The sequence below is a fragment of the Candidatus Magnetominusculus xianensis genome (assembly GCA_001541255.1).
Taxonomy (GTDB): domain Bacteria; phylum Nitrospirota; class Thermodesulfovibrionia; order Thermodesulfovibrionales; family Magnetobacteriaceae; genus Magnetominusculus; species Magnetominusculus xianensis.
This window is the reverse complement of record LNQR01000076.1, coordinates 1-41,645: the sequence shown is the minus strand read 5'-3', so window position 1 is coordinate 41,645 and position 41,645 is coordinate 1. Positions and strand designations below refer to the sequence as shown.

General features: G+C 44.2%; 38 protein-coding genes. 14 read left to right on the top strand and 24 right to left on the bottom strand.

Features of this window, described 5'->3' with window-relative positions; all coding sequences use genetic code 11:
- Positions 1–269 precede the first annotated feature (269 nt).
- From cas2 to ASN18_RS10945, 7 genes are read right to left on the bottom strand one after another with little or no spacing between them, the layout of a single operon-like run.
- Positions 270–557, bottom strand: coding sequence for a CRISPR-associated endonuclease Cas2 (gene cas2 / locus ASN18_RS10975; protein ID WP_085052787.1), 288 nt, complete (start codon positions 555–557; stop codon positions 270–272).
- Positions 558–564: 7 nt separating this feature from the next.
- Entirely contained in the window at positions 565–1,620 is a 1,056-nt protein-coding gene (gene cas1c, locus ASN18_RS10970; RefSeq protein WP_085052786.1) for a type I-C CRISPR-associated endonuclease Cas1c, read from the bottom strand.
- On the bottom strand, positions 1,617–2,306 hold the full coding sequence (gene cas4, locus ASN18_RS10965; RefSeq protein ID WP_085052785.1) for a CRISPR-associated protein Cas4: 690 nt from the start codon (positions 2,304–2,306) through the stop codon (positions 1,617–1,619). The genes cas1c and cas4 overlap by 4 nt, the downstream gene beginning before the upstream one ends.
- A complete protein-coding gene (gene cas7c / locus ASN18_RS10960) occupies positions 2,306–3,241 on the bottom strand; it encodes a type I-C CRISPR-associated protein Cas7/Csd2 (RefSeq protein ID WP_085052784.1) in 936 nt (311 codons plus the stop codon). Before cas7c ends, cas4 begins: the two co-directional genes overlap by 1 nt.
- A gap of 24 nt (positions 3,242–3,265) precedes the next feature.
- Entirely contained in the window at positions 3,266–5,155 is a 1,890-nt protein-coding gene (gene cas8c, locus ASN18_RS10955; protein ID WP_085052783.1) for a type I-C CRISPR-associated protein Cas8c/Csd1, read from the bottom strand.
- On the bottom strand, positions 5,130–5,852 hold the full coding sequence (gene cas5c / locus ASN18_RS10950; protein WP_085052782.1) for a type I-C CRISPR-associated protein Cas5c: 723 nt from the start codon (positions 5,850–5,852) through the stop codon (positions 5,130–5,132). The genes cas8c and cas5c overlap by 26 nt, the downstream gene beginning before the upstream one ends.
- 14 nt (positions 5,853–5,866) lie before the next feature.
- A complete protein-coding gene (locus ASN18_RS10945) occupies positions 5,867–8,332 on the bottom strand; it encodes a CRISPR-associated helicase/endonuclease Cas3 (RefSeq protein WP_085052781.1) in 2,466 nt (821 codons plus the stop codon).
- A 254-nt stretch (positions 8,333–8,586) separates the two neighbouring features.
- Here ASN18_RS10945 and ASN18_RS10940 point away from each other — a divergent pair, with 254 nt between their 5' ends.
- Genes ASN18_RS10940 through ASN18_RS10925 form a run of 4 tightly spaced genes read left to right on the top strand, consistent with a single transcriptional unit; the run spans position 8,587 to position 12,923 of the window.
- Positions 8,587–9,969, top strand: coding sequence for a cbb3-type cytochrome c oxidase subunit I (locus ASN18_RS10940; protein ID WP_085052780.1), 1,383 nt, complete (start codon positions 8,587–8,589; stop codon positions 9,967–9,969).
- A gap of 30 nt (positions 9,970–9,999) precedes the next feature.
- The gene (locus tag ASN18_RS10935) at positions 10,000–11,466 is read left to right on the top strand and encodes an APC family permease (RefSeq protein WP_157072943.1); all 1,467 of its coding nucleotides are present in this window, start codon (positions 10,000–10,002) and stop codon (positions 11,464–11,466) included.
- A complete protein-coding gene (locus tag ASN18_RS10930) occupies positions 11,463–12,107 on the top strand; it encodes a DedA family protein (RefSeq protein WP_236861690.1) in 645 nt (214 codons plus the stop codon). Before ASN18_RS10935 ends, ASN18_RS10930 begins: the two co-directional genes overlap by 4 nt.
- A 30-nt stretch (positions 12,108–12,137) precedes the next feature.
- On the top strand, positions 12,138–12,923 hold the full coding sequence (locus ASN18_RS10925; RefSeq protein WP_085052779.1) for a flavodoxin family protein: 786 nt from the start codon (positions 12,138–12,140) through the stop codon (positions 12,921–12,923).
- A gap of 42 nt (positions 12,924–12,965) precedes the next feature.
- Here ASN18_RS10925 and ASN18_RS10920 read toward each other — a convergent pair whose 3' ends face one another.
- Together ASN18_RS10920 and ASN18_RS10915 are read right to left on the bottom strand one after the other, a co-directional pair.
- The gene (locus tag ASN18_RS10920; RefSeq protein WP_085052778.1) at positions 12,966–13,178 is read right to left on the bottom strand and encodes a type II toxin-antitoxin system HicA family toxin; all 213 of its coding nucleotides are present in this window, start codon (positions 13,176–13,178) and stop codon (positions 12,966–12,968) included.
- A complete protein-coding gene (locus ASN18_RS10915; protein WP_085052777.1) occupies positions 13,171–13,371 on the bottom strand; it encodes a type II toxin-antitoxin system HicB family antitoxin in 201 nt (66 codons plus the stop codon). Before ASN18_RS10915 ends, ASN18_RS10920 begins: the two co-directional genes overlap by 8 nt.
- A gap of 217 nt (positions 13,372–13,588) precedes the next feature.
- Between ASN18_RS10915 and gspG the strand changes: the two genes are divergently transcribed.
- The 8 genes from gspG (at position 13,589) to ASN18_RS10875 (ending at position 20,814) form a co-directional block, all read left to right on the top strand.
- Positions 13,589–14,026 (top strand): type II secretion system major pseudopilin GspG, encoded by a 438-nt coding sequence (gspG, locus tag ASN18_RS10910; protein WP_085052776.1) that lies wholly within the window; start codon positions 13,589–13,591, stop codon positions 14,024–14,026.
- 101 nt (positions 14,027–14,127) lie between these two features.
- Positions 14,128–14,907, top strand: coding sequence for a carbon monoxide dehydrogenase accessory protein CooC (locus ASN18_RS10905; RefSeq protein WP_085052775.1), 780 nt, complete (start codon positions 14,128–14,130; stop codon positions 14,905–14,907).
- Entirely contained in the window at positions 14,904–15,500 is a 597-nt protein-coding gene (locus ASN18_RS10900) for a 5-formyltetrahydrofolate cyclo-ligase (protein WP_085052774.1), read from the top strand. Before ASN18_RS10905 ends, ASN18_RS10900 begins: the two co-directional genes overlap by 4 nt.
- Complete coding sequence (folE, locus tag ASN18_RS10895) at positions 15,497–16,054, top strand: GTP cyclohydrolase I FolE (protein WP_085052773.1); 558 nt, start codon at positions 15,497–15,499, stop codon at positions 16,052–16,054. The genes ASN18_RS10900 and folE overlap by 4 nt, the downstream gene beginning before the upstream one ends.
- A gap of 16 nt (positions 16,055–16,070) precedes the next feature.
- Positions 16,071–16,922 carry a bifunctional methylenetetrahydrofolate dehydrogenase/methenyltetrahydrofolate cyclohydrolase FolD gene (gene folD, locus ASN18_RS10890; RefSeq protein WP_085052772.1) on the top strand — a complete coding sequence of 284 codons (852 nt, stop codon included), beginning with the start codon at positions 16,071–16,073 and terminating at the stop codon, positions 16,920–16,922.
- 19 nt (positions 16,923–16,941) lie between these two features.
- Positions 16,942–17,616 carry a methylenetetrahydrofolate reductase C-terminal domain-containing protein gene (locus ASN18_RS10885; protein ID WP_085052771.1) on the top strand — a complete coding sequence of 225 codons (675 nt, stop codon included), beginning with the start codon at positions 16,942–16,944 and terminating at the stop codon, positions 17,614–17,616.
- A gap of 298 nt (positions 17,617–17,914) precedes the next feature.
- Positions 17,915–19,702, top strand: a complete 1,788-nt coding sequence (locus ASN18_RS10880) for a PAS domain-containing sensor histidine kinase (RefSeq protein WP_085052770.1) — start codon at positions 17,915–17,917, stop codon at positions 19,700–19,702.
- The gene (locus tag ASN18_RS10875; RefSeq protein WP_236861688.1) at positions 19,702–20,814 is read left to right on the top strand and encodes a SpoIIE family protein phosphatase; all 1,113 of its coding nucleotides are present in this window, start codon (positions 19,702–19,704) and stop codon (positions 20,812–20,814) included. Before ASN18_RS10880 ends, ASN18_RS10875 begins: the two co-directional genes overlap by 1 nt.
- 41 nt (positions 20,815–20,855) lie before the next feature.
- Here the strand turns inward: ASN18_RS10875 and mutL are convergent, their stop codons facing one another.
- The 9 genes from mutL to ASN18_RS10830 are packed head-to-tail and all read right to left on the bottom strand — an operon-like array spanning position 20,856 to position 32,027.
- Positions 20,856–22,577, bottom strand: a complete 1,722-nt coding sequence (gene mutL, locus ASN18_RS10870; protein ID WP_085052768.1) for a DNA mismatch repair endonuclease MutL — start codon at positions 22,575–22,577, stop codon at positions 20,856–20,858.
- A 2-nt stretch (positions 22,578–22,579) separates the two neighbouring features.
- A complete protein-coding gene (locus ASN18_RS10865; protein WP_085052767.1) occupies positions 22,580–24,463 on the bottom strand; it encodes an ASKHA domain-containing protein in 1,884 nt (627 codons plus the stop codon).
- Between the two features lie 51 nt (positions 24,464–24,514).
- Positions 24,515–25,270 carry an ATP-binding response regulator gene (locus ASN18_RS10860; protein ID WP_236861687.1) on the bottom strand — a complete coding sequence of 252 codons (756 nt, stop codon included), beginning with the start codon at positions 25,268–25,270 and terminating at the stop codon, positions 24,515–24,517.
- Positions 25,263–26,438, bottom strand: coding sequence for a histidine kinase dimerization/phosphoacceptor domain -containing protein (locus tag ASN18_RS10855; protein ID WP_236861686.1), 1,176 nt, complete (start codon positions 26,436–26,438; stop codon positions 25,263–25,265). Before ASN18_RS10855 ends, ASN18_RS10860 begins: the two co-directional genes overlap by 8 nt.
- Complete coding sequence (locus ASN18_RS10850; RefSeq protein ID WP_085052764.1) at positions 26,425–28,965, bottom strand: PAS domain S-box protein; 2,541 nt, start codon at positions 28,963–28,965, stop codon at positions 26,425–26,427. The genes ASN18_RS10855 and ASN18_RS10850 overlap by 14 nt, the downstream gene beginning before the upstream one ends.
- A gap of 57 nt (positions 28,966–29,022) precedes the next feature.
- On the bottom strand, positions 29,023–30,384 hold the full coding sequence (locus tag ASN18_RS10845; protein WP_236861685.1) for a tetratricopeptide repeat protein: 1,362 nt from the start codon (positions 30,382–30,384) through the stop codon (positions 29,023–29,025).
- Positions 30,377–30,766, bottom strand: a complete 390-nt coding sequence (gene rsfS, locus ASN18_RS10840; protein ID WP_085052762.1) for a ribosome silencing factor — start codon at positions 30,764–30,766, stop codon at positions 30,377–30,379. Before rsfS ends, ASN18_RS10845 begins: the two co-directional genes overlap by 8 nt.
- A gap of 19 nt (positions 30,767–30,785) precedes the next feature.
- A complete protein-coding gene (gene nadD, locus ASN18_RS10835) occupies positions 30,786–31,424 on the bottom strand; it encodes a nicotinate (nicotinamide) nucleotide adenylyltransferase (protein WP_085052761.1) in 639 nt (212 codons plus the stop codon).
- A gap of 45 nt (positions 31,425–31,469) precedes the next feature.
- Complete coding sequence (locus ASN18_RS10830) at positions 31,470–32,027, bottom strand: isoamylase early set domain-containing protein (RefSeq protein ID WP_236861684.1); 558 nt, start codon at positions 32,025–32,027, stop codon at positions 31,470–31,472.
- Positions 32,028–32,162: 135 nt separating this feature from the next.
- Between ASN18_RS10830 and ASN18_RS10825 the strand changes: the two genes are divergently transcribed.
- A complete protein-coding gene (locus ASN18_RS10825; RefSeq protein ID WP_085052760.1) occupies positions 32,163–33,734 on the top strand; it encodes a PAS domain-containing sensor histidine kinase in 1,572 nt (523 codons plus the stop codon).
- 165 nt (positions 33,735–33,899) lie between these two features.
- Here ASN18_RS10825 and ASN18_RS10820 read toward each other — a convergent pair whose 3' ends face one another.
- The 5 genes from ASN18_RS10820 to serS all read right to left on the bottom strand — a co-directional run bounded on the left by ASN18_RS10820 (position 33,900) and on the right by serS (position 39,838).
- Positions 33,900–34,472: a hypothetical protein gene (locus ASN18_RS10820; RefSeq protein WP_085052759.1), complete on the bottom strand. Its 573-nt coding sequence runs from the start codon at positions 34,470–34,472 to the stop codon at positions 33,900–33,902.
- A 172-nt stretch (positions 34,473–34,644) separates the two neighbouring features.
- Complete coding sequence (gene mnmE / locus ASN18_RS10815; RefSeq protein ID WP_085052758.1) at positions 34,645–36,075, bottom strand: tRNA uridine-5-carboxymethylaminomethyl(34) synthesis GTPase MnmE; 1,431 nt, start codon at positions 36,073–36,075, stop codon at positions 34,645–34,647.
- A complete protein-coding gene (gene cobA, locus ASN18_RS10810) occupies positions 36,050–37,606 on the bottom strand; it encodes a uroporphyrinogen-III C-methyltransferase (protein WP_085052757.1) in 1,557 nt (518 codons plus the stop codon). Before cobA ends, mnmE begins: the two co-directional genes overlap by 26 nt.
- Positions 37,587–38,537 (bottom strand): hydroxymethylbilane synthase, encoded by a 951-nt coding sequence (hemC, locus tag ASN18_RS10805; RefSeq protein ID WP_085052756.1) that lies wholly within the window; start codon positions 38,535–38,537, stop codon positions 37,587–37,589. Before hemC ends, cobA begins: the two co-directional genes overlap by 20 nt.
- 20 nt (positions 38,538–38,557) lie before the next feature.
- Positions 38,558–39,838, bottom strand: a complete 1,281-nt coding sequence (gene serS, locus ASN18_RS10800; protein WP_085052755.1) for a serine--tRNA ligase — start codon at positions 39,836–39,838, stop codon at positions 38,558–38,560.
- Between the two features lie 245 nt (positions 39,839–40,083).
- Here serS and ASN18_RS18080 point away from each other — a divergent pair, with 245 nt between their 5' ends.
- Entirely contained in the window at positions 40,084–40,527 is a 444-nt protein-coding gene (locus ASN18_RS18080; RefSeq protein WP_435050997.1) for a hypothetical protein, read from the top strand.
- Between the two features lie 2 nt (positions 40,528–40,529).
- On the opposite strand, the gene ASN18_RS10790 is transcribed toward ASN18_RS18080, so the two are convergent.
- Positions 40,530–41,645, bottom strand: a 1,116-nt coding sequence (locus tag ASN18_RS10790; RefSeq protein WP_236861683.1) for a sensor histidine kinase, incomplete at its 5' end; no start/stop codon positions are given.

The window sequence follows — 41,645 nt, the reverse complement described above, 5'->3', positions numbered from 1 at the left end:
TCCACGCCCCCGCATGAGGGGCGACGCCTATTACGTAGTCAGGGTTTGTGGTTGATTTGTTTCAATCCACGCCCCCGCATGAGGGGCGACGGTCGCCTTGTAAAATGTTGATAGTCAAGGTTCTTATGCGTACTTTCCGCTGACTTAGACATATTTATGTCTTATAGTCCAGAGTTGTCAAAGATCATTCTTATAACCCTTTGTTTTATAACATATTATTATCTGCGCGAACCATTCTTGCATAAGTATGTTCGCTTGGGGTTCGCATGTTAAAATATCAGCGGTCCTTCCTGGTCATATGTGCCCTTTGCCCCTATGTGCTCTATCCGGTGCTTCCAATTCGATCCCAAAAAATAGAACCTTAAACTGTCACAGTCTTTATCTATCTCTTCTATCAACCGTTGCCGCAGGTGCGTCCACTGCGCAGGGTCAACGATGCACTCAAACACTGAATACTGCACCCGCTGACCATAGTCCTGACATGTCTTCGCTACCCTCCTCAATCTCCTCTTTCCATCTCCCTCCACGGATACGTCATAACTTATTAATACCAGCATTTTCCTCCTACTTCCAGATGAACGGCGGATATCCATCTAAATCCTGACGAATATACCTCGCTAATAACATCGCCTGCACATGAAACAGCAACCCAACCGCTACTTTTTCATTTAAAAAAGGATGCGTCAACTCCTCCTGCTTCCTCTTTTGATATGCAATGAGAACTGCTTTCCTTGTCTCGTCATCCATTAACACCCCACCCGCTTCCTGTTTCCTAAACCCAGACGCCCGCACCTGTCCCAGATTTATCAGACTTACTACAAGCCTGTCAGCAAGGTATGGCCTAAACTCCTCAAGTAAATCCAGCGCAAGCCCAGGACGCCCCGGCTTGTCACGGTGTATATACCCTACCGCAGGGTCCAACCCCACCGCCTCACATGCCGAACGTATGTCATGCAACACAATCGTGTATAAAAACGATAACAGGCAGTTGACATTGTCCATCGGCGGACGCCTGCTCCTTTCCCTGAAATAGAACTCCTCCTTTTGCGCAATAATCAAATTGTCAAAGACACCGAAATAACTGTGTGCAGCGTCTCCCTCAACCCCCCTTATCTCTTCAAGCGATTCCACACGCTGAAGCTTCCCTATCGACATGCCTAATCTGTCAGCCACCTTCGATACTGCATCTATGTTAAATTTCCCGGCTGCCACGCCGCCGCGTACCTCCGAATGGTCCCTTAACATGCGACGAAGTACGGTTCTACAATTGGAGAACTTCGCCGTAAGCATCGCTCTTGCGATTTTTAATGTCTCATCGCAGTTGTCAGCGCGACGGTACTGCTCCCTCCGTAATAGCACATTGCCAGATACCGGGCCCTGCACCTTCGCAAGAAACCGCCCATATTCAGTCATAAAACTTATCGACACGCCGCTCTCAGCACAAAACCCCATCAAGGCAGGACTGCTCATCACCTGTCCGAAACACACGATGCTGCCCAAATTATGCACCGGCAGCTTTACCAGCGTATCATCGCCGGATTTGACCACAACCGTCTCGCCCTCTTTCGTGAGATACGCACCTTGTGTCGTAACGTACAGGGTATTTAATAGTCTCTTCATCGCCCTGCCTCCATATCATCAACATCCCCGTCACCTGGGATTTCCACATATTTTCTCAAATACTGCTCAACCGGGCTGCCCTTTTTCATCTTCTGCGGCATACATATTTCAATGAGGGAGCAGTTCTTACATTTAGGGCCGAACTGCGGCATGGGCGTTGCCCCTGAATCTATCAATTGATGGAGCCTGAGCGCAGTCTTTTCGGTAAGCTGTCGAAGTGCAGCGTCAAATAACACGTTGAGTCGCCGTTTTGTCTTACCATAGAACATCGCCCCATGTTCAATTTTGACGCAAAGCATCTCCTCCAGACACAATGCCTGAGCGCAGAGTTGAACTACATCGTAATTACCTTTTTTGGGAATACCGCGTTTATACTCAACAGGGAAGGGTTGCCATTTAACATCTTTTAGTTTCGAATCGCTGCGGATTCTATGGAACTCGACAACATCCGCCTTACCTGACAACCCCAGCGCCAACGACCTGAGCACAACGCCGGTAGATATTTTAATATCACGTCGGCTTTCAGACTTGCCGCTGTCAACCTGTTCATGCAATATCCTGCCCTCAGCCGTGAAGAGATTCTCATCCCACACCTGCTCAATATGAATCAGCGCACACTGCCTCTCACAAAACAACAGATGCTGCAACGCTGAAAGTGGTAACAGGTCATCTTCAGCGTACAACATCAAAATGGTTCGATGGAAATATTGTTAGGATTGAATATTTCAGGGTTAAGTCCATCGAGCGTTTTGAATCTCACTGAGTAATCCCCAACCTTCTTTGGCTCATCAATCTTAGACACAACATTCAGCGATCTATGAACCACAGCAGATGGATATTGTCCATGTTTAGAATTATGCTTCCACCACAGCACTGCAATAACTTCCATACTCCCTTCTGGACGGGCAGAAGAGGCATCGTTATCTAATAAGTGTTTTAGCGCTTCATGTATAGCAGCAGCATCAACATCAGAAAAAAATGTCTTTTCAGCAAGATTAGGATTTATTGCGCCATAGCTTACATATAGGCCATGATCGACACGATGTTTCATTCCCATCGTATCGGATGCCTTCTTTGTTCCATCTCCCTCACCGCTGACACTTTTTGTAATCTGTATGCTGGATACATTGGCATGTATTGGAGTAACGCTAAATGCCGAATGGATGGATACAGGCCCACGGATACCAATAGAAACACCACTAGCATCTTTCTTATCATCCTGCTTGTCGTCTGTTTCTTTTTTCCCTTTACTTTTTCCTTTGTAAGCAAAAACTTGACCGAACGATCTGACATCTATCCATTTTATACAAGTTTCACTTCTTAAGATATCTTCATCTTTTTCCATCTCTTTTTTCTTAGGATTTGATTCTAAAAAAGCATCAAACCTTGACTTTAAGCTCCTATGCTTATCTACTCTGTTATCATCAGACTGAACAAAAATCTCATGCTTTGCCTCCATAAGACGGTTTCTTATTTTCCTTTTGATGCATACATCGGATATCTCACCATATCCATCATAATTGATACGTGGTCTATTGCTATTTAATGGATCACCATTGGGGTTTGCTCCGTTTACACCTATAATGATTGCAAAATCAACTTTGTGCTTCAGTGTCTCCATGAAAATCCTCCTTTTTAATTGTTATTAACCCTCATCCTCTGTATTTATATCCTCACCGCCTTCAGCTTGTCCTTTCTTACGCTTTAAAACCTCACGTTGACAGTGGTATCCTAACAAGAATTCTCCACTTAACGGTTTATCGTTTATAAAATTCTCCGACGGTTCAAACATAGTCATCACCTTATCTATTACAGCCAAATATTTATTTGCCCTTACAAGCCGCATTCTGTAAGGAAGCAATGAAAACTCTATGGTTTTCCATGTGGTGTATGGATGGTCAGAAAAACGCTGCATTAAACGCACAGCATTAGTTTCTCTCTTTTCTCCTGTCAAAGATAATGCAACATTTTCCAAGCTGTCAGCGGCGGCCAAAAGCCGCCCATACAAATAATCCCTTGTTTTACGACTCTCATCTAAAGCCATATCATATTTCTCCTTCTCATAAAATTTTTTGTAAAGAGCACATGCAATACTCAGTGTTTTATTCCATTGCCATGTTTCCATAGATAACGGATTACATGCACGGCGAACTGCCGAGACAACAATATCAAGAGGAACTTGCCTTCCATCAATAATACAAGGCAAAAGACGCTCGACTGTTGCCTTTGTTAACTTATCATCAACATTAATACCGTAGGCAGCTATTGCAATATCTTTTGGTGCAGGTGCCCCTTCAAATATCAACTTTTTCTTTTCTTTTATACCATACTCATGAACCCATGTACAGGTTTCATGCCAACTATCCAAACGGTCTATAAATTCTGAACCTGTAAGTTCACGGTAAAAAGTAATAGCCATACGCCCTGGCGATGCAGAATCAAGTCCCATAATAACTATACTGCTTGTATCACCCAAGTCTTTCTTGTAACCACGAATTTTATCCCTTAACTTAACAGCAAACTCCTGTGCTGTTGAAACTGAAGCTGCAGGATCATCGCTTGGAAGGTCATCAGGCATATCTGCTACAGGATTAGGAACATCTTTACCAGATGTCGCCCATGCAACTATTGTCTGATCACCATTACGATAGCCTTGACGACCAATAAGCCAGCGCAAGGCATTATGAATCATTTGTGTTGCTTCAAAACTAACACCACAAACCTGATGACCAAACTCATCTGTAAAACGTCCACGAAATGTAAAACCATATTTATCGTTTGAAGATATTAACTTCGCGCTATCTCCATCATTTCTTATCTTTGCCGGATGCATATCGGCAGACAATAACTCATCCCCCTTGATATAACACAATGCCTTGTTCTGTTTGGTAGATGAGTAGTATTTTATCCAACTATCCCGTAATGTATCATCCTGCCATGTTTTTGAACAAGGATTTCCATGATGTTCGACTTCCCATCGAATAAAGGCATCTGATTGTGAAGAATTACCCTTAATCAAAAAAAAGATTTCAGGCTTATCCTTTACGTCTCCTTCCCATATGTGTAGTAACTTGCCGTCCTTTACGCAATGTAATATTCCATGGTTAATTAAATCTTCTATAACAGTTCCTTTATTGACGTACTCCAACACCGCTTTTGCCTTTTCATGGCAGTAATTCGATGCACACCAAGCCTCAAGATTATTTATATAAGATTTAGAATAAGGCTTTTTGTCACCACCATAGTCTTTGTAATCATTTGCAACATACTGAAGTTTATCCGACAGGGGATGTGGTGACTCACCACTTGTTCTACCACCGGAACTTTCAGTACATGGGATAATCGTCCTGGCGTCATCTTTTTTAACAATTCTTGCCTGTTTAAAGTTCCCTCGATCATCGATTACAATCTCGATCTGAGCCATCTGCGTCGTATGACCAATCGGAAGAAGAGGTACAGTATCATCTTCAGGTATTTTGCCAATCAACGCAGAGCAATTTTCATACGTATCATAAAGTTTTTGTGTCCAACTCATCGAGTAAACCCTCCTCATTTAATCCAACCGACTTGGGCGGGTTGGCTTTCATTGGCCTTACGAGCCTTTTGATAGTACACTTGTCAGGACGAATAAAATGTACTTTCCCATCATTCATTTTGGGTTGCCAAAGTCTGGCATAGAATTCATTGCTGCCTATTTCATCTGGATAATCAAACCCGTGAAACATCATGCCAAAAGATATTTCGCCGTAATCATCATAATCTCCCCTACCTTCGCCAAAACTGCACGGTGTCACATATCCCTGACATTCTCTTGCGCCAAGAAAGATGTCCCGTCTTCCTCCCTTTTCTATCATTCGTTTGGCTACTTCATGATGCTTATTCTCACATCTGTCTCCAGCCATGTCCTGACGATTCATGTTCCATTCAAAATGTGCCCTTACCTGGTATTCAACATCACTAAGATAGGTATAAATAGCGAGTGAATGACCTTGTCCGCTATAGATGATAGGCTTGGAAGCTCGTGTTTGCGTTTTTATGCGTTTCATCACCCTGAGCTCATCAATAACCCATGTGAAAGTCGGCTTCCAATAAACAGAGCTTAATATGCCTTTCAATGCCTCATAGGTGGGAATATGATATGAACATTTCTCACCACCTAATTTTGTAAGTGGATCAGTAAAAAGGGCATATTTTCCTTCTACCTTGAATTCCACAATGTTTGGTTTTACCATCTGCGCCTCCCAGATTAATCAGACATTAAAAATTCCATTTCATTTACAGCATCGTCGCTTAATCCAAAATCATCACAATAATAACGCTCATCAAGATGATATATCTCTGTCTCTTTTTGCACTTCGTGGATTATGTCATTAGTAAGCATTTTCCCTAACTTATCATGAAAAATATTAACCGAATATCGCTGTGCCTCTCGAAGATATTTATATAATTGATCAGCTTTAAACTCTGAGCAAAGTTTACCGATAAGCATCTTCCCCTCTCTACCGTATGGAACAACAATTCCTCTTGTGTTTGAGTCAATCGCTTTAAATGATTTTGCAGCGCTCATAAAAGCTTGCCTTAACGGTATCTCTGGTAGATGTCCTTTATTTATTCTTCTAAATTCTTTCACTGACCGCCCGTTTAATGAAAGTAAATTAAATAAATCATCATCCAACCCTAGTTTAGACTTGTGGTCAACTGGATAACACATATCGTCTTTTCGATCATAAAAATAGTACCTGTAATACAGCTCGATCACTTTGAGACTCAAAAGATCGTTGTCAAATTGTTCTGGATATTCTTTGAATTCTCTCAAAACCCGTTCTGCTTGCCTTTTGGCTTCGTTGATCTCAGGAAGTTTATCCAGATTTTCTTCCTTTGGATTTACTATTATCACATCACCCAATGATTGTATTTCATTATTACGATTACATCTGCCCGCCGCCTGCATTATCGAATCAAACCCAGCTAAACATCTAATGACAGAACCAAAGGAAATATCGACTCCGGCTTCAATCAATTGTGTGCTTACACAAACAACAGGACTATTAGGCAGTAGTTCTTTTACTTTATTTAATGTATCCATGCGATGAGCTGGGCACATATTCGTGCTTAAATGAAAAGTATCAACACCAAGTGATTGCTTACACTTCTGATATAGCTGTTTTGAAGACCGTTTCGTATTGACTACAATTAGGACGCTGCTGGCTTTAGAAAGCTGTCTGCCTACAAGCTCTACAATCTCGTCGTCTGACCAACCACCTCTTTTTGTCCTGTCATATACATTGACACGTTTTAATTCGCTAAAAAGTTCTGCTGCGTTAGAAACCATCTGCTGTTCTGCTTTAATATCTAATGCCCTCTGAACTGGTTCAATTCTATCCAAAAGCGGCTGAGTGGCAGTACACAATACTACTGTAGAGCCACAATTATTAATAAGAAAATTGACCGCTGTATTAAACATATGCACACATCTTATAGGTAAATTTTGTATCTCATCAAAAATTATTACTGCCTTTGCAAGCTGATGCATCCTGCGTGCACCTCTCGTACCAGAGCCAAACAAGGTCTCTAACACCTGTACATTTGTTGTCATAACGATAGGTGCATCCCAATTTTCAGAAAGGACTTTCTGTCTGGCCGTCTCATTTTCTGGCATTAAATTAGAGTGATGCTCCAGTACGATAAACCCTTTATCTATTTCTGTCTCAATAATTTTACGTATCACATCAGCGTTCTGATCAATTATAGTTGTATAAGGCACAACATATATGATTCTTTCTAAACTATGTTTGTTTGCATGATGCAGCGCAAATCTCAAACTGGCTAATGTTTTTCCCCCACCGGTTGGTACGGTAAGTTGATATAATCCGGTTGGCCTATTGGAAAATTCATAACACTTTTGAGAAATATTATTACGGACAGCGTTAATGCCAACTGGTCTAAAGTCCATCAAATTATTTTCAAATCTGTCTTTTAACTCTGGCCAATTGTTGTATTTAACATTATTTCTGAGTTTTGCTGCGTCTGGTACTTCAAAATCTGCTGTATTGAGTCTATCTGCATCGATTAGACAACTGAATAGAAACCGTACCAGTAGACCGCACTTGAAAGCAAGGGTTTCTTTGCTGTCATTGTCGGTTCTTAATCCATTGAAACGCTTTATGAGGTTCAATGAAAAATCTTCAGATTTTAGGCGTTTTGTTATGTGTTCCCTCTTCTCTTCGTCAAGCCTTGCGATCACTTCATTGACATGTGTTTTTATTTCATTTTTTAACATGCGCTTTGAATAGCTGTCTTTCCCCTCTGGTGAGATGCAATCTATCATCCCTGAATGATGAGATGCTATACATAGTGACAATGTCTCAGCTATAAGTAAAAAATCTCTTTTTTCCTTCTGAGGAATATTTTGATAAATCAATTGCGCGCCAGCAGAAGAGTGATCGACCTTCCCCTTCATTTTACCTGCATCTACGTAATCATCTGCATCAGAGTCAATAAGGCCCTCAGCCGATTTTATATATTTGGTAAATTCATCGCTTGCCTTTCCAATGTCATGTAAAAGACCTATAATCTCACCATATTCTTTTAACCCTATCTTTGAAGCAAACTCACCAGCTTTTTCAGAAACGTCCTCAAGGTGAGATGATAATGGATGTGTTGCCTGAATATTTTTGTTGTAATGAGCTATATAATCATCTATTTTAAACATATTTATTCTCCTATATATTTAGGCATTACTAACTTAACAAATACAGTTTAATGTTACTTCTATGTAACAAGCTATATATCTGACATCATAATCTATGATTTCATATTTGTAGGATAATATAAAATAATAATAAACGCAACAACTATATTAAACATGGTATGGAATACTTGAAATCCCCACGGCTTTATGCCGTCATTTCACACCTCAATGCTCGCCATTGACTTTACCGCGCCTATCCCTTATTATATCGCTATATGAATACGGTGTTAAGTGTGCTTGAAGTCACTGCGGGGAAGCGCTGTTCGCTGGCTGCCGGTTGGTTGTTCCTTGGCGTTGCCTCTTTGCTTACTTCAGGGCTTTTGGCTGTTTTGCTTGTACTTTCTCGTACTCCTAAAATCCAGGATATATTCCCTCTTATCGATTTCTTTAAAGTTGCCCTCGTTGTTCATGTCGATTTGTCTGTTACGATTTGGTTCCTTGCCTTTGCTGGCGTACTATGGACTTTAAACGGCAGCGAATCATTTATTGGTTTAGGGTATGCTGCCTTGTGTGTTGCTGCCGCTGGTACAGTCATTATCGCACTGTCGCCTTTTCTCGGCGCCAGTCATCCGCTTATGAACAATTATGTGCCTATGCTTGACGATAAGATATTTCACATTGGGGTTATCATATTCTTCGCCGGATTCACGTTGCTGCTCTTGCGCGCTCTACTCACTATTTCACTTTCCAACGCAACTGACTCTGATGATGGGGCGCAGAAGTTCGGACTCTATGCCGGGGCTGTCATCGGACTGCTTGCAATGTGTACGCTCCTATGGACATACCTCTCTATCCCCAAAGACCTCCCCCCGCTTAGATACTATGAGATATTGTTCTGGGGCGGCGGTCATTTGCTTCAGATGCTCGATACCGTAATTATGCTCACCGCCTGGGTGTGGCTTGCCAGGGCAGCAGGTCTTTCCCCTAACCTCACCCCAAAGACCGCAGTTGCCATGTTTTCAGTGCTGCTTATTTCCTCTCTCTATGCCCCAATCATTATCCTTACACAACAGACAGGGTCAGAGGAGTACATAGGACAATTCACTGAGCTGATGGAGTGGGGGATTGGTGCGCCGGTTATCGTCATCGCACTGCTAATCATGGCATCGATTATTAAAACAAAGATAGAGGCAAATAAAAAACACCTGCGCGCTGCCCTGATTAGTTCGATGCTGCTGTTTGGGGCGGGCGGCGCTATCGGTTATATGATTAGCGGCGTCAACGTCACTATCCCAGCCCACTACCACGGCGTAATTGTTGGCGTAACTCTATCATTCATGGGGCTGACTTATTATCTGCTGCCTCGCTTCGGATTCAACGAGCCCACTGTAAAACTTGCAAAACTCCAGACATTCATATACGCCGCCGGACAGCTTATTCATATAGCCGGACTCGCTTGGGGCGGTGGTCACGGCATTCAGCGCAAGGTAACAGGCAGCGCCCAGAGCCTCGACACGTTTAAAAAAGTTGCAAGCATGGGGCTTATGGGGCTCGGCGGCGCTGTAGCCATACTAGGTGGCTTTTTGTTTCTGATAGTAGTGTTGAGGGCAATGCGCTCAAAAAATAATAATCCTGCCACGCCTCTGCATGATGGATAACTCAAAATTGTACAAAGGAGCCGCTTAATATTGAAGACATACGAAAGACTATTGCAAAAGAAACAGATAGACGCCCTGCAGGAAGAGGCGTTTTCTGATACCGGCAGAGAAGCTGCTCTAAGACGTACACTTGGACCGGTGGAACTCACAGCAATTGGTGTGGGGGCAATAGTTGGGGCGGGGATTTTTGTCCTGACCGGACAGGCCGCGGCAACTTATGCCGGGCCGGCTATTGTGCTGTCTTTCCTTCTGGCCTTTGTCGCTTGTGGATTCGCAGGGCTTTGTTATGCCGAGCTGGCCTCGATGATTCCCATCTCTGGCAGCGCCTATGTCTATGCCTATGCTACATTGGGTGAGATAGTAGCATGGATAATCGGCTGGGATTTGATTCTGGAGTATTTTCTTGGGGCTGCTACTGTGGCCATTGGTTGGTCTGGATATGTGGTTAGTTTCCTTGGCGATTTTGGTATCAATATTCCAAAGTATCTCTGCGGGCCACCGTTTACATATGACACAGCATCTCACAAATGGGTAGTAACGGGGGATGTCTTAAACGTTCCGGCCCTCTTTATCGTAACTGCAATGTCTGTTGTTCTCCTCATGGGGATAAGGTTTTCGTCATGGGTTAACTCTATGATAGTTGTTCTAAAGGTATCGATACTGCTCATATTTATAGCAGCAGGGGTATTTTTTATGAACATGTCTTATCTGAGTCCGTTTATACCGCCCAATACGGGGGAGTTCGGCTCTTTTGGGTGGAGCGGGATACTGCGCGGGGCGGGTGTTGGGTTCTTTGCATATATAGGATTTGACACGGTATCGACGGCTGCATCAGAGGCAAGGAACCCTCAGCGCGACCTGCCCATAGGGATACTTGGCAGCCTTATTATTTGTACAGTTCTCTATGTGAGCGTCTCTCTGGTGTTAACATCTGTGGTACGCTATACAGATTTACAGGTGTCTGCCCCTATTGCGGTTGCTGTAGATGCAATGAGGCTCCATTTTCTTTCTCCCCTTGTTAAAATCGGCGCAATAGCAGGGTTGTCCTCAGTGATACTTGTGCTGCTGATGGGTCAGTCAAGGATATTTTATTCGATGTCCAGGGATTCGTTGATTCCAAAGGGGTTCTCAAAAATCAACAAGAAATTCAATACCCCGCATGTTTCGACTATTATAACTGGGCTTTTTGGGTGTGTGGCCTCATCGCTTTTGCCGATTCAAATAGCCGGAGAGCTGGTTAGCATAGGGACACTTCTTGCCTTTTTGATAGTCTGCTCAGGGGTGCTGATTCTCAGATACACTCAGCCGCAAAGACACAGGGCATTCAGGGCACCGGGCGGCATTGCTGTCCCCATCGGGGGGATACTCTTTTGTCTTTATCTCATGTTCGGACTACCGTTTGATACATGGATGAGACTAATAGTGTGGCTGGTAATCGGCCTTGTTATTTATTTTACATATTCTGTTAAGAGGACAAGGAGGGCAACATTGCAGTGATAGACCTGTTGAAACAATTCATAGAGATTGTTATGCACCTCGACAAACACCTCGGCGATATAGCAAACAGCTACGGTATGTGGACATACGCCCTGCTTTCAGTAATAGTGTTTTGTGAGACAGGGCTTGTCGTAACACCGTTTTTACCCGGGGATTCACTCCTGTTTGCTGCCGGGACGATTGCCGCTATAAGTACTCTTAAGCTCCACTGGCTGATAATCTCGCTCTCTCTGGCCGCAATAATCGGAGATGCTGTGAACTACTGGGCTGGTTACTATATTGGCCCGAAGGTATTTCACTACGAAAACTCACGCCTGCTAAACAAAGAATACCTTGAGCGCACAAGAAAGTTTTACGAGAAATACGGGGCTAAAGCAATAATCATAGCCCGTTTTGTGCCCATTATAAGAACATTTGCCCCATTTGTTGCCGGCATTGGCAAGATGAACTACAAACGCTTTACCACCTATAACATCATTGGCGGCATATGCTGGGTTGGCATATGCTCAACGGCCGGGTATTTCTTTGGCAATATCCCGATAGTCAAACGCAACTTTACGCTTGTCATATTTGCAATAATTATAATCTCCATACTGCCTGCCGTAGTTGAGTTCCTTAGACATAAGTACGAGAAGAAATAGCTAAACTATTCAGCAAAGGAGGCGTCAGGCATGAAAATAATAGCAGTAATGGGCAGCCCCAGGGGGAAAGGCGCCGGGTATCAGATAGTAAGAATGATTGAAGAGAAGATGAAGACAATGGGCAGCACTGACTTTGAGTACCTCTTCCTGAAAGACCTAAATCTGAAACTCTGTACCGGCTGCTATACTTGCCTGTCTGCAGGCGAGAATAGGTGTCCTCTGATTAAGGATGACCGCGCTGTGGTAGAGCAAAAGCTGTTGGCGGCAGACGGTGTCATTCTCTCATCACCGATGTATGTGCTTAATGTCAGTTGGCTCATGAAAAATTTTATTGACCGCTTCGCCTACACAACTCATCGGCCAAAGTTTCACCGTCAGAAGGTATTGTCCATAGTGAACATGGGAGGTGACAACCCGGAGATTACTTTGTCGTTACTAAAAAATGCGTTGGCAGGCTCACAGATAGTACACGAGCTGGGGATAGCAACGCCGCCGTGGGCGCAGACGCAACGGGCGGTCACAAGAAAGGAGCAAGCCATTGACGAGGCAGCAAAAAAATTCTACAGCGCCTGCCTGAACACAACACTGCCAATACCCAAGCTGAAAGACCTTATCAGCTTTCACATCATGCAAAAGATATTCCTCAAATGCAGACAGTATTTACCGGCTGACTATGAGTTTTATAACGGTAAGGGCTACTACTACGATACAAGCATAAATCCTGTCAAAGCAGCGGCGGCAAAGGCAATCGCAGGAGTGACGATGAATATGATGAAAGACCTGGGGCCAGGCAGCGTCCCATGGCCTGCTCCGTAGATTAATAAACGAGGCTACATACATGGTGTCTTTACTATTCTGCTATAACAGTTTTTTAAATCCTTCAATGGTAAGACCTGCATCTTTCACGATTCCTGCCATTGTAAATGCGTCAACCGGATTTGCTCGTGGAATTGTTATGATTCGTTCACCATTGGTCATTGTAATATGTTTACCCTCACGAGCTATTCTGAAGCCAGCATTTTTAAAAGCATTGACAGCCCGCTGATGATTTACCCCTGACAATTTAGGCATGAACCACTTCAACAAAACGAGTTTCTTTACCTTTTGTTAATTCTTCCACGGTTTCTATATATGACTGAATGGCATCTTTGATATTTTCGAGCGCTTCTTCCTCTGTTTTACCTTGTGACCAGCACCCAGGAAGACCGACAACCCAAACAGAATAACCCTCTTCTGTTTTCTTAAGATTTACTTTATATCTCATAGAACACCTCCAGGTACTTATTAGCTATTATTTTACAGTTTTTAGGCATTTATTGCAAATCTTACAAGTCTGATGATCATAAGTAAGATGCAGAATCTTGTAATTTGTCTTAAGCAGCTTTATTAAACTCATTTAAGCAGCACAGCGTATCTGACATCAGCCCTTTATTTTTCACATAATTTTTTGCTAACATAACGGCATACTTACAGAGGAGGGAATGGGGTTGAATTTAAAAGCTATGCTGATAGTTAAAGATAAACGTGGTTTTACACTGATTGAGCTGCTGGTAGTCATGCTGATACTTGGGCTTCTTGCGGCACTGGTTGCCCCGCGTATGTTTAGTAAGGTTGGAAAGAGTAAGCAATCCGCCGCTAAGGCGCAGATTGAACTTCTCGGACAGGCACTTGAACAGTTCAAGGTGGATACAGGCAGGTTTCCATCGACAGAAGAAGGCCTTGAAGTGCTTCAGAAAAACCCAGGAGCGGACGGCTGGGACGGCCCATATTTAAAGAAAAATATACCGCCTGACCCATGGAAACGCCCATATCACTACGTCTATCCCGGCAAACACAGCGACTATGACCTCTACTCATTCGGGGCAGACGGCTCAGAAGGCGGCGAGGGCGAAAACAAAGATGTTACGAGCTGGGAATAACCAGCCTCTATTTAGCGTGACAAGGTAATTACATCAGCCATTTCAGACAGGCAATTCTCGCCTTTGACATAATCTCATCTCATTTGGTAAAATAATAGTTCATGAAAATCGCAATTACAGGAAAAGGCGGTGTCGGGAAAACCACGCTTGCGGCGATGTTGAGCTATCTGTATGTGCGCGCTGGCAGGAGGGTTATAGCCGTTGACGCTGACCCCGATGCAAATCTGGCCTCAGCCCTCGGCCTTTCTCAGTCTCAAATCAAGGACATAAAACCAATTGCAGAGATGTCTGAGCTGATTGAACAGCGAACCGGCTCAAAACCCGGCTCTATGGGCGGAGTGTTTAAACTAAACCCGCGTGTAGATGACATTCCAGAGGCGTGCAGCATTGATATTAATGGTATAAAGCTGCTGGTCATGGGTAAATCCAAAGAGGCGTCATCGGGGTGCTATTGCCCTGAGAATGTATTTCTTAAAAGGCTGCTCAGGCACATTGTTCTTGATCCCGATATGGTGGTTATAGTTGATATGGAAGCAGGTATAGAGCATCTCACGCGCGGGACTGCTGAGGCGGTTGACGCCTTTGTCGTCGTCGTTGAGCCAGGCTCAAGGAGCCTCCAAACCGCCAGGACAATCAAGGAAATGGCTAAAACACTTGGCGTCAAAAATGTCTTTGTCGCGGCAAGTAAAATCAGGGATGCTGCCGACTTAGATTTCATCAAAGAGAACATTGAAGGCATGAAGCTCATCGGGCATATCAGCTTTAGCCCGGACATCGTCAGGGCAGACATCAACGCAGCTCCACCGTTTCTTCACGCCCCCAGCGCGGTTACAGAGGCTGAGATGATTAAAAAGTCCATTGAAGAGGCCATTGAGCGATGATTGCAGCACTAAATGACCATAAGGCGGCGCTGCGAAGAGAGGCGCTTCGGCTGCGGGATTCTATTGACCCCAAAACTAAAAAGACCAAAGATAGTGAAATACACAAAAATTTATTCCAAACAAGAGAATTTACTAAGGCCAAATCAGTCATGTTCTTTGCCTCCATCAGGAGTGAACCAAACACGCTGGACATGATTGCTGCTGCATTAACGTTGAATAAGATAATAGTTCTGCCCCGTGTTAATCTTAAAGAGCGCTCGCTTGAGCCATATATTATAACAAACCTGTTTGAACTTGTCCCTGGATATATGAACATCCCGGAGCCGCACCCTGAACTGGCTGCAAAGTGCTCTGCAGAAGATATAGATGTCATTGTCATGCCGGGCCTTGCCTTTGACAAATCAGGTGGACGTGTCGGCTACGGCGGCGGCTACTATGACAGATTTATCAGCGGGATAAAAGGCCAACGCCCTGTGCTTGCCGCTGTCGCCTATGATGAACAAGTCATGGAATCTGTGCCGGTCATGAGTTATGACCAGAGGATAGATATGATTGTAACTGAGTCGGGGGTTTTCAGGGTGTCTGCCGCGTGAATAAGCAAAAAATAGAGGAAGGCATACGCCTTATACTTGAGGGCGTTGGAGAGGATACCTCAAGGCCTGGCCTGCGAAACACGCCGGGGCGTATTTCTGAGATGTACGAGGAGATTCTTTCAGGACATGAGACTTCGATAGAGGAGATACTGCGTCCGATAGAGGGTGAAAGCCACGAGGAGATGGTAATACTTAAGGATATAAGTTTTTATTCGATGTGCGAACACCACCTGCTGCCATTTTTTGGTGCCGTAAACATAGCCTACGTACCCAACGCGGGCAAGATAGTGGGCATTGGGTCGCTGGCGAGGGCGGTTGATATTCTGGCCAGGCGGCTTCAGGTGCAGGAGAGGCTCACTACGGAGCTGGCTGATTTGATAATGGCAAAACTCCGGCCAAAGGGCGCGATGGTCATTATTGACGCCGAACACCTGTGCATGAGTATGCGTGGGACGAAGAAAAACGGTGCGAGGGTAGTTACATCGGCGGTAAGAGGTATATTCAGAAACAAACAATCAACCAGAGAGGAAATGCTTGCTCTCATAAAAAAGTAAATTCAAGGAGGTTTTTGTGTCGGCAACAATTATTGATGGAAAAAAAGTAGCTAAGGACATAACAGAGGCATTAAGACAGGAAGTAGAGGCACTGAAGGCAAAGGGTGTGGTGCCCGGCCTTGCGGTCGTCCTCGTAGGTGAGAACCCAGCATCAAAGAAATACGTATCAAGCAAGGAAAAGACTTGTGAATCGCTGGGAATAAAAAGCCTGGGCAACAAAATACCTGAAAACACTACTCAGGAAGAGCTTATGAAGCTCATAGACAATCTTAACAACGACCCGAAGGTTCACGGGATACTCGTCCAACTGCCCCTGCCCAAACACCTCAACGAAAAAGAAGTCATGCACGCAATCTCAGCGGCAAAAGACGTAGATGGCTTTGGGCCTGATTCACTTGGACGGCTGGTGCTTGACGAGCCTGGCTTTCTGCCATGTACGCCACACGGCTGTATGAAGCTGCTTGAGTCCTACGGAGTTGACCCCAAGGGCAAACACGCAGTAGTGGTGGGAAGGAGTGTTATCGTAGGGAAACCCATAGCGCTGCTTCTGCTGAGGCAGCACGCAACGGTGACAATCTGCCATAGCAGGACGCCAGACCTGAAGGAGACATGCCTGAAGGCCGACATACTTTGTGCCGCAGTAGGCAAGGCAGAGATGATCAAAGGTGACTGGATTAAAGAAGGCGCCGCTGTTATCGACATAGGCATCAACGTCAAAGAAGACGGCAAACTAGTCGGCGACGTGGAGTTTGAAAAGGCAAAGGAGAGGGCTGGGTTTATAACCCCTGTCCCCGGCGGCGTTGGGCCTATGACTATAGCCATGCTCATGTACAATACAGTCGAGGCGGCTAAGGCAACAGTAAAATAAATAGCAAAGTGAGGACAACATGATTATATCAAAAAAGAAATCTCATGAAGATCTCATGGAGAACTTCAAAAAATATGACAGTTTCTATCTGATTGGCTGTTCTGAGTGCGCTTCTCTGTGCGGGACAGGCGACGAGGCAGCCATGAAGACGCTAAAAGAGGAACTTGAAAAGGAAGGCAAGACCGTAACCGGTATGATCGTGCCAAAGACGGGGTGTCAGACGCTTGGTACAAAAATAGAGTTGAAAAAAGACAAAGACGCCTGTGCGGCCGCAGATGCAATCGTAGTAATGTCCTGCGGCGCAGGGACACAGTCAGGCGTTGAGATATTCCCTGATAAACCCGTATATCCGTCAAACGACACCATGTTTCTGGGAAACATGACCAGGTTTCAGGTATTTGACGAGAGATGTTCCCTGTGCGGTGACTGCATAATAGACAAGACCGGCGGTATCTGCCCGATTACGAATTGCCCGAAGGGGCTTTTAAACGGACCCTGCGGCGGCATGAAAGACGGTAACTGCGAAGTCAGTTCAGAGATCAAGTGCGCCTGGGTGCGTATCTACGAGAGACAGAAAAAGGTAAATGAGCTTGATAAAATGAACGATATACTACCGCCCAAGGACTGGTCAAAAAAGCAAAACCCGCACGCAATGGCAAGGCCGGATAAAGATAAAAAAGAAAAGAAGGCCTGAAGATAAGGCAGTAAGTTAAGGCAGCGGCAGGACTTAAATTGCGGCTGCCTTTGGCATTTGAAAGCAGCTTTTCGTGGTGCCATAGTGTCTGCCCTGACCTAATGAATCTACTTTTGACACAAATCATTGGCTTTTAGTCTTATAGAAATATAGCCGCTCTATGACATCATAGGGGTAACAATTCCATAAAATGGGTGTAAAATCCTACTTAGTACAAAAATGTCAAAATATTTATCGTGTAAATACAGTCACTTAGAAAGAATATGTACTGGCACAAATATTGCGTATTATATGGAGAATGAAAAGCGAAAAAATAAGAAGAATTATTAATTTTATTGTTTTCTTAGCAGCACTGTACATAGGTATTATTGCTATTGTCGCATGGCGGCAATATCAGGATTCGATTAAAAAACAACTTCAGACTTTAGAAGCTGTAGCAGAACTTCATATCCGAATAATTGAGGCAAAGATTGAATATGAGTCGAGCAAAGCTGTAAGCAGTGATTCACAACATCAATCAATAATCGAACAAAAAGTTATTGTTGAAATTCAAAAGTTACAAACTGTAAGACAAAATGGCTTTGGTCAGCCTATTGATTTTGTCTGGGGGAAGCGTAACAGCGATAGGATTGAACTCTTGCTTGCATCAAATCATAATAAGACCAACTCTATAGCATATGATGCCAAGTGTGTGGAACCGATACGACTTGCCATTCAAGGGCATAAAGGCCATATGATTGGATTGGATTGTAACAATGAAGAAGTGTTGAATGTTTATATGCCACTTAATGCACTTGGTCAGAATTATGGGATCGTTATGAAGATAGACATGGCTATAATTCGAAACCCTTTAATTATTGAAGGAATAATAGTCTTCATTTTAGTTATGTTGACTATGTTAATTGGTGTTTATGCGTTTATGTTGTTCACAAAGCCAATTGTTACTAGAACTAAGGAATCTGAAAAAAAGTTTAGACTCCTGGTAGAACAGTCTCTTGCAGGAATATATATCATTCAAAACAGGAAGCTATCATATGTAAATCCGCGTTTTGCACAGATATTAGGTTATGATCATCCAGATGAAATCATCGAGAAATTAGCCATAGAATTAGTTTCTGAGGAGGATCAAAAAGAGATATCAGAAATACTTTATAATTTAGAGCATAGTATGTTTGTCATCCGCAAATGGCTTATCAAAGATGGAGCTGGAAGAAACTATTCTCTTCGATGTATAAAAAAAGACAATGGATTTGTGAATGTTGAGATACAAGCATCGCGTATGCTAATTAATGGAAAGCCAGCGATTATCGGAATGCTGCAAGATATTTCTAAACAGATTGAAAATGATAAGAACGTGCAACAACTTAAAATTGCAAAGGAAGCGAGCCGGGCAAAAAATGAAATACTTTCTAAGGTAGCCCATGAATTGCGTACACCGTTAAATGGAATTTCTTTAGGTGCGCAGACATTAATTAAAGCTTGCAAAGAAGGTATGCTTTTGCAGCGAGAAGATATGCTTCTTAACATTTTAGTAAAAGTTCATCGCTCCACTCGTCAAATGAATAGCATGGTTGCTGGATTACTTGAATTTTCCAAAATCGAAGCTGGTGTAATTGAACCTCACTATGAAGCCGTAGATTTACGTCAGGAATTAGACGCAACTAGGTCAAGTCTATTGGACGATATTAATGCTAAAGAATTAGAACTTAAATTGGAGATTCAAGCTGATATACCTTTAATTCGAGTTGGTAAACTGCAGTTAATGCAAATATTGTCAAATATAATTGGAAATGCGATTAAATATACAGAGAAAAATGCATTAATTGTTGTGCAGGCAGAAGTTGTAGAGGATGATATGGTTTTAGTAACTGTCAAAGATACAGGTCCTGGTATGGATGAAGAAACACTCAAACATATCTTCAAGTTATTTTGGCGCTCCCAGAAAACTAAGCATATTGAGGGGACTGGTTTAGGACTTGCAATTTGTAAAGCGCTTATCGAGACTATGGGTGGAAAGATTTGGGTTGAGAGTGAGTTAGGCGTTGGAACTACATTTTATTTCACACTTAAACAATGGAGGGGATAATGAACGATATTAAAGTGCTAGTTGTTGATGATGATGAAAATACTCGCTATTACTGTGATATTAATATCCAATATCTTGGTTACACTGTTCTTTTAGCCGATGATGGTCAAAAGGGTTTGGAAATGGCAGTCGAAAGTCAACCAGATCTTATAATTCTAGACATTTTGATGCCAGGCTTGGATGGTCTTCAGGTTTTGGATCAACTAAAACAAAATCCAAAGACTTCTATTATCCCTGTGATCATGTTATCGGCTGAAACTTCAGTATCACAAATTGAAAAAGCCCTTTTTAATGGTGCGGATGACTATGTTAAAAAGCCACCTGAGTTGATAGAACTGCTTGCAAGGGTAAAAAGTTTAGCAAAAAGAGGCCAGCTTGAGAAGGAACGGGTAGACTATTATAAAAATGCTGTTGTTGTTCAACAAAGGTTTTTGACAAATGGAGAAGAGTCTGCAGAATTCCTTAAGCAAGCTAGGCTGAACGCTGTGTTTTTCAATGAACCCGCCTTGGATATTTCCGGTGACTTCTGGATACATAATAAAACACCTGATGGCAAAGTTGGGCTTTTCGTAGCCGACATTTGTGGGCATGGCTATACACCAGCGCTTATGTCAATGCGGATTTTGTCTATTTTCGATTATTGTCCTGTGCCATCATTTCACCCGAGTGAGTTTTTAGTAAGCATTAATAGATGTATTCATGGTGTTTTGTCAAAAGAAGATAGTTTTGTGGCTGGACTATATATTATCTTCGAGCACAACAGAATTATTTTTTCAAACGCGGGACAACCAACTCTATTTTTGCTTCGAGACAGAAAGGTAATCGAACTTACTATTTCATCTGGTATGCTTGGTATATCACCTAATATAGAACACAGTGAGATGGAACATGACTTTAAAAAAGGAGATCGCCTGATTATATATACTGATGGTTTATATGAGAATAAGAATAGTAAGGAGGAAGTAGTTTTAGGGAGGTTGACTGCCTGTTTGCAGACTAATTATTCCTTGCCGATAAAGGAGTTGAGCGACACACTTGTCGCTGAAATGAGACAGTGCACTAATGGCAAATTTGAAGATGATGTTACACTTATTATTATCGAAAAGGAATAGTTAGCTAATAGATTAAGTGCGTGGGGGATGTAGCGTCTCCCTCATGTTCTCTTAAACTGCTTTCTGAGGTTGTCGATAGATATAAATATCTGTGTGGGTCTGCCGTGCGGGCAGTGTTCCGGGTCATTAGCGGAGCTAAGGTCATCAATTAACCTGGATAATTCCTCGTCTGACAGTACTGCCTTCCCCCTCACCGAACTATGGCAGGCTATTCGCTTGGCAATTATGTCTTTTATAATATCAACCGGTGATTCTACCGTTACATCAACAAGGCTTGAGGCAATGTCTGATAAAATCGCAGTAATGTCAGCGCTTGAAAGCTCAACCGGCACTGCCCGTACAATAAACATATCTTTCCCGAAATCTTCTATCTCTATTCCCATGTCATTAAGCAGGCTGAGATTGCTGCAGAGCAGCGCATAGTCTCTTGCAGGCAGACTGACGTTATAAGGAAAGAGCAGTCTGTTTATAATCAGGCTGCAAGAATTTTTAAATTTTTCATAGAGTACCCTCTCATGAGCGGCGTGATGGTCTATAACGCAGAGGCCATCCTTATGTGCGTAGGCCGCGTACACATCGCCAAGATAGATAAAATCCCTCGCGTGAGTCAGGGCTAATTGTACAGGGGCGCAGTTCTGGGAGGAAGGGGCTGCTACTGTAGTATTTTCAGAAAATACTGAGTTCATATTTTGGGGACGCGGTGTGGCTATTGATTCGGATTTGTCTTCGGCTGTCGAATTAGCGGGAACAGGAGGCACCTCCGGCTCAGAGGTCTTAATAATGGCCTTACCTATACATGAAAGGGTCATGCGGTATACAGAGTCGCGGTCGGCGAAGCGGACTTCTTTTTTTGTTGGATGTACGTTGAAATCAACCTCTCCGGGGTCTACCCCTACGTATAGGAAAAATATAGGGTGCTGCCCGTCTCTGATTAGTGTCTTGTATGCCTGATAGACCGCGGCTCTGAGGACATTGTCCTTGACCGGCCTTCGGTTGATAAACATGTACTGGTGGCTTTTGGAACGTCTGTAAAATCCCTCCTTTGACGCAAAGCCCTCTAACATATGAATAGACAGCGCTGGTGTCTCTTTTTTAAACGACATGAGGCCGTTTAAGAATTCACCGCCGTAGATTTGCTGTATCCTCTCTTCTAATGCCGCAGCGCTTGGCAGGTTCATCGCCTCTCGTTCGTCAATGTTGACAACAAATTTCACGTTAATATAGGACAGTGCGGCGTTGGTAATTGTCTCAAATATGTTAGATAATTCGTTTTGCGTACTTTTGAGGAATTTCTTTCTGGCCGGTGTGTTGTAAAACAGCTCTCTGACCTCGATAGTTGTCCCAATGGCGGCACATTCGCGCGCTCCCTTAACCGTGCCGCCATATATTTCTATTGTGGTGCCGGTTGATGAGCCAGCGTGAGCGGTGGTTATTGTCATCCTCGACACTGATGCGATGGACGACAGCGCCTCGCCTCTAAAGCCAAGCGTTTGAAGGCGAGACAAATCACTCTCCTGTCTTATCTTGCTTGTGGCGTGTCTTTTGATGCAGTTGTGGGCATCCTCAGCAGCCATACCACTGCCGTCGTCAGCTACTCGTATCAGGTGCTTGCCGCCGTTTAAGATATCTATTTTGATAGAGGAGCTGCCAGCGTCAAGGGAATTCTCAACAAGTTCTTTTACCACTGACGCTGGGCGCTCAATCACCTCACCGGCGGCTATCTTATCAATGAGCGTGCTGTCAAGTACCTGAATAACCGGCATTATTACATACCCAGTACCGCCGCTACCGATGGAAACTTCGTGAAGTCAGTATGCGGGATAAACATGGCCGACATATACTCATCCATATAATCACCAACCACAGAAAGCTCTATGTAGGTCATCTTCGACGCAATTGACTCAAGCTCTGTCCTCAGAGAATCAGACATCAGCGTAAGATATGCCCCAATAATCGATGTGTTTCCTAAAAACACATATTTCTCTGCCGGTAAGTCGGGAATCATGCCAAACATTATGGCCTTTTCTACGTTGAGTGAGTTACCAAAACCCCCGGCAACGTAGACCTTCTCTAACACATCCAATGTAAGCCCTGCCTCACGCAAGAGCAGAGAAACACCGGCAAAGATAGCAGCCTTTGCCCTGATCAGATTTTCCATATCGACAGTTGTCAGCACAATGTCGCGCTGCGGGTTGTCTGCCTTGTAAATCAAAAACTCAAGACCGTCTTCGCCTTCACGTACCAGCGGCGTCTTAGCGGGATTGAACACACCCTTTTGATTTATTATGCCAGCCTTGTATAGCTCAACAACGGCGTCAATCATACCGGAGCCGCAAATCCCTGCCGGTACCTCGCCGCCTATTACGCTAATGGACGGAGTCAACGTGTTGGGGTCAATGCTTATAGATTCGATTGCCCCCTGAGTTGCCCTCATGCCGAACTTTATACCGCCGCCTTCAAAACACGGCCCTGCCGAACACGCCGCCGTCATAATCCATTCGTCGTTTCCAATGGCGACCTCTGCGTTTGTCCCAATGTCCATGAAGAGCGATATGCCTGAGCTTCGGTGCATCTTTGAGGCAAGAATCCCGGATACAATATCACCGCCCACGTAGCTGGCAATCGATGGGGTTGTGTAGAGCGCTGCCTGCGGGTTGATTGCAAGTTTTGCCTGAGAACCGTCCCAGAGCGGATAGTAGTTTATAGTTGGAATATAAGGCTCTTCCCTTATTGAGGCGGGGTTGAGTCCCCAGAAGATATGTGCCATTGTGGTGTTTCCTGAAATCACTGCCGCCTCTATATCGTGTCTTTTTATATTGTGTTTCGTGATGAAAAAATCCACGATTGTATTTATGTCGCCAACAACGGTATCGCGAAGGTCTGCAAGTCCCCCGCCCTCAGTGGCGTGGATTATTCTTGTAATAACATCGTCGCCGTACTTAGTCTGAGAGTTATATGTAGAGCCTATGTCTATGACCGTGCCATCGGCCAGGTCAACCAGATAGACCACCACGGTGGTAGTACCGATGTCAATGGCAAGACCGAAGCGTCTGAGAGATTTTCCCGTGGGATAGACAGAAATGGCATCAAATGAGGTATCGTTCGTCTTTGAATACGCAATGTCTGCATTAAAGCCGCCTTCTCTGAGGGTTTCCATAAGCGTTGATACAAATTCATGGGAATATCTCATCGTGGTTATCCCTATATCGCCAAGAGAGCGGCTGAGGCGTTCAAGGTCGCCGATGTTGTCCTGAATACTTGGCGGGGGAAGGGTCAGAGACACGCGTTTTGCAAGCGGGTCAAAGCCGGTGTCATAGGATTTAAGATACGCTGCCGTGTCTTTAAATATACTTACGGCTATCTTGCCGCCAAGTACAAGTTTTGAGTGTTCAGGGATTTCAATCTGTAAATCAGCGTTTGCTGTGGTCAGGCAGGCCAGCACAATTCCATCGTCACGCTCTTTTTGGCCAAGCTTTCCATAGGATTTGACCACTGCGCCGCCGCTTGCGACTTTCACCTGACACTTACCGCATGTGCCCTTACCACCGCACGGTGAGACGAGAAATACCCCGTTGGCCTTAAGGGTTTCGTATATTGTTACGCCTTCTTTTATATCAAAGGACTTACCGCCGGTTATTGATAATTTCATTAATCTTCCCCCATGTTTTAATTTTTTTACAGATGTATCTACCAATCAGGGCTAGCTGTCTTTGTCAGCGGCGTTATGAATAACGACGACAACGCCGATGTTTTTTTTCTGATCGTCTGATATTGCAATGGAGCTAAAGCCAACCGGACGCTTCAGACCGGTCTTTGTGGTTAATACGCAGTCTGTGCCAATTGCCATTCCCTCGTCGATTGCCTTACGAAGCGGGTTATTCGGTGTGACGTCAAAAACCACGCGAAGCTCCTCACCAATGGCCTTAGCTGCATCCCAGCCGGTTATAGCAGCAGCTCCATTATTCATAAACATCACCGTGCCGTCTACATCTGTTGTTATAACGGCGGCTGACATGAGCTTTAAAATGGCAACCAGCCACTGTTCACTTTTACGCAGCTTTTTCTGCATATTGTGTTTGTATAAGGCAAATTCAATATTTATCAGCAGTTCCCGCCCCTCGAAGGGTTTTAAGATATATCCATAGGGTGTGGTGTGCTTTGCCCTGCTTAGTGTGGCGTCGTCTGAAAAGGCGGTTAAGTAGATAATTGGTACATCAAAGCGGTTATGTATAATAGAGGCAGTCCTGATGCCGTCAAGTTCCCCTTTCAGAACGACATCCATTAAGATAAGATCAGGGACGGCCTCTTCTACATGTTTTATCGCCGCCTCACCTGTTGAGACTATGGCCGTAACAGTAAAGCCTAGCTCAATCAGTCTGTCCTTAATGCTCATGGCAACAATGCTCTCATCCTCTACGACAAGAATCCTGGCGGATGAGTCGTTATCATCAATCATTGGTACCTCTCTTGCCATATTTTAATTCTTTGAAAACTATCCAAAAGCTGGCCCCATTGTTAGAGTTAAACTCAAGCGTACCTTCCAGTTGTTCAACAGTGAGGGCATTGACAAGCCTCAGTCCAAGTGTTTTAGAGTTTTTCAGGTCAATCCCCTCTGGAAGTCCTATTCCTGTGTCACTGACAGTAAGTTTAAAACGTCCATCATCAAATTTATGCAGACTGACGCTAAGTCTGCCGCGCTGCCCACCCTTAAACGCGTGCTTAAGTGAGTTTGAGACAAGTTCATTGATAATTAATCCGCACGGTACGGCGGTATCTAATCCTATTGTAGCATTTTCAATATCTGTATTCATAAATATTCTTGAAGTATCAACACAGTAGGAGCGATACAAGTGATCAAGCAGATTGGTAAGATATTTTGCAAAATCAATATCTGCCATATTGTCCGACTGGTAGAGTTTTTCATGTAAGAGCGCCATTGTTTTCAGGCGATTTTGGCTGTCCTTAAACATTTCCAGCGTTTCAGGGTCTTTGATATACTTTGTCTGCAGCTCTAGAAGACTGGAGACTATTTGCAGATTATTTTTTACCCTGTGGTGAATTTCACGAAGCAGCACTTCTTTGTCTTTCAGCGAGCGCATGGCAAGTTTTTCGGCATTAGTGCGCTCGACAATCTCTTTTTGCAGCTCTGCCGTGCGCGTTTCGACAAGCTCCTCAAGATGGTCACGATAGCTGCGCAGTTCCTCCTCCATCTTTGCCCTTTGTATGAGTTCAGCCTTAAGATCAAGTTCAACCTTCTTTAGAGCAATCGAATGGGTAACCATGCCCAGAAGTTCGTATATATTAAATGGTTTCCGCAGGAAGGCACTGATGCCAAGCTCAAAACATCTCTCCATGTCATCGTCGCTGCCGTGACCGGTCAGGACGATTACCGAGCATGGGTCAGCAGGCGTCAACTTTATCTTTCTGAGAAACTCCACGCCATCCATGACGGGCATTCTAAGGTCAAGGATTATCAGAATTGGATTCACCTTGTGGTATAGCTCAAGGCCCTCTTTGCCGTTCATGCCGGAATATATGCTATAGTCATATTTGCTCAGATGTTTTGTAATAGCATCGATAACGATCTGCTCATCATCCAGAATTAGAATTTTATCTCTTACCAACAGTCCCTCCAACCGGTATCGTAATCGTAAACACCGTACCCTTGCCAACGGTTGAATCACAGAGTATGGTGCCGTTGTGTTCACTTATTATACCATAAACGATTGAAAGGCCAAGGCCTGTGCCCTTGCCTACCTCTTTGGTAGTATAAAAAGGCTCAAATATTTTGTCGATAATATCTTTATTTATACCAGAACCGTTGTCATAAAATTTTAGGATTATTGATTTCTTTCTTACAGAATGACGCGCGGTAATGCGAATAACAGCGTCCTCCTTACGGGGTGGGAAGGCGTCTATGGCATTTTGCAGCAGATTAATAAACACCTGCTCCAGTTGGTTGGCGTTTCCCATAAAATTCGGAATATCTGTGTCAATCTCCCTGATTAATGTAATATTGCTCAGTCTTATTCTCTCACCCATGAGAAGCATTGTGTTGTCAATTGCAGTTTCTATGTTTATCAAGCGCATCTCAATGTCGTCTCTGCGGCCAAAGGTACGCAGATGTTGGATTATATCAACGATTCGTGCGACTTGTTTATAGGCTGTCCTTGAGTCGTTTTCAGTGTCGTCTATGTTAAAGCAATCCTTTTTAATATCGAACAAAAGTCCCTGAATGAAACTGCTGATATATGTAAGAGGCTGATTTATCTCGTGCGCTATGCCGGTTGAAATCTCACCAAGCGTCGCCATCTTAGAAGACGTAAGCATCTTAACCTGAATGCGCTTGGTCTCCTCTTCAAGTTTTTTCAACTCTCTCATATCGTGGGCAGCTAAAATAGTCTCGTTGCCTATATTGCCAAGCCTGGAAAGATTCGCAAGGATGGGTATCGAGACGGCTTGCTTAGTCTTCATGTTCATTAGAACGTCTTTGGCGGAACCGTTACGCTGTGCCTCAAGTATATATTCAATGATATTGTCTTCAAATATTTCAACGACGCTTTTGCCAACGAGTTCACCCTCTGAATAGCCGAGGAGCTGATAAGCGGTTTGATTAATAGTCTTGATTATGTTGTCAGGGCCAGCCACTAAGAGGGCATCAGTGAGGGACGACAAGACGGTCTCAAGATATGTATTTGCATGAAGCAATTCACCTGTCCTTTCTTTAACCCTGAGTTCAAGCAGGTCATTAATCTTCTCAAGGGATTCTTTGGCCTTTTTAATTTCTGAAAAGTCATGAAAAATTCCCCTGGCAACGGCTTGCCCAGTGTCTTCATAGCTGCAGTTAACGCTTCCTATGACGGCTATTGGGCTGCCATTCTTGTTAACAAACATCATTTCAATATTACTGATTGAGCCGCCGCCCAGTACCATGTCAAAAAGTCCAAGGCACCTGTCTCTGTCATCAGGATGAATAATGTCAGCTAGCGTCAGTGTTGAGACCTCTTCATTAGAATAGCCCAGGGTGTTCTGCCACGAGCGGTTTACATATATAAACTTACCACCCGTATTAACAATCTGTATCATATCATGTGCATTGTCGAAGAAGTCCTGGAGTTGTTCCTTATTTTTTCTAACCTCCTCTTCGGCAAGTTTTCGTTCGGTTATGTCTGTAATAAGCCCGTCATAGGCAACTAACCGCCCATCGCTTTCATACCTGGGGACGGGGGTATTTCGCACCCACTTTATATGACCGTCCTTGTGTATGATGCGATGTTCGACAGCCTGAAAAATCCCGCCGTACAATACCTTTTTCCCCAGCCTGACAACGGCGTTTTTATCCTCATTAGGAACCATACTAAGCCATAAAAAGGAGTTCTCGGCAAACTCTTCAGGCGTATACCCGGTAACTGCTACACAGCCCGGCCCATGAGTAGTAGAGACAGGGACGCCGTCTTTGACATCTACGGTGTAGATATAGTCGGTAATAGCATCAAGCAGCCGCCGGTATCTGGTTTCACTTTGTCTGAGGGCATTGTCGGCAAGTTTTCGTTCTGTAATGTCAGAAATAAGGCCGTCATAAGCGATGAGCTGCCCGTCTTTGTCATGTCTGGGGACTATAGTATTTCTTATCCAGCGAATAGAGCCATCCTTGTGCCAGATACGGTGTTCAATAGGTGGCACGGTCTCACCGCTGAGGACGCGCTGTGCAACAGAACCAACAAAATGACGGTCATCCTCATGAATCATCCTGTACCATAAATACGCGTCCCTTTCAAACTCCTCAGACGAATAGCCGGTAACACCTATACAGCCGGGGGCATGACTAGTAGATACCGCCATGCCGTCTTGCACCTCCACCGTGTGCATATAGTCTGTTATAGCCCCGACCAGTCGCTTATATCTGTTTTCGCTCTGCCTTAGGGCCTCTTCTACCTGATTCCTTTCTGTTATCTCTGACTGGAGTTTCTTATTAGTATTGTCAAGCTCAAGAGTACGCTGAAAGACGCGTTCCTGCAAGACAATATTAGACTCGAAAAGTGATGTGATGTTGCTCTCTACGCGGTCTTTAAGGGATTTCCTAAGATTGTCGACAAAAGACAGCTTATTTTTTATGGATTTAATTTTATCGTCCAGCTCATCGCTAAACACTCTGGTCTCCTTGCGAATATCTCCTTACTGCGTTACAAATGTTTCACGTGAAACATTTTATATCTTGCAAATACCCTGAAGGTCAAAGGTGAATGTATTCCAGTTGTTGCACACCGGACACCTGCCGCTCCACTCATCAGAATGTGCCCTGCAATGTGTGCATATGTAGGGAATCCATAATGCCTTTTTTAAGTCAATTATCTTTAGAAATTCCTCTGCTGCCTTTTCACACTCACCCCTTTTCAGATAGACCCCGCCTCTTAACATGTGAAGCTCAGGATAAAATACACCTGAGTCGAATCCCTTTAGTGAATCCATTGCCTCATCCAGCATCTCCAGTCTATAGTAGAGCTTGCCCTGAAACAGCCTCAACGTATCGCTTGATGGGTCCTCAGACTGTGCTGTCCTGTATATCTTTAACAACCTCGACGGCTCGCCTGTTGTTATCAGCAGGTCTTCTATTCTTGCAAGGATTATTACTGATTTCGTAAGCTCTCTTGCCTTTTCAAGATACGTGATGGCAGATTCAGCCGACTCCTCTTTTAACATAACCTCAGCTATCCCTAAGTGCGCCGGAATGAAGCCAATGAAGCCGTCGTGTTCATTCAGAATTTCCTTAAATTCTTTTTTTGCCACATCCAGAATATTAGTCTCCAGACACTGCCTGCCGTACTCGTATTTATATCCAAGTAGTCTCTGCTGTTCCTGTGCGTCTGGGCCATTTGGCCCATTTGGTAAGACATTAATTATCATCTGTTGTGTTGTTAATACCTTGTCCCATGCAGACTGGCGTTCATATATATCACGTTTTATGTAGAGCGCTGTCAGATTGTCCTGTTCAATGCTCAGAACTTTCTCGCAGGTTTCCTCTGCCTCGCCGTATTTTTGTTCTCTCATTTTTATGTCGGCTATCTTACACAGCGCCTCTATTTTTTGAACATCCATCTTGTGGGAGTCGATTTGTTGCTCCTGGTCGCCTGGCTGTACCGCCTTTTTATAGTACTCAAGCGATTTAACATTATCATGGGCTTCAAAGTATATATCGCCTAATTTTATTAGCGACGGGATGTGCTCATGATTTTCCTTTAAGGCAAGCTCAAAGTCTTTTATCGCGTCGTCTGTTCGTTTTCCAATCATACTATGTATTGCCTTTGAATAATACAACTGCACTAACTCATCTTTTTTACGTTTTTTTACGATTTTTTTTGTCTTAATGTAGTTTCTCGTATCTCTTACCACAAAAACTAAAAACATAAAGGCTGAACCAGCCGTGATTGAGATCATTATCAGGGCTATCTGTGGCAGCTCATAGTAGAAATCATTTGTTATCATAACCTTCACAGTATTCATGTTGTACAAGGACAGATAGAATATCGTGAAGAGGAATCCTATAGTCATTAAAGACATAAATTTAAACATAGTTAAATTCCTTATACTGTTTTCCAGAGTGTGTATCGTCTGGTTCAATGCGTCTTGGAGCGTCGAGCCAGAGCTTCTCAAGTTCGTAGTATCTCCTGTACTCATCGTCAAAGATATTTACCAGTACATCTCCATAGTCCAGCAGCACCCATTTCGCGTTACTCAGGCCCTGAATGCTCATTGGGCGTCTGCCAAATTCCCGAAGCTTCAGCTCGACGTTCTCCGCAAGTGCCCGTATTTGTGGTGGGTTTTCTCCGGTGCAAATTATCATGTAATCTGCTGCCGCCATAACCTCAAACATCTCTAACGTTATTATGTCCCGTGCCATCTTTGCCTGCAGCGCCTTTATTATTATCTCAGCCTTTTCTGGTATATTTTGCAATTGGCTCCCTTTTATAAGATCATCTTATTTTATACAACTCATTGTTGATTATATATGATTCTACGCTTTCGGGCAAGAGATATTTTATTGTCCTGCCCTCCATGATTGACTGTCTTATTTCTGTAGACGAAATATTATGCGGAGTTATGTGGGCAACGCTCAGGTGTCTTCCATTTTTTAGCCTTATCTGTGACAGCCTGTCATTCATTCTTATGTTATCTTTGTCTATATAGGGGGAGTCTTTTATCTTTTCCATCGGGATAGGCGGTCTTGTCATAACAAGGAGTTTGACATTGACCAGGATTTCATCTGCCTTAAACCATTTAGGCATTTCTAAAAACGCATCCAGCCCCAAGACAAAACATATTGTATCACCAGGGTACTGCCTCTTCATTTCCCCTATGGTATTTACCGTATAAGATGCCTCTTCAGATTTGCTTTCGATATCTGATAGGACGAAGTCTGTGTTACCGGTTATGGCAAGCCTGGTCATCTCAAACCTGTGGTGTGATGGTGCCAGTGCATCTCTTTTTAGTGGAGGGTTATTCGCAGGGATAAAAACTACCTTCTCAAGTGGAAACATCTCCCGCAACTCCTCTGCCGCACGCAGATGACCATAGTGTATGGGATTAAACGTCCCGCCAAATAATCCAATCACTGGTTTTCCCGGGTTTGTGTTGGTATTGAAGGCATATCTCCCTGTTCAAACCACTACGACTGAGTTATCTGCCTCATATCTGTCAGCCTTCCAGTCATTTTCCCATATTGTGCCGTCTACTATGTACTTAAACTGGTAGTCCTTATCAGCATCGAGGTCGATAGTTATCGTAAAATTCCCATTTCTTGATTGCCTCATCATGTGCGATGATGTATTCCATGCGTTAAAATCACCTGCTATTGCCACTGTCACTGCGTTGGGGGCGGCCTCTTTTTGCAGAGTAAATGTGACGCGGCAGATGTTTGTATCTTCAATATATACCTTCTTAAAGCCTGACGCTGGCACAGCTTTCTTCGGTGAGACTGGCTTTTCCTTTGTCTTATGTTCCGGTGATTTTTGCAATTGAGCTGTTTTATTTTCAGCATGAGGCAGCTCAAGCGCCTCTTGTGGTAACTCTGATTTTTTCGTCTCTGCTGTTGATACATCACTATTTTTAACTTCAATATCTTTTATCCTGATCTTTTTAAGTTTATTATCTGCTACAGCGGTCTGCCTTTTTTTTCTGTACATAGTCATTAAATTTTTCTTTTTTATCCTCCTCATATCTCCTCCTTAATTTGGCCTGCCCTGTCAAGATGCAACACCTTTATTCACCGGTGAATTTAGGAATATGTCAGCAATTTCCAATTTATATAACTTTATTGTACAATATCTAAGTATCACAGGAGAACTATTAAATTGAAAAACTATGACAATGACGATTATTTTTCTATAGCCGATTCTGCACCGGCATTCATATGGACATCTGACATATACGGGCAGCGCAACTACTTCAACAGAGTATGGCTGGACTACACCGGCAGGACAATTGAAGAGGAACGTCAGGGTAGGTGGATGGAAGGGATACACCCTGATGACTATATGAATTACTACGAATCGTTCAACGCAGCATTTTCAACCCTCGTGCCGTTTAAGGCCGAGTACAGGCTCAGACGCAAGGACAATGTCTACCGCTGGGTACTTGATACAGGCACGCCGCGTTATAACGCAGAGGGCACATTCGTCGGCTATATAGGCTCTTGCGTAGGCATTGCCGAGCGCAAACAGATGGAGGAAAAACTCATCAGAAGCAACTCCATGCTGAAATCACAGCAGGAGGCATCAATCGATGGAATACTGTTTCTCGATGAAAACAACAACATATCAAGCTCCAATGTCCTGTTCTGTCAGATGTGGGACGTTCCGGATGAGTTGTTAAGGAATGAAGACGGACGTACACTTCTGGATTACTTAAAGACACGAATGGAAAACCCTAAAGACTTCATAACTGACGATGATGGTGTACTCACCACAAATACCAACAGCACTGCTCTTGTTATGAAAGATGGCAGGATATTTTCCCAGCACCTGGCCAATGTAACGTCACCAGAAGGCGGTAACTATGGCAGAATCTGGTATTTTCGTGATATTACGTGGCGAACTAAAATAGAAAATGAACTCAGGCAAAAAACTAAGTCCCTTGAGGAGCTTGCGGCACATCTTGAGGAAAGGGTAAAACAAGAGGTCGAAGAAAGAGTAAAGCAGGAGAAAATACTCATACAACAAGCAAAAATGGCTTCGATGGGTGAGATGATCGAGGCAATCACCCATCAGTGGCGTCAGCCTCTGAATTCCCTATGTCTGATTATTCAGGACCTTGCTGATACATTTACCAGCGGTGAATGCGACAAACCATTCATGGAAGATGCCGTCACGGACTCAATGCAGCAAATAAACTACATGACCAGAACAATAGATGATTTCCGAAATTATTTTAAACCGGCAAAGACAAAAGAGACATTCGACTCAGTGCAAGCCATAAAAGAAGTGCTTTCAATAGCCTGGGGACAACTAAAAATACACTCCATCCTTGTGCAAATAAACGGCACTGCCTATGACCCAAACCAGTCCGTTGATGTAGACAGGTTTTTCTTGTCAACATACAAAAATGAGTTTAAGCAAGTAATCCTCAACATTGTCAATAACGCAAGAGACGCCTTAAAGTCAGCACCAAAGCCAAGACAAATATCATTTGAGCTGTCATCCAATAACTCCACATTGATAATAAACATCAGTGACACAGGCGGTGGAATCCCTGAGAATATATTAAATAAGATATTTTCCCCCTACTTTACGACGAAAGAACATGACAAAGGAACCGGCATCGGCCTCTACATGTCTAAAATGATAGTAGAGAATAATCTGTCGGGGAAAATATATGCCTCTAATACAAAAGACGGGGCGTGTTTCACTATAGAGCTTGCGCTATAAGCCCATCCATCTGCGTATCCGTAAGACTACTGACAACGTGCAGCCTTACAGACACACTTAGTTACCTTAGTCCATCTTAGTCACGGGGTCACGGGGTCACGGGGTCACGGGGTCACGGGGTCAACGGGGCAAAACCAATTTAAGCACTTTTACAACAGTTGCCTACTAATCAAAGAGATCTTTTGGTACTTTGCCACCACATAGTTTTATTAAATGTTTTAAAGCCCTAGCAACCTGCTTAGCAGCTGTTTCACTCTCACATTGAAAATAACCGTAGTTATAGATTTGTTCGAGTTTATAATTATCCTTCAGCCTCTCAACAATGTACTTAACGTGAGGCTTTTCGTCCGAAGTGGCGTAACTGACGCTGTTAGCGATAAGACCAAATTTGATACCGTTAGTTGAAGGCCATACACCAGGGGAAGGGCTCTCTGGGTTTAACTTTTCTAACGAGGCATATCTCCTGTGCCTATAGTTGCCATCGTAAGCCTTGGTCTCAGTAATAAGCATACATCCTTCAAGGAATACATTATCCTTTGTTTCGGCATTATCGTTATCAATCGTGCATCTTTCTTTTATATATGCGAATGTTTCTTCTTTAGATATGTCCTTTTTTGGCCCTTTCCCATCGTCTTTTTCTGATTCACTAAAACAAGGAGACGATAAACTTAACGTTAAGGCTACTGCAGTAAATAAAAGCAACAACAGGTGTAGTGTTTTTCCCTTCGTGTAGATCATTGTTTTATCCTCCTATTTCCCGTTTGATATGACCCCATATTATACAATATGTGCTGTCTACATCAACGATATTTAGTGCCTTCAATGAAGGCTTACCTCAAGCTTAATTATAAAACAAACTTCTGCTAAAAGTCAAAAACAGCCCTTGTGCGCGTGGGAGCTGCGAGAGTAGTTATTTGCCAATACAAAAATCACTGAATATCTTCTCAAGAATATCCCCAGTTGTAATTGTCCCTGTGATTCGCCCTAAGGCGTTGAGGGCTGTTCGCAGCTCAAGGGCGGTTATTTCATATGGATTGTCTATGCGCAGACATTCACGTGAGTTTTCCATCGCTGCCACCGCCTCATCCAGCGCAGTCTTATGTCTGAGGTTTGTTACGATTACGCCTTCGTGAGCGTCTTGAGACTTGGGGGCGTTACTTCCCACAATGTGGCTGTACAGGGTTTCTTTTAAAGCATCAAGGCCAAAGCCTGTAAGCGCGGAGATGTTGACAATCTTTACTGCGGTGTCATGGTTTGTAACGCCTCTGTATTGACCAGTTAAAAACTCATTGGAGAAAGCCATTTCCTTGTCTGCCTTGTTGATGGCTATGATTATGTCTTTGGAGGCTGTACGCCTCAATATCTCCTCATCTTCGTTGGTAAATACCGTGCTTCCGTCAAAAACTGCTATGACCAGCGCTGCGGCCTCTATAGCGGCAATCGAGCGGGTTATGCCTTGTGTCTCGGCAAGCCCGCTGCCTTCTCTGATGCCTGCCGTATCCACTATCCTCACGGGCAGCCCTTTAATGTTAAGAGCCTCTTCAATCGTATCCCTTGTCGTACCCGGTAATGGGGTTACGATTGCCCTGTCTTTTTTCAGCAGGGCATTTAACAAGGAGGACTTCCCAACGTTGGGTTTGCCCACAATGGCCACGCAGAGGCCCTCACGGTAAAACCTCCCAAACGAGTATGATTCAGACAGGGATTTTAAGCCCGTTACTATTGAATTAATATTACCAAGCATCGCGGACTTATCAGCCGGTTCTATGTCATCTTCCGGGAAGTCTATCTGTGCCTCCACCTCGGCGCACATTGAGATAAGCTCGTTGACGATTGGCAATATGACTGATGAAAGACCGCCTGAGAGCTGTTCAAGGGCAAGCCTCCCGCTGCTGAGGGTTGCGGCATTGATAATGTCCAGTACGGCCTCGGCCTGTGCAAGGTCAATCCTGCCGTTTAAAAATGCGCGCATTGTGAACTCTCCGGGCGCTGCAAGCCTTGCTCCTGCATTCAGGCTTATCTCAAGCGTCTTACTTACAGTGAGCAGGCCGCCGTGACAGTTTATCTCTGCCACATCCTCAGCGGTGTAGGTCTTCGGTGCGCGCATTACGCTTAACAGCACCTCGTCAATTTTTTCACCAGTTTCGGGGTCGATTATGAATCCATGGGCAATGGTAAATGAGGGCATGGAGGAAACCTTTTTGTCATTTGGTGAGGAAAATATCCTCTCTGCAATATTTATTGCCCCCCCACCGCTTATCCTGACAATGCCGATGCCGCCGACTCCGTGGGGGGTTGAGATGCCTGCTATGGTATCATCTGAAAGATTTATATTTGACATTGGACGACAGAGCCGCCGCCTCTACAATTATTGCCTGAACAAGTCCTTCGATGGTAGCCTTTTCAGCCATTATGCCGACAGTCAGGCCAGCCTTTTCTATGGCCTTTTTTGTTACAGGGCCGATGGCGGCTATTGTGACTTCTCTTAACAGTTCAGTGGTATCACTGCCGATGAATTCCTGCAGGTTGTTAAATGACGACGCGCTTGTAAATGTGGCCATAGTAATCTTACCCTCTCTGAGGAATCTCTCCAGCCTCTTGGCGTGTGTCTGTGGTTTGATTGTCTTATATGCAGCAGGGGTGTCGATATGTCCACCTAAGTCTCTAACTGCATCTGGGAACGTCTCACGCGACTTTTCAGCCCGCGGCAGGAGAAATCTTTTGCCTTTTACTACATCAGCCCCATCTTTTGTAAATAATTTAACTAATCCCTCTGCATTAAATTCCTCTGGAACGGCTGCGGGTAACAGCCCATAGCCTTTGAGGGTTTCGGCTGTCTTTTCGCCTATGGCACAAAGTCTGATTCCCTTCAGGTCTCGAATATCCTTATTTTTGTCAATGAGGCGGTTAAAGAAATATTTAAAACCGTTTGAAGATGTGATAATTATCCAGTCATATGTCTCAATAGTATCAATTGCCGCATCAAGCGCGTCATATGAATCCGGGGGGACGGTTTTTATCGTAGGAAACTCAAATATCTCAGCCCCCATTTCCTCTAACGGCTCGTAGCCCACTGTATATTGCCTGGTTATGAGAATGCGCTGCCCAAACAAGGGCTTTTTCTCATACCAGTTCAGGGTGTCTCTCAGACCCACTGTGCTGCCTACTACCATGACGGCAGGCGGTCTGATTTTTTGGCCCTTTGCCGTCTCCGAAATATCCTTCAGTGTAGTGGTTAATGTCACCTGCTCAGGGCGCGTGCCCCATCTTATTATAGCTGCCGGTGTGAGCGGGTCACGTCCGTTCTTTATCAGTTTTGACGTTATGTAGTCTATGTTTTTAACGCCCATCAGGAAGACAAGTGTATCAAACCCTTGAGCAATAGCAGGCCAGTTTAGTTTACTGTCCTTTTTAGTCTCATCCTCGTTACCAGTGACAACGGCAAAAGATGATGAGTGCTTGCGGTGCGTCAGTGGAATCCCTGCATAGGCCGGAACGCTTATTGCTGAGGTGACGCCAGGGATTATCTCGAAATCGACACCGTGAGCGGCTAAGATTTCGGCCTCCTCTCCGCCGCGACCAAATACAAACGGGTCACCGCCTTTTAAACGGCAGACGATTTTCCCCTCAACGGCCTTTTTCAGGAGAGACTTGTTTATTTCGTCTTGAGTCATCTCGTGTCTGCCGCCGCGTTTCCCTGCGTAAATCAACTCAGCCCCCTCTTTTGCTAAATTAAGAAGGCGGCTGTTTACATGAAAGTCATAGAGTATGGTATCTGCCTTTTGGATACACCTGTGCGCCTTAAGCGTAAGCAGCCCAATGTCACCCGGACCAGCTCCGACTAAGAATACCTTACCCTTTGCCTTTTTCATAGACCTCCATGAGTATCTCACCCGCGCCGCGCCCAATGAGGTCTTCAGCAAGGGCGGTACCTAAGCGCTCCGAATCACCCGCATTGCCCTCAATAACACCACGAATCATCCTGGCGCCGTCAACGCTTCCCACCAGACCGGCTATCCGAATGCCACCGCCCAGAGTGGCGTGCGCCGCTATGGGTACCTGACAGCCGCCCTCAAGCCTCTTTAAAAATGCACGCTCAGCCCGAACACAAACTGCTGTCTCCGTGTGGTTCAACTGCCCTGCGATGGCGTTTATTAATTTATCTTTAGAGTGCGATATATCTGTTCTGCATTCTATGCCGATTGCGCCCTGCCCAATTGCAGGCAGGCTGACATCAATGGGCAAGACTTCGGTTATCCTGCTATCTACGCCAAGCCGCTTCATTCCGGCAGCCGCTAATATTATCGCATCACACAGCCCCTCGTCGAGTTTTCTGAGGCGTGTGTCAAGATTTCCCCTGAGTTGAATTATCTTTAGGCCTGGTTTCAGATTGAGCAGTTGGCAGGAGCGCCTGAGGCTGCTTGTCCCCAGTGCCGCCCCATCGGGCATGGCGTCAAAACTACCAATCCCCTGTTTATTTCTGGCGACAAAGGCATCGCGCGGGTCTTCTCTTTCACATATGGCCGCAAGGTGAAGACCTTCGGGGAAATCCGTCGGTACGTCTTTCATGCTGTGGACTGCTATGTCGGATTCACCCCTGAGAAGTGATTCCTCTATCTCCTTAACGAAGAGGCCCTTGCCGCCGATCTTTGACAGTGGAACGTCTGTGATTTTATCTCCTGTAGTCTTTATTATTTTAAGATGCACGGTAATCTCCGGCTGAAGCTGCTCTATCTGCCGCTTGACCCATTCGGCCTGCCAGAGCGCCAGCTTACTGCCACGTGTCCCTATTGTAATTTCCATTTGAATTTATGAGCCTTCGGTTATCTGATCACATCGGCGCCCATGTAAGCCCTGAGGACTTCTGGTACTACAATGGAGCCGTCTTTTTGCTGGAAATTCTCTATAATAGCGGCCACAGTTCTCCCTATGGCAAGCCCTGAGCCGTTTAGTGTGTGAACGAATCCGGTGCCTTTTGCCCGTTTAAAGCGTATTTTGGCACGGCGCGCCTGAAAATCTTCGAAATTTGAACATGAAGAAATCTCTCTGTAGCGTGTCTGCCCGGGAAGCCAGACCTCTAAATCATATGTCTTAGCCGCAGAAAACCCTATGTCTCCAGTTGACAGCAGCACAACTCTGTAGGGTAGGCCAAGCTGTCTGAGAATGTCCTCGGCATCAGCCGTCAGGCCCTCAAGCTCATCGTAGGAGTGTTCTGGTTTGACGAATTTGACAAGTTCAACCTTATTAAACTGGTGCTGCCTGATAAGCCCCCGTGTGTCTTTACCATAGGAGCCGGCCTCACGCCTGAAACACGGTGTGTACGCGGTATAGTATATCGGCAGGGCATCTTCTTTGAGGATTTCACCGGCGTGGATATTTGTAACAGGCACTTCGGCAGTGGGTACGAGATAAAATTCAGGGTCGAGTGTACGAAACAACTCATCAGCAAACTTGGGAAGCTGCCCCGTGCCGATCATGCTCTCACGATTGACCAGAATGGGAGGCATTATCTCCGTGTAGCCGCACGCCCGGTTATGGTCAAGCATAAAGTTCATAAGGGCACGCTCCAGGCGCGCCCCGAAACCTTTCATTATAGAAAACCGTGCTCCGGCAATCTTAGTCGCCCTGTCAAAGTCAATAATATCGAGTGACTTAGCGATGTCCCAGTGGTTTAATGGTGGGAAGTCAAAATGCCGCGGTTCGCCCCATTTTCTGACCTCCACGTTATCAGTCTCGTCTTTGCCGACGGGGACTGTAGCGTGAGGTATATTGGGTATAATCAGGACAATAGCGGAGATTTTCTCTTCGATAGATTTTAGTTTTTCTTCAGCCGCTTTTATGGAATCTGAGACTTCCCTGACCTCAGAGGTTTTGTCTTTGGTCATGTCGATACTATGGTCAGATTTTTGTTGAAGTTTTTTCATCATACCGATTTCCTCGGAGATGAAGTTACGCCTGCTCCTGAGTTCATCGGCCTCTTGTTGAAGCCTGCGGCGTGACTCTTCCAGTTGGAGGAGTTCGTCAATATCAATAGTGGAGTTTCTACTAAGAAGCGCCTCTTTTACGAAGCTGGTGTTTTCACGAATAAACCTAAGATCAAGCATATGCTATTATACTATAAAGCCACAGCCAGATGGTAGTTAAAATAATCTTAAACCATGATGTAAACATCGTTGTCATGCCAGAAGAAGGTTTTAGTGGAATTTGCAAAGATACCTATATTTAGCGGCGGGCTGGTTCCATGCCTTGACGACACAAGCACGGCAAATCTTTGCAATAAAACCTTATGATTTATGGTTTTAATGAGTTTCAAGTTGAATACTTAGTGCCTCAAGCGGTCATAAACATCGTGAAAGGACTTGATGATGCCAAAATAGCAGTCTTACAGAGTACCGTTCAAACACTACAGAGTGATGTTGGAAAAGTTTTTTTGCATATCGCGCAATGGCTTCGTTTAAAAAAGAATGGAGCAGATCACATTCGGAAAGCTCTTAGTCTATTGTCAGAATATTTCGGTACATTTAGTAATATTGAAGGAGAAAACTATACAGATAAGCCTGAGATTGTCAGCTCGGATCAGGGTGTGCAGTTTACAAGCAATGAGTTTACCGGCAAACTTCAGAGCGCAGGCATCAGGATAAGCATGGATGGTCGAGGCAGGTTGTTCGATAACATTTTTGTTGAGCGTCTATGGAGAACAATAAAATACGAGGGTTATATCCACAATTACCAGAGCATCCGTGATGCTCGTAACAGTCTACAAAATATCATGGTTTTCTACTGCCGTTTTTAGGATCATAGTTCTATCCTCAGCTCACACCATCCATCGATATTTCTTGCCGATATCGTGCCGTTCATGTTCTTCTCAATTATAATCTTTGCCATATATAGCCCCATTCCAGTTCCTCGTGTTTTGTCCTTGGTGGTAAAGTATGGATCAAACACCTTATCTATTATATCATCAGGTATATCACCGCCATTGTCCATAATGCTTATGATACTTTTGCCTGTTAGGTCTTCTTTATATAATTTTATCTTTATTGCAGCGCCGGTGAGGTTCTTTTGTTCAAACTTGTCCTTTGCATTCGTCATGATATTCAAAATTACGTGTGCAAATTCGTTTGGATAGCCTCGTGTATTCAACCTCTCATCTAATTCATTCTCAATAACTATATTTTTCTCTTTAATGTATCCAGATAGAAGCAGTTGAGATTTCTTTATCTCATCTGATATGTTGAACTCCCTCTGGTCCTTCTCGTGGCAATACATCTTTCTGAAATTATCTATAGTTTCTGACAGCATGTTCAACTCAGACATCGCATTGTCAATCATTCTATCTAAATACTGCTCGTCTAGCTCATCATGGTGATATGCATCTTTTATCTCCTGAACCGAAAGTCCTATCCCACAAAGAGGCTGTCTCCAGTGGTGCGATATATTGACAAGCAGCTCACCCATCGATATGTGGCGGGATTGTTCATACATGAGCTGGTCCTTTACCCTGCTCTTTTCAACCTCCTCAGCCACTCTTTTTATCAGGGTTTCATTTAGCGCTGTTAAGGCATCCTTGTTCAGTTTTTGCTTAGTGACATCTTTCAGCGTAAGTAGAAACAACTCAATATCCAAATCTTTATCTAATACCGGCACTAACCTGATATCCCAATATGTTATGCCCCACTCAGGATGGTCAGGGAAGATGAAAGGACGCTCTGATACCGAGTACGGAGCCTTGCGTCTCTTAGTTTTTTCGGCTTCGAGTTGAAAATCTGTTGGATAGATTTCAAAATGATTACGCCCTATTAGTTCAGCTTCGTCTCGCTGGGGGTCTGCGTCAGGAAATAGGGTATTTATGCGACGCGACTTTCCCAGAAATCTTCTAAACGCTCGGAAAGAGAGGTGCAACGTAAAGAA

Bases quoted from the DNA above. Each gene is read 5' to 3' on its own strand.
- cas2 (WP_085052787.1), bottom strand. From the start codon at position 557: ATGCTGGTATTAATAAGTTATGACGTATCCGTGGAGGGAGATGGAAAG.
- cas1c (WP_085052786.1), bottom strand. From the start codon at position 1,620: ATGAAGAGACTATTAAATACCCTGTACGTTACGACACAAGGTGCGTAT.
- cas4 (WP_085052785.1), bottom strand. From the start codon at position 2,306: ATGTTGTACGCTGAAGATGACCTGTTACCACTTTCAGCGTTGCAGCAT.
- cas7c (WP_085052784.1), bottom strand. From the start codon at position 3,241: ATGGAGACACTGAAGCACAAAGTTGATTTTGCAATCATTATAGGTGTA.
- cas8c (WP_085052783.1), bottom strand. From the start codon at position 5,155: ATGAGTTGGACACAAAAACTTTATGATACGTATGAAAATTGCTCTGCG.
- cas5c (WP_085052782.1), bottom strand. From the start codon at position 5,852: ATGGTAAAACCAAACATTGTGGAATTCAAGGTAGAAGGAAAATATGCC.
- ASN18_RS10945 (WP_085052781.1), bottom strand. From the start codon at position 8,332: ATGTTTAAAATAGATGATTATATAGCTCATTACAACAAAAATATTCAG.
- ASN18_RS10940 (WP_085052780.1), top strand. From the start codon at position 8,587: ATGAATACGGTGTTAAGTGTGCTTGAAGTCACTGCGGGGAAGCGCTGT.
- ASN18_RS10925 (WP_085052779.1), top strand. From the start codon at position 12,138: ATGAAAATAATAGCAGTAATGGGCAGCCCCAGGGGGAAAGGCGCCGGG.
- ASN18_RS10920 (WP_085052778.1), bottom strand. From the start codon at position 13,178: ATGCCTAAATTGTCAGGGGTAAATCATCAGCGGGCTGTCAATGCTTTT.
- ASN18_RS10915 (WP_085052777.1), bottom strand. From the start codon at position 13,371: ATGAGATATAAAGTAAATCTTAAGAAAACAGAAGAGGGTTATTCTGTT.
- gspG (WP_085052776.1), top strand. From the start codon at position 13,589: ATGGGGTTGAATTTAAAAGCTATGCTGATAGTTAAAGATAAACGTGGT.
- ASN18_RS10905 (WP_085052775.1), top strand. From the start codon at position 14,128: ATGAAAATCGCAATTACAGGAAAAGGCGGTGTCGGGAAAACCACGCTT.
- ASN18_RS10900 (WP_085052774.1), top strand. From the start codon at position 14,904: ATGATTGCAGCACTAAATGACCATAAGGCGGCGCTGCGAAGAGAGGCG.
- ASN18_RS10885 (WP_085052771.1), top strand. From the start codon at position 16,942: ATGATTATATCAAAAAAGAAATCTCATGAAGATCTCATGGAGAACTTC.
- ASN18_RS10880 (WP_085052770.1), top strand. From the start codon at position 17,915: ATGAAAAGCGAAAAAATAAGAAGAATTATTAATTTTATTGTTTTCTTA.
- ASN18_RS10875 (WP_236861688.1), top strand. From the start codon at position 19,702: ATGAACGATATTAAAGTGCTAGTTGTTGATGATGATGAAAATACTCGC.
- mutL (WP_085052768.1), bottom strand. From the start codon at position 22,577: ATGCCGGTTATTCAGGTACTTGACAGCACGCTCATTGATAAGATAGCC.
- ASN18_RS10865 (WP_085052767.1), bottom strand. From the start codon at position 24,463: ATGAAATTATCAATAACCGGCGGTAAGTCCTTTGATATAAAAGAAGGC.
- ASN18_RS10860 (WP_236861687.1), bottom strand. From the start codon at position 25,270: ATGATTGATGATAACGACTCATCCGCCAGGATTCTTGTCGTAGAGGAT.
- ASN18_RS10845 (WP_236861685.1), bottom strand. From the start codon at position 30,384: ATGTTTAAATTTATGTCTTTAATGACTATAGGATTCCTCTTCACGATA.
- ASN18_RS10830 (WP_236861684.1), bottom strand. From the start codon at position 32,027: ATGAGGAGGATAAAAAAGAAAAATTTAATGACTATGTACAGAAAAAAA.
- ASN18_RS10820 (WP_085052759.1), bottom strand. From the start codon at position 34,472: ATGATCTACACGAAGGGAAAAACACTACACCTGTTGTTGCTTTTATTT.
- mnmE (WP_085052758.1), bottom strand. From the start codon at position 36,075: ATGTCAAATATAAATCTTTCAGATGATACCATAGCAGGCATCTCAACC.
- cobA (WP_085052757.1), bottom strand. From the start codon at position 37,606: ATGAAAAAGGCAAAGGGTAAGGTATTCTTAGTCGGAGCTGGTCCGGGT.
- hemC (WP_085052756.1), bottom strand. From the start codon at position 38,537: ATGGAAATTACAATAGGGACACGTGGCAGTAAGCTGGCGCTCTGGCAG.
- serS (WP_085052755.1), bottom strand. From the start codon at position 39,838: ATGCTTGATCTTAGGTTTATTCGTGAAAACACCAGCTTCGTAAAAGAG.